The organism is Micromonospora sp. DT231, assembly GCF_049847025.1.
Classification (GTDB): domain Bacteria; phylum Actinomycetota; class Actinomycetes; order Mycobacteriales; family Micromonosporaceae; genus Micromonospora.
On record NZ_JBNCNO010000004.1, the window covers coordinates 546098 to 599887 of the forward strand.

At 71.9% G+C, this 53790-nt stretch carries 60 protein-coding genes (1 of these 60 running past the window's edge); 27 read left to right on the forward strand and 33 right to left on the reverse strand.

The features are described from left to right. Window positions 1-139, forward strand: the 3' end of a protein-coding gene (locus ACPXBU_RS13910) for a hypothetical protein (protein WP_393366139.1). It extends 194 nt beyond the left edge of the window; 139 of the gene's 333 nt are visible here — the last part of the coding sequence; its start codon lies off the left edge, out of view; its stop codon occupies window positions 137-139. A gap of 7 nt (window positions 140-146) precedes the next feature. Here the strand turns inward: ACPXBU_RS13910 and ACPXBU_RS13915 are convergent, their stop codons facing one another. Further along, a complete protein-coding gene (locus tag ACPXBU_RS13915) occupies window positions 147-629 on the reverse strand; it encodes a DUF2231 domain-containing protein (RefSeq protein ID WP_425758375.1) in 483 nt (160 codons plus the stop codon). A gap of 203 nt (window positions 630-832) precedes the next feature. Here ACPXBU_RS13915 and ACPXBU_RS13920 point away from each other — a divergent pair, with 203 nt between their 5' ends. Further along, a complete protein-coding gene (locus ACPXBU_RS13920) occupies window positions 833-1261 on the forward strand; it encodes a Fur family transcriptional regulator (RefSeq protein ID WP_393366137.1) in 429 nt (142 codons plus the stop codon). A gap of 60 nt (window positions 1262-1321) precedes the next feature. Then, window positions 1322-2185, forward strand: a complete 864-nt coding sequence (locus tag ACPXBU_RS13925; protein ID WP_393366135.1) for an oxygenase MpaB family protein — start codon at window positions 1322-1324, stop codon at window positions 2183-2185. Between the two features lie 20 nt (window positions 2186-2205). Here ACPXBU_RS13925 and ACPXBU_RS13930 read toward each other — a convergent pair whose 3' ends face one another. From ACPXBU_RS13930 to ACPXBU_RS13980, 11 genes are all read right to left on the reverse strand, one after another. Beyond that, window positions 2206-3126: a RecB family exonuclease gene (locus ACPXBU_RS13930; RefSeq protein ID WP_393366133.1), complete on the reverse strand. Its 921-nt coding sequence runs from the start codon at window positions 3124-3126 to the stop codon at window positions 2206-2208. Window positions 3127-3170: 44 nt separating this feature from the next. Further along, window positions 3171-3785 (reverse strand): MarC family protein, encoded by a 615-nt coding sequence (locus tag ACPXBU_RS13935; protein ID WP_357411638.1) that lies wholly within the window; start codon window positions 3783-3785, stop codon window positions 3171-3173. Window positions 3786-3826: 41 nt separating this feature from the next. Further along, window positions 3827-4699, reverse strand: coding sequence for a PHP domain-containing protein (locus ACPXBU_RS13940; protein WP_425758304.1), 873 nt, complete (start codon window positions 4697-4699; stop codon window positions 3827-3829). A 61-nt stretch (window positions 4700-4760) separates the two neighbouring features. Further along, complete coding sequence (locus tag ACPXBU_RS13945) at window positions 4761-6020, reverse strand: hypothetical protein (protein WP_425758305.1); 1260 nt, start codon at window positions 6018-6020, stop codon at window positions 4761-4763. Then, a complete protein-coding gene (locus ACPXBU_RS13950) occupies window positions 6017-6856 on the reverse strand; it encodes a SigE family RNA polymerase sigma factor (RefSeq protein WP_425758306.1) in 840 nt (279 codons plus the stop codon). The genes ACPXBU_RS13945 and ACPXBU_RS13950 overlap by 4 nt, the downstream gene beginning before the upstream one ends. Before the next feature lie 103 nt (window positions 6857-6959). Beyond that, window positions 6960-7835 (reverse strand): PH domain-containing protein, encoded by an 876-nt coding sequence (locus ACPXBU_RS13955; RefSeq protein ID WP_393366126.1) that lies wholly within the window; start codon window positions 7833-7835, stop codon window positions 6960-6962. 6 nt (window positions 7836-7841) lie between these two features. After that, window positions 7842-8000, reverse strand: coding sequence for a hypothetical protein (locus tag ACPXBU_RS13960; RefSeq protein ID WP_007455302.1), 159 nt, complete (start codon window positions 7998-8000; stop codon window positions 7842-7844). Window positions 8001-8116: 116 nt separating this feature from the next. Further along, window positions 8117-8863 carry a DUF6758 family protein gene (locus tag ACPXBU_RS13965; RefSeq protein ID WP_425758307.1) on the reverse strand — a complete coding sequence of 249 codons (747 nt, stop codon included), beginning with the start codon at window positions 8861-8863 and terminating at the stop codon, window positions 8117-8119. 11 nt (window positions 8864-8874) lie between these two features. Beyond that, entirely contained in the window at window positions 8875-9498 is a 624-nt protein-coding gene (locus ACPXBU_RS13970; protein WP_425758376.1) for a TrmH family RNA methyltransferase, read from the reverse strand. A gap of 40 nt (window positions 9499-9538) precedes the next feature. After that, window positions 9539-10054, reverse strand: coding sequence for a hypothetical protein (locus tag ACPXBU_RS13975; RefSeq protein WP_425758308.1), 516 nt, complete (start codon window positions 10052-10054; stop codon window positions 9539-9541). 117 nt (window positions 10055-10171) lie between these two features. After that, window positions 10172-10687 carry a MaoC family dehydratase gene (locus ACPXBU_RS13980; RefSeq protein WP_393366118.1) on the reverse strand — a complete coding sequence of 172 codons (516 nt, stop codon included), beginning with the start codon at window positions 10685-10687 and terminating at the stop codon, window positions 10172-10174. Between the two features lie 547 nt (window positions 10688-11234). Between ACPXBU_RS13980 and trxA the strand changes: the two genes are divergently transcribed. Both trxA and ACPXBU_RS13990 read left to right on the forward strand, forming a co-directional pair. Then, window positions 11235-11597: a thioredoxin gene (gene trxA / locus ACPXBU_RS13985; protein ID WP_425758309.1), complete on the forward strand. Its 363-nt coding sequence runs from the start codon at window positions 11235-11237 to the stop codon at window positions 11595-11597. A 169-nt stretch (window positions 11598-11766) separates the two neighbouring features. After that, window positions 11767-12180 (forward strand): hypothetical protein, encoded by a 414-nt coding sequence (locus ACPXBU_RS13990; protein WP_425758310.1) that lies wholly within the window; start codon window positions 11767-11769, stop codon window positions 12178-12180. A gap of 906 nt (window positions 12181-13086) precedes the next feature. Here the strand turns inward: ACPXBU_RS13990 and ACPXBU_RS13995 are convergent. Beyond that, a complete protein-coding gene (locus ACPXBU_RS13995; protein WP_425758311.1) occupies window positions 13087-13506 on the reverse strand; it encodes a thiol-disulfide oxidoreductase DCC family protein in 420 nt (139 codons plus the stop codon). Between the two features lie 93 nt (window positions 13507-13599). Between ACPXBU_RS13995 and ACPXBU_RS14000 the strand changes: the two genes are divergently transcribed. The 3 genes from ACPXBU_RS14000 to ACPXBU_RS14010 all read left to right on the forward strand — a co-directional run bounded on the left by ACPXBU_RS14000 (window position 13600) and on the right by ACPXBU_RS14010 (window position 16004). Beyond that, window positions 13600-14646 carry an Rv2578c family radical SAM protein gene (locus ACPXBU_RS14000; protein ID WP_425758312.1) on the forward strand — a complete coding sequence of 349 codons (1047 nt, stop codon included), beginning with the start codon at window positions 13600-13602 and terminating at the stop codon, window positions 14644-14646. Window positions 14647-14665: 19 nt separating this feature from the next. After that, the gene (locus ACPXBU_RS14005) at window positions 14666-15073 is read left to right on the forward strand and encodes a CoA-binding protein (RefSeq protein WP_393366109.1); all 408 of its coding nucleotides are present in this window, start codon (window positions 14666-14668) and stop codon (window positions 15071-15073) included. A 211-nt stretch (window positions 15074-15284) separates the two neighbouring features. Beyond that, a complete protein-coding gene (locus ACPXBU_RS14010) occupies window positions 15285-16004 on the forward strand; it encodes a hypothetical protein (RefSeq protein WP_425758313.1) in 720 nt (239 codons plus the stop codon). Here the strand turns inward: ACPXBU_RS14010 and ACPXBU_RS14015 are convergent. Next, window positions 15981-17177: an acyl-CoA dehydrogenase family protein gene (locus tag ACPXBU_RS14015; RefSeq protein ID WP_425758314.1), complete on the reverse strand. Its 1197-nt coding sequence runs from the start codon at window positions 17175-17177 to the stop codon at window positions 15981-15983. The two genes, ACPXBU_RS14010 and ACPXBU_RS14015, sit on opposite strands and share 24 nt — an antisense overlap. 178 nt (window positions 17178-17355) lie before the next feature. Between ACPXBU_RS14015 and ACPXBU_RS14020 the strand changes: the two genes are divergently transcribed. After that, entirely contained in the window at window positions 17356-17898 is a 543-nt protein-coding gene (locus tag ACPXBU_RS14020) for a DUF4190 domain-containing protein (RefSeq protein WP_425758315.1), read from the forward strand. A gap of 13 nt (window positions 17899-17911) precedes the next feature. On the opposite strand, the gene ACPXBU_RS14025 is transcribed toward ACPXBU_RS14020, so the two are convergent. Then, window positions 17912-18817 (reverse strand): SDR family NAD(P)-dependent oxidoreductase, encoded by a 906-nt coding sequence (locus tag ACPXBU_RS14025; RefSeq protein WP_357241149.1) that lies wholly within the window; start codon window positions 18815-18817, stop codon window positions 17912-17914. A gap of 119 nt (window positions 18818-18936) precedes the next feature. On the opposite strand from ACPXBU_RS14025, the gene ACPXBU_RS14030 reads away from it, so the two are divergent. After that, window positions 18937-19473: a DUF4190 domain-containing protein gene (locus tag ACPXBU_RS14030; protein ID WP_393366103.1), complete on the forward strand. Its 537-nt coding sequence runs from the start codon at window positions 18937-18939 to the stop codon at window positions 19471-19473. Window positions 19474-19549: 76 nt separating this feature from the next. Here ACPXBU_RS14030 and ACPXBU_RS14035 read toward each other — a convergent pair whose 3' ends face one another. Beyond that, the gene (locus ACPXBU_RS14035; protein ID WP_425758316.1) at window positions 19550-20506 is read right to left on the reverse strand and encodes an HpcH/HpaI aldolase/citrate lyase family protein; all 957 of its coding nucleotides are present in this window, start codon (window positions 20504-20506) and stop codon (window positions 19550-19552) included. A 119-nt stretch (window positions 20507-20625) separates the two neighbouring features. Between ACPXBU_RS14035 and ACPXBU_RS14040 the strand changes: the two genes are divergently transcribed. Both ACPXBU_RS14040 and ACPXBU_RS14045 read left to right on the forward strand, forming a co-directional pair. Continuing rightward, window positions 20626-21447 carry an SDR family NAD(P)-dependent oxidoreductase gene (locus ACPXBU_RS14040; RefSeq protein WP_425758377.1) on the forward strand — a complete coding sequence of 274 codons (822 nt, stop codon included), beginning with the start codon at window positions 20626-20628 and terminating at the stop codon, window positions 21445-21447. A gap of 83 nt (window positions 21448-21530) precedes the next feature. Next, on the forward strand, window positions 21531-21806 hold the full coding sequence (locus ACPXBU_RS14045) for a hypothetical protein (protein WP_393366099.1): 276 nt from the start codon (window positions 21531-21533) through the stop codon (window positions 21804-21806). A 162-nt stretch (window positions 21807-21968) separates the two neighbouring features. Here ACPXBU_RS14045 and ACPXBU_RS14050 read toward each other — a convergent pair whose 3' ends face one another. After that, complete coding sequence (locus ACPXBU_RS14050; protein WP_425758317.1) at window positions 21969-22925, reverse strand: DMT family transporter; 957 nt, start codon at window positions 22923-22925, stop codon at window positions 21969-21971. A gap of 103 nt (window positions 22926-23028) precedes the next feature. Between ACPXBU_RS14050 and ACPXBU_RS14055 the strand changes: the two genes are divergently transcribed. Next, the gene (locus tag ACPXBU_RS14055; RefSeq protein WP_393366094.1) at window positions 23029-23736 is read left to right on the forward strand and encodes an HAD family hydrolase; all 708 of its coding nucleotides are present in this window, start codon (window positions 23029-23031) and stop codon (window positions 23734-23736) included. A 104-nt stretch (window positions 23737-23840) separates the two neighbouring features. Here ACPXBU_RS14055 and ACPXBU_RS14060 read toward each other — a convergent pair whose 3' ends face one another. Together ACPXBU_RS14060 and ACPXBU_RS14065 are read right to left on the reverse strand one after the other, a co-directional pair. Further along, window positions 23841-24374: a hypothetical protein gene (locus ACPXBU_RS14060; RefSeq protein ID WP_425758318.1), complete on the reverse strand. Its 534-nt coding sequence runs from the start codon at window positions 24372-24374 to the stop codon at window positions 23841-23843. Window positions 24375-24386: 12 nt separating this feature from the next. After that, window positions 24387-25256, reverse strand: a complete 870-nt coding sequence (locus ACPXBU_RS14065; RefSeq protein ID WP_425758319.1) for a PhzF family phenazine biosynthesis protein — start codon at window positions 25254-25256, stop codon at window positions 24387-24389. A gap of 33 nt (window positions 25257-25289) precedes the next feature. Here ACPXBU_RS14065 and ACPXBU_RS14070 point away from each other — a divergent pair, with 33 nt between their 5' ends. From ACPXBU_RS14070 to ACPXBU_RS14080, 3 genes are all read left to right on the forward strand, one after another. Further along, the gene (locus ACPXBU_RS14070; protein ID WP_393366089.1) at window positions 25290-26576 is read left to right on the forward strand and encodes a magnesium transporter MgtE N-terminal domain-containing protein; all 1287 of its coding nucleotides are present in this window, start codon (window positions 25290-25292) and stop codon (window positions 26574-26576) included. Beyond that, complete coding sequence (locus ACPXBU_RS14075; RefSeq protein WP_425758320.1) at window positions 26569-27219, forward strand: DUF1003 domain-containing protein; 651 nt, start codon at window positions 26569-26571, stop codon at window positions 27217-27219. The genes ACPXBU_RS14070 and ACPXBU_RS14075 overlap by 8 nt, the downstream gene beginning before the upstream one ends. 76 nt (window positions 27220-27295) lie before the next feature. Next, a complete protein-coding gene (locus ACPXBU_RS14080; protein ID WP_393366086.1) occupies window positions 27296-28444 on the forward strand; it encodes an Mrp/NBP35 family ATP-binding protein in 1149 nt (382 codons plus the stop codon). A gap of 355 nt (window positions 28445-28799) precedes the next feature. Here the strand turns inward: ACPXBU_RS14080 and ACPXBU_RS14085 are convergent, their stop codons facing one another. Together ACPXBU_RS14085 and ACPXBU_RS14090 are read right to left on the reverse strand one after the other, a co-directional pair. Continuing rightward, window positions 28800-29252 (reverse strand): preprotein translocase subunit TatB, encoded by a 453-nt coding sequence (locus ACPXBU_RS14085; RefSeq protein ID WP_425758321.1) that lies wholly within the window; start codon window positions 29250-29252, stop codon window positions 28800-28802. A gap of 75 nt (window positions 29253-29327) precedes the next feature. Beyond that, window positions 29328-30710, reverse strand: a complete 1383-nt coding sequence (locus tag ACPXBU_RS14090) for a S1C family serine protease (protein WP_425758378.1) — start codon at window positions 30708-30710, stop codon at window positions 29328-29330. Window positions 30711-31117: 407 nt separating this feature from the next. On the opposite strand from ACPXBU_RS14090, the gene ACPXBU_RS14095 reads away from it, so the two are divergent. Then, window positions 31118-31687 carry an O-methyltransferase gene (locus ACPXBU_RS14095; protein ID WP_393312754.1) on the forward strand — a complete coding sequence of 190 codons (570 nt, stop codon included), beginning with the start codon at window positions 31118-31120 and terminating at the stop codon, window positions 31685-31687. A 6-nt stretch (window positions 31688-31693) separates the two neighbouring features. On the opposite strand, the gene ACPXBU_RS14100 is transcribed toward ACPXBU_RS14095, so the two are convergent. After that, the gene (locus tag ACPXBU_RS14100; RefSeq protein WP_425758322.1) at window positions 31694-33169 is read right to left on the reverse strand and encodes a leucyl aminopeptidase family protein; all 1476 of its coding nucleotides are present in this window, start codon (window positions 33167-33169) and stop codon (window positions 31694-31696) included. A 146-nt stretch (window positions 33170-33315) separates the two neighbouring features. Beyond that, entirely contained in the window at window positions 33316-33483 is a 168-nt protein-coding gene (locus tag ACPXBU_RS14105) for a DUF3117 domain-containing protein (RefSeq protein ID WP_007455245.1), read from the reverse strand. Window positions 33484-33673: 190 nt separating this feature from the next. Between ACPXBU_RS14105 and ACPXBU_RS14110 the strand changes: the two genes are divergently transcribed. Genes ACPXBU_RS14110 through ACPXBU_RS14125 form a run of 4 tightly spaced genes read left to right on the forward strand, consistent with a single transcriptional unit; the run spans window position 33674 to window position 37902 of the window. Further along, on the forward strand, window positions 33674-34492 hold the full coding sequence (locus ACPXBU_RS14110) for a PaaX family transcriptional regulator (protein ID WP_393366081.1): 819 nt from the start codon (window positions 33674-33676) through the stop codon (window positions 34490-34492). 4 nt (window positions 34493-34496) lie between these two features. After that, window positions 34497-35288: an enoyl-CoA hydratase-related protein gene (locus ACPXBU_RS14115; protein WP_425758323.1), complete on the forward strand. Its 792-nt coding sequence runs from the start codon at window positions 34497-34499 to the stop codon at window positions 35286-35288. Window positions 35289-35347: 59 nt separating this feature from the next. Beyond that, window positions 35348-36646, forward strand: a complete 1299-nt coding sequence (locus tag ACPXBU_RS14120; RefSeq protein ID WP_425758324.1) for a DUF1800 domain-containing protein — start codon at window positions 35348-35350, stop codon at window positions 36644-36646. A gap of 14 nt (window positions 36647-36660) precedes the next feature. Further along, window positions 36661-37902, forward strand: coding sequence for a DUF1501 domain-containing protein (locus tag ACPXBU_RS14125; protein ID WP_425758325.1), 1242 nt, complete (start codon window positions 36661-36663; stop codon window positions 37900-37902). Between the two features lie 106 nt (window positions 37903-38008). Here ACPXBU_RS14125 and ACPXBU_RS14130 read toward each other — a convergent pair whose 3' ends face one another. From ACPXBU_RS14130 to ACPXBU_RS14160, 7 genes are all read right to left on the reverse strand, one after another. Then, window positions 38009-39286 (reverse strand): cellulose binding domain-containing protein, encoded by a 1278-nt coding sequence (locus ACPXBU_RS14130; RefSeq protein ID WP_425758326.1) that lies wholly within the window; start codon window positions 39284-39286, stop codon window positions 38009-38011. A 34-nt stretch (window positions 39287-39320) separates the two neighbouring features. Beyond that, the gene (locus tag ACPXBU_RS14135; protein ID WP_425758327.1) at window positions 39321-40853 is read right to left on the reverse strand and encodes a cellulose binding domain-containing protein; all 1533 of its coding nucleotides are present in this window, start codon (window positions 40851-40853) and stop codon (window positions 39321-39323) included. Beyond that, a complete protein-coding gene (locus ACPXBU_RS14140; RefSeq protein WP_425758328.1) occupies window positions 40850-41908 on the reverse strand; it encodes a pectinesterase family protein in 1059 nt (352 codons plus the stop codon). The genes ACPXBU_RS14135 and ACPXBU_RS14140 overlap by 4 nt, the downstream gene beginning before the upstream one ends. Before the next feature lie 131 nt (window positions 41909-42039). Next, on the reverse strand, window positions 42040-42663 hold the full coding sequence (locus ACPXBU_RS14145) for a hypothetical protein (protein WP_425758329.1): 624 nt from the start codon (window positions 42661-42663) through the stop codon (window positions 42040-42042). Window positions 42664-42676: 13 nt separating this feature from the next. Next, on the reverse strand, window positions 42677-43258 hold the full coding sequence (locus ACPXBU_RS14150; protein ID WP_425758330.1) for a DNA-3-methyladenine glycosylase I: 582 nt from the start codon (window positions 43256-43258) through the stop codon (window positions 42677-42679). 40 nt (window positions 43259-43298) lie between these two features. Further along, window positions 43299-43796: an SRPBCC family protein gene (locus tag ACPXBU_RS14155; RefSeq protein ID WP_393366066.1), complete on the reverse strand. Its 498-nt coding sequence runs from the start codon at window positions 43794-43796 to the stop codon at window positions 43299-43301. Continuing rightward, window positions 43793-44434 (reverse strand): DivIVA domain-containing protein, encoded by a 642-nt coding sequence (locus tag ACPXBU_RS14160; protein WP_425758331.1) that lies wholly within the window; start codon window positions 44432-44434, stop codon window positions 43793-43795. Before ACPXBU_RS14160 ends, ACPXBU_RS14155 begins: the two co-directional genes overlap by 4 nt. A gap of 153 nt (window positions 44435-44587) precedes the next feature. Between ACPXBU_RS14160 and folP the strand changes: the two genes are divergently transcribed. Continuing rightward, window positions 44588-45457 (forward strand): dihydropteroate synthase, encoded by an 870-nt coding sequence (gene folP, locus ACPXBU_RS14165; RefSeq protein WP_393366062.1) that lies wholly within the window; start codon window positions 44588-44590, stop codon window positions 45455-45457. A gap of 67 nt (window positions 45458-45524) precedes the next feature. Here the strand turns inward: folP and ndhC are convergent, their stop codons facing one another. After that, a complete protein-coding gene (gene ndhC, locus ACPXBU_RS14170; protein ID WP_088986508.1) occupies window positions 45525-45902 on the reverse strand; it encodes an NADH-quinone oxidoreductase subunit A in 378 nt (125 codons plus the stop codon). Between the two features lie 128 nt (window positions 45903-46030). On the opposite strand from ndhC, the gene ACPXBU_RS14175 reads away from it, so the two are divergent. The 3 genes from ACPXBU_RS14175 to ACPXBU_RS14185 all read left to right on the forward strand — a co-directional run bounded on the left by ACPXBU_RS14175 (window position 46031) and on the right by ACPXBU_RS14185 (window position 50670). Continuing rightward, complete coding sequence (locus tag ACPXBU_RS14175) at window positions 46031-47497, forward strand: hypothetical protein (RefSeq protein ID WP_425758332.1); 1467 nt, start codon at window positions 46031-46033, stop codon at window positions 47495-47497. Between the two features lie 298 nt (window positions 47498-47795). Then, window positions 47796-49643: a 2-oxoacid:acceptor oxidoreductase subunit alpha gene (locus ACPXBU_RS14180; protein ID WP_393366059.1), complete on the forward strand. Its 1848-nt coding sequence runs from the start codon at window positions 47796-47798 to the stop codon at window positions 49641-49643. Continuing rightward, complete coding sequence (locus ACPXBU_RS14185) at window positions 49636-50670, forward strand: 2-oxoacid:ferredoxin oxidoreductase subunit beta (RefSeq protein ID WP_425758333.1); 1035 nt, start codon at window positions 49636-49638, stop codon at window positions 50668-50670. The genes ACPXBU_RS14180 and ACPXBU_RS14185 overlap by 8 nt, the downstream gene beginning before the upstream one ends. 69 nt (window positions 50671-50739) lie before the next feature. On the opposite strand, the gene ACPXBU_RS14190 is transcribed toward ACPXBU_RS14185, so the two are convergent. Further along, window positions 50740-51384: an FMN-dependent NADH-azoreductase gene (locus ACPXBU_RS14190; RefSeq protein ID WP_425758334.1), complete on the reverse strand. Its 645-nt coding sequence runs from the start codon at window positions 51382-51384 to the stop codon at window positions 50740-50742. Window positions 51385-51466: 82 nt separating this feature from the next. Between ACPXBU_RS14190 and ACPXBU_RS14195 the strand changes: the two genes are divergently transcribed. Then, window positions 51467-51946: a MarR family winged helix-turn-helix transcriptional regulator gene (locus ACPXBU_RS14195; protein ID WP_393366053.1), complete on the forward strand. Its 480-nt coding sequence runs from the start codon at window positions 51467-51469 to the stop codon at window positions 51944-51946. Between the two features lie 34 nt (window positions 51947-51980). Here ACPXBU_RS14195 and ACPXBU_RS14200 read toward each other — a convergent pair whose 3' ends face one another. Beyond that, window positions 51981-52994 carry a potassium channel family protein gene (locus ACPXBU_RS14200; RefSeq protein WP_393366052.1) on the reverse strand — a complete coding sequence of 338 codons (1014 nt, stop codon included), beginning with the start codon at window positions 52992-52994 and terminating at the stop codon, window positions 51981-51983. A 210-nt stretch (window positions 52995-53204) separates the two neighbouring features. Here ACPXBU_RS14200 and ACPXBU_RS14205 point away from each other — a divergent pair, with 210 nt between their 5' ends. After that, window positions 53205-53690: a helix-turn-helix domain-containing protein gene (locus tag ACPXBU_RS14205; RefSeq protein ID WP_393366050.1), complete on the forward strand. Its 486-nt coding sequence runs from the start codon at window positions 53205-53207 to the stop codon at window positions 53688-53690. Window positions 53691-53790: the final 100 nt, after the last annotated feature.

A 53790-nucleotide genomic window follows, 5' to 3' on the forward strand; every position in this document is an offset into this window, starting at 1 on the left:
ACGGCTGCCGCCGCAGGACATGGCCGAGCTGGACATGGCTGAGCAGCGCTCGCAGCGGGTCACCTACGGCTTCGGTGTGGCGGCCGGCGTGGTGCTCGTGGTCGTGGTCTGCCTGCTCTGCTCGCGAATCATCTTCTGACGAGCGGTCAGAGGGTGGTGCCCCAGACGGCCTCGGCGCCGCTGTGGCCGGTCAGGTAGACGTAGACCAGGGCGGCGATGGACAGCGCCACGACCGCCACCGCCAGCACGTGGGTGACAAGCGCCGGCAGCCGCGGCACCCGGGGATGCCCACTTGTCGCCACCAGCAGCAGGATGGCCGCGATCCCGAGCGGCACCACGATCCGGAACAGGATGTCGCCGTAGCGGGAGTGGTCGAAGATCTTGTCGAGGATCGGTCCCTGGAAACCCCGGGCGACAAGCGCGTCGGTGAACACCTCACCCGACTTGACGGCCACGAACGCGGTCACCGGCGCCGCCACGGCGAGGAGGCCCAGGGCCCAGTCCAGCCGGTGCCGCCACCGTGGCAGCCCCACGTACGCCATGGCCAGCACCGCCAGCAGCGGCACGAACACGACGACCGCGTGGACCACCAGGACGTGTCCCGGTAGACCGAGGATCTCCTCGAACATCGAACCCTCCAGGTGGATCATGGTCAGGAGAGGGCCAGCGTACGGTCCGCCGGCCGTCCCGAGGCTCTCGACCGGTCACACGCGCGCCGCGTCGATCGGGTTCACCGTCGCGGACCGTGGAACCGATCTTGCCGGGCTGTGTCGGTGACCACCCGGACCGGGCGACGGTTGTCGATGCTGGTCGCGCGTGCTGTCATTGGCTCATGTCCGCTGCCGAGGAGCTGCTGCGATCGAAGGGCCTGCGTGTCACGCGGCCCCGCCTCGCGGTGCTCGACGTGCTGGCCGGCGGCGGCCACCTGGAGGTCGACGAGATCAGCCGGCGCGTCCGGGAACGCCTCGACTCGGTCTCCACCCAGGCGGTGTACGACGTGCTGGGCGCGCTGTCCCGGGCCGGATTGTCCCGCCGGATCGAGCCGGCCGGCGGTCCCGCCCGCTACGAGGCACGTGTCGGCGACAACCACCATCACGTGGTCTGCCGGGGCTGCGGCGAGATCGCCGACATCGACTGCGCGGTGGGCAGCGCACCGTGTCTGGAGCCCAACGTGTCGCACGGGTTCGAGGTGGACGAGGCGGAGGTGACCTTCTGGGGTCTCTGCCCGGGCTGCCGGGCGCGCCGCTCCGCCGACGTGTGACCCGGCGGCATCGACGGGACGTGTCCGACGCGGTCGGCCCACGCGTGGCACTCTTGGGCGGTGGACTCCGATGACCTCGGCCTCTTCGGTCCAGGTTCGGTCACGTGGAAGGTGCACGAGGAGCCGATCCTGATCGTCGCCGGCCTGCGCTCGCTCTACCTCCAGGCGTTGCACCCCCGGGCGATGGCCGGGGTCGCGCAGAACAGCAACTACCGCACCGACGCCTGGGGCCGCCTGCTCCGCACGGCCACCTACGTCGCGACCACCGTCTACGGGACCACGGCCGAGGCGGAGGCGGCCGGAGCCCGGCTCCGCCGGCTGCACGACCGGCTGCGGGCCACCGACCCGCACACCGGCGAGGAGTTCCGGATCGACGAGCCGGAGCTGCTGCGCTGGGTGCATGTCACCGAGGTCGAGTCGTTCCTCAGCACGGCTCGACGGGCCGGTCTGCCGCTCACCGACGACGAGGTGGACGGCTACTACACCGAGCAGCGTCGCTCGGCCGCCCTGGTCGGTCTGGATCCGGCCACCGTGCCGGGCACCGCGGCCGAGGTCGCCGACTACTACCGCGCCGTACGGCCGCAGTTGCGGATGACCAGGGAGGCCGCCGAGACGGCGCTCTTCCTCACCGCCCCGCCGCTGCCGTGGAAGCTCAGCCTGCCGGCCCGGTTGGGGCTCACCCTCGGCCCGCCACGGTGGGCGTACCTGGGGATCGCCGGCACCGCCTTCGCGCTGCTGCCGGCCTGGGCGCACCGCATGTACGGCGGGCTCGGTCTGCCCACCACCGCGGTGTCGGCGGACCTGACCGTGCGCGCGCTGCGGCTCGCGTTCGCCGCCGTGCCCCGTCGCTATCTGGAGGGCCCGTTGATCCAGGCCGCCAAGGAGCGAGCCGCGCGGCACGCCGCCACCCCGCTGGCCGGCTGACCCGCCGCCGCCACCGGAGGTCAGCCGTCGGCGTGCCGGTCCATGGCCGCCCACGGCTCCTTGCCCGGCACCTGCGCCCCGGTCGGGCAGTGCCGCCGGAAGTCGCACCACCCACAGCGCGGGCCGGGTGCCACCGGGAACGTCTCGTCCGCGTCGGCGCCGTCCGCGACCGCCCGTTCGGCGGCCATGATGTCGCGGGCCGTCTCCTCCGCGCGGGTCAACTGCCGGGCCAGCGATTCGACTGTGTGGTCGTGGCCGGCGACCGTGCCGGTCGGCAGGTGGTGCAGCTCCACCCGGCGGCACGGCCGGCGGAACACCCGCTCGGCCGCGTACGCGTAGAGGGCCAACGCCTGTGAACCCCGCGCGTCGTCGGCGTCCAGCCCGGTGCGACCGGTCTTGTAGTCGACGATGACCAGCTCGGGCCCGTCCGGCCCGGGACGCGAGTCGATCCGGTCGGCGCGACCGTTGAAGGCCAGCACGGCGGTCTTGACCGCCACCACCCGCTCCACGCCGAGCGGGTCGGAGTCGGCCTCAAGCGTTTCGACGTACGCCTCCAACCAGCCCAACGCCCGCCGGTAGGCGGCCCGCTCCTGCTCGTCGTCGCGGTAACCCTCGCGGACCCAGGTGCCCTTGAGCAGGGTGGCCAGGGCTTCGGGGCGACGCCGGTCGGCGGGCAGCGCATACCAGTTTTTCAGGGCGGTGTGCACGCTGGCGCCGAGCGAGTTGTGCGCCCACGGCGGACCCTTGGGCGGGGCCGGCCGGTCGACGTAGGAGTAGCGGTAGCGGCGCGGGCAGTCCGCGTACGCGCCGAGTCTGCTCGGTGTGCAGACGAACAGGCGCTCCGGCATGCCTTCGAAGCCAAGCTGCTCGGCATCGCCGGCGCGCTGTCGGGGAGCCCGGCCACCGGCCGCCGGCCGTCCCGCTGAGGAGGATCGTCGCACGCCTGCGATCCTGCCACCCACCACCGACACCTGGCGTACGCCGGTCAGGTCATGTTGACGTACTGCGTGACGAAGGCGAACACCGCGTCGGCGATGAGCTGGACGGCGATCGCGGCCAGCAGCAGGCCGGCGATCCTGGTCAGCACCTCGATGCCACCCGGCCGGAGGATCTTCACGATGCCGCCGGAGAAGCGGAGGACGATCCAGACCGCAAGCATCACGGCGAGGATCGCCACGGCGATGGCCGTGAAGTCGCCCCACCCGTCGGCCTGTTGGACGAAGAGCATTGTCGCCACGATGGCGCCCGGACCGGCCAGCAGCGGGGTGCCGAGCGGCACCAGGGCGATGTTCGAGGTGGCGTCCGAGCTCGGGCCGTCGGTCTTCCCGGTGAGCAGCTCCAGGGCGACGAGCACGAGCAGCAGCCCACCGGCCGCCTGCAACGCCGGCAGGTCGACGTGCAGATAGTCCAGCAGGGTCTGCCCCGCCACCGCGAAGACCACGATCACGCCCAGTGCCAGCGTGACGGCCTGCCAGGCGGCCCGGTTGCGGTCACGGGCGGGCAGCGGGCCGGTCAACGCCAGGAAGATCGGCATCATGCCCGGCGGGTCGGTGATCACCAGCAGGGTCACGAAGACCTCGCCGAACAGCTTCAGATCCACGTGATCAACCTAGCCGCGGCGCAGTGGGCGAAATACCCGGATCACCCCGAAGCGACCTCGGTCACCCCGGCGGTAACGATCCGCTCGTACGCGTCGACGCTCGTGCTGAAGGCGCCGAGCGTGACGGTCTTGTGGGTGCCGTGGAAATCCGAGGAGCCGGTGACGAACAGGCCCAACTCGGCGGCAAGCGTCCGCACGTGCTCCCGTTCGGCCGGGCTGTGGTCCTCGTGGTCGGCCTCGAGCCCGGCCAGCCCCGCGACGGCCAACTCGGCGATCAACTCGTCGGGCACCACCCGCCCGCGCCGAGTGGCCCGGGGGTGGGCGAAGACCGGCACGCCGCCGGCCGACCGGACCAGGCGGATCGCCCGGAACACGTCGATGTCGTCCTTCGGCAGCCGGTAGCGTTCGCCCAGCCAGTCCGGGCCGAACGCCTCGCGGGTGCTGCCGACGAGGCCGGCCCGGATCAGCGCCTGCGCGATGTGCGGGCGGCCCACGGTGCCCCCGTCTGCACCGGCCAGGATGTCCGGCCAGCTCACGTCGATGCCGTCGGCGCGCAGCAGCTCGACGATCCGTTCGCCGCGCTCCTCCCGGGCGGCCCGCACCCGGCCCAGCTCGGCGGCCAGTTCCGGGTGGTCCGGGTCGAACAGGTACGCGAGCAGGTGCAGCGGCACCGCCGGCCGGGTCCCGGACCATCGACAGGACAGCTCCGCCCCGCGGATCAGGCGTAGTCCCGGCGGCAGCGCGTCCACGGCCGGCGCCCAGCCGGCGGTGGTGTCGTGGTCGGTGATCGCCAGCACGTCGAGTCCCGCCTCGGCGGCGGCCCGTACCAGCTCGGCCGGGGGCAGCGTGCCGTCGCTCGCCGTCGAGTGGGTGTGCAGGTCGATGCGCGGGGCGGAGCCGGTACGCGAGGTCACCGCCCGACGCTACCGAGGAACAACCGAGCCCGACTCACGGAGGTCACCCCGACCGCGTGGCTCAGAGGCCGGCCACCAGGACCGGCCGGTCCCCGGCCGGCACGCCGGGAACCGCGGCCGGGCTCGCGGGTTGGCCGGCCCGCACCCGGTGGACGTCGACCTGGACCAGCTCGCCGGCGGCGTCGAGGTAGGAGGCGTGGGACGCGTCGGTCCAGACGACCGTGCCGGTCATCGGTGGCCCGGCCGAAACGGCGGTCGGGCTCGACCTGAGCCGCCGCAGGTCGATCAGCAGCGCCTGACCGGCCTTGCCGATCCGCCCGTTCACCAGCAGCCACCGCCCGTCGGCGGAGATGCCGCCGACGCCGTCCTGGCTGAGGTCCGGTCCGCAACCGGTCTCGACCGGGCGCAGGCCGCGGGTCGGGTCGAGCAGCGCCAGGCAGGTCCCGCCCGCGGCGGTGGAGATCTGCCCGACGAGCCGCCCGTCGGGCAGCCCTCCGTAGAAGTTGAGGGTCTCCTGGTCGACGGCCTCGGTCAACGGCCCCGCGCCGGGCCGCCAGAGGGCGTGGCCGGCGTCCGCCGGGTCAGGTCGGACCAGCACGCTGTCGCCGACGAACCGGACGGGCACCGCGCCGGCGGGCGCCGGGGTACGCGCCGCACCGATGAGCTGACCGCCGACCACACCCGCCACCAGCAGATCGTTGCCGTCCCGCCAGGCGACCTGACGGCTGTCCGGGGCCAGGACGATCGAACCCGCCCCGGCCAGCAGCACCTGCGCCAGGCCGTCGTTCTGCACCACGCGCAGGGAGCGGCCCGAGTTGGTCTGCGTACTGATCACCAACCAACCGCCGCCGCCGGGCAGGAGCTGGGCGTGTTCGGCCGCCCCGACGTCGGGCAGCACCAGCCGTCGTCCGTCGACGCCGACCAGGGTCTCGGTCCCGAGCAGAGCCGCCGACGGTCCGGGCGAGGGATCGGCGCCGGGAACGCTCGCCGTCGGGATCGGCCGACCGGACGGGTCCGGGTCGCCGATCACCACGATGGGCGCCCCGTCGCGTCCGGTCTCGGCACCGAGCTGTGCCATGCCGGCGCTGAGCACGACTGTGGCGACCGCCCCGACGGCGAGACCGGCGGCGGTGCGCCGACGCCGGATCCGGTTCGCGCGGCGGATGGCCTGGCCCGCCGGGTCGACGCCCAGCGGGCGGGCAACGGCGACCTGGTGCGAGAGGGTCTCCCGCACCGCACCTTCGAGTTCGTCAGGCCGCACCTGATAAGAACGCCGCGGGCCGTCCGTCAGGTTGTCGGGCCGGCCTGGCAATGCGCTCACTGCTGCTCCCCGGGGCCGGTGCCGACGGGCACGGGCGCCGGGGCGGAGGGGAGCACAACCTGCGGGCCGATCGGCTGCGGCGCGGCCGGACGGGGGGTGGCCGGGCGGGGCACGGGTCGGCCGGACGCCTGCCGGGCCCCGAGCGTGGCGGCGGCATCGGCGGCCGGGACCGCCCCGGTCGGGACGCCCGAGCCGCCGGACCGGGCGGCACCGGTAGTGACCGACCGACCGGCGGCACCGGCAGTGGCCGGGCGGCCAGCGGCACCGGCTGTCGCCGGCCGACCGGCATTGCCGGCAGTGGCCGGCCGACCGGCATTGCCGGCTGCGGCGGTGAGGTCCGGTGCGGCGGGGCCCATTCGACGGCGCAGCGTGGCCAGCGCCCGGGACGCCTGACTCTTCACCGTGCCCGGTGAGATGTTCAGCATCGCGGCGGTCTGCGCCTCCGACATGTCCTCGTAGTAGCGCAGCACCAGCACCGCCCGCTGCCGGGTGGGCAACTCCCGCAGGTGCCGCCAGAGCAGGTCCCGGTCGAGTTGCTGCGCGATCTCGTCGACACCGGCCCGTTCCGGCAGCACCTCGGTGGGGCGTTCACCGTGCCAGCGTCGCCGCCACCAACTGGTCGACGTGTTGACCATCACACGCCGGGCGTACGACTCGACGGCCTCGATCCCCCCGAGCCGCTTCCACGCGAGGTAGGTCTTGGTCAGCGCGGTCTGGAGCAGATCCTCGGCCGTGGCCCAGTCTCCGGTGAGCAGATATGCGGTGCGCAGGAGCGCGGCGGAGCGGGCCGCGACGAACTCGCGGAACTGCTCCTCCAACGGGTCCCTGCTGCCCACCGCCCACCTCCACGCCCCAGCCGTCCTGGCAGAGTGCCACGTCAGAGGCGTTCCGGTCCACGGCGAAAGGTGCGCACTTGCTCCGATGTTCGGTCGGAAACCTTCACGCCCCGTCGTCGGCCTTGGCCTCGTCGGCCTCCTTGCCGAGCCGTGCCTCGACTGCCTGCGGCTCGTACATCTCCTCGACCACACGCAGGTAGAGCTCGTTCGGGTTGGGCAGGTTCTTGACCTCGCGGAGCGCCTGCTCCTGGCCGGCGGACTCCAGCACGAAGGTGCCGTAGTTGAGGGCACGCCCCGTCGGCGTCTGCTCGTACTTCATGTCGGTGACCCGGACCAGTGGCATCATCGCCACCTTGCGGGTGACGATGCCGTTGACCACCATGACCCGCTTGTTGGTCAGGATGAAGCGGTCATACCACCAGTCGGCGACCTTCCACGCCACCCACCCCATGACGGCGAACCAGAGCAGCACGGCGATGGTGGTCAACGCGCCCACGTCGTTACCGGCGAGGAAGCCGGAGAGGTAGCCGAGCACGAAGGTCGCCGCGACGCCGATGAGAAGCGGGTTGGTGAGGTGGATCCAGTGCCGCTTCCACTCACCCCGGTAGCGCTCGGTGGGGAAGAGGTAGCGGGCGACGAGTGAGCTGGGCTCGTCCTCCAGGGGCAGCACCCGCCGAGGAGTCGCGCCTGTCGCGTCGGCGCGCAACCCGGCCAGCTCGTCCTCGGAGATCTGCGGCTGCTGGTAGCCGGCCTCCGGGTCGCGCATCCACGTTCGACCCGAACGACCCTGGCCGGCATAGCCGGGCCCGTCGCCATAGCCGACGTCGTCCGAAAGGGACGGACCGTCGGACAGGCCGGGACCGGCCCCGTAGTCCGGGCCGTCATCAGGCCCGATCCGTGGGATCGGCTCGGTGTCTCGCTCGCGACGTTCCCGGTCGGGGTCGTCCGGGTCGAAGGGTGGACCGGAAGGGCTGCCCATCGGCGGTTAAGCGACGAGGCTGGTGAAGAAGTCGCCGAACCCCTGGGCGATATCCATGATCCCGCCGCCGAGCGACTTGAACACGTCCGCCGCAGAGTTTGGCCGGTAGGCGACGAAGAAGATCAAGAATGCGATTCCGGCCCAGGTGAGGACCTTCTTGACCATGGCGGGCCATCCTCTCGCGCGGCGCCGGGTCCCATTACCGCAGCGGCACCCAGAGTATCAGTGTGGTGTCGTACAGTGAAGATCTGCGTCCGTTCTCCGTCAATCCGAAAGGCTTGTCAAGCCCTGCCGGGTAGGTACGGAGACGGTGCGCCGTACACGAGCTCGGGCGGAGTCCACTCGGTCAGGTCGTGCAACACGACCTCTTCCGCGAGGAGATGACCCGCACTCGCCGGCCAGGCTATCGCATGGAGCCACATTCCCCGAGCTTCGCCGGCGTACGCGCTTCGATCCGTCGGAGAATTAACCAACCACAGTGGAGTTGGATGCCCGCCGACGCGGATTTTGGCCTGGCCCACATGGTCGGGGTGGCCCGGCCCCGGGTCGGTGAGCGCGCCGGCCAGCTGCGGTCCCGGATCCGGGCCGGCGAGTCCGGCGAGGCGGGTGCCCAGGCCGACGCCCGGCTCCTCGGCCACGAAGACCAGATCCGCCGGGCCACCGCCGAGCGGCGCCGGGCCGGCGCAGGCCACCGCGGTCGCCCGCACGCCCGTCCGCTCGTCCCCGGCGTACGCCACGCCGGTGAGCGTCCAGCCGGCCGGCAGCGGCCACGGGCACCACAACGGCGTCACCGGCGGGTCAGTGGTCGCGGTGATCCGCTCCACCACGCTCGCCACGATCTCCGCTCCGATGTGCTCGGGCACGTGCAGTGGAGGCACCGGGCCGCACCGCAGACACCTGGAGTCGGTGTGCATCAGATCCGGCGCCCGTACCGGGCTCCCGCATCTCGGACAACTCACCGCGACACTCACATCTCCACCGTCGTCCCCCACCGGCGGCACGTCAAGCCGGAACGTCCGATTCGGCACCCCGGCGCGACTCAGTCCGGTGGCGCGCCGGCGTGGGCACGAATCCAGGCGTGCATCGCGATACCGCTGGCCACGCCCGCGTTGATCGACCTCGTCGAGCCGTACTGGGCGATGGAGTAGAGCTTGTCGCACGCTTCGCGGGCCGGCGCGGAGAGGCCCGGTCCCTCCTGGCCGAACAGCAGCACACAGTTCCGGGGCAGGGTGCCGGTCTCCAGTGGGAGCGAGCCGGGCAGGTTGTCGATGCCGTACACCGGCAGCCGCCGATCGGCCGCCCAGGCGACGAACTCCTCGATGGTCTCGTGGTGCCGCACGTGCTGGTACCGATCGGTCACCATGGCGCCGCGCCGGTTCCACCGGCGCCGCCCGACGATGTGCACCTCGGCGGCGTTGAACGCGTTGGCGTTGCGGACCACGGTGCCGATGTTGAAGTCGTGCTGCCAGTTTTCGATCGCCACGTGGAAGCCGTGCCGGTGCCGGTCCAGGTCGGCCACGATCGCCTCGTGCCGCCAGTAGCGGTAGCGGTCGACGACGTTGCGCCGGTCCCCCTCCGCCAGCAACTGCGGGTCGTAACGACTGTCGTCCGGTGGGTCCCCCGGCCAGGGGCCCACGCCCACCTCAGGCTGGTCGTCGGTCACGGTCATCAGAGGGTACGGACCGACCCCGCCAGCCGCACAGTCAGCCCAGCCCGAGCGCGGCACCGAGTCGGTCCAGGAAGCGCCGGTCCGCCGGGGTGGCGGGTTGGTCCGCCCGGCGTTCGCCGGGGCCGGGCACCGCACGGCAGACCCGGGCCGCGACCGACTGCACCCACTGGCGGTACGCGGCCGAGTCCGCGGGGTCGGCGCGCCGCCCGAGGACCCGGCCCGCCGTCCGACAGGCGGCAAGCACGTCCACCAGATCGGTGCGGCGTTCGGCGGGCGGCGAGGCGCCGTCGTGGCGGGCGTAGATGGCGGCGACCACCGCACGCACCAGGTCGCTGTCCGAGGCTCGGCCCGCGGCGACGGCATCCAGGCCGGCCAGACCCGCCCTGACCCCCCGATCCGGGCGACCGGGGTCGGGGGCCGCGGTGGCCACGAGGACCCGACCGGGCAGGCTGACGAGCAGATCCCACTCGGCGGCGGAGTAGACAGCTGTGGTCAGGGGCGCGGCTCGACGGCCGGCAGAGGGCGGCTCTCCGGCGACGGAGTGGCTCATCGGAACCTCCGGCGTCAGCATATGTCCCAGGCGACCCGGACGACGCCCCTTCACCGCAGAACCCGCTGCCGGGGTGGGGCGGTCCGGCGCGCGACAACCCTCGGCCCGGCGCGCCGCTCAGCGTGGCTCGGGGAAGCTGGGCCGCTCCGGGTCCACGCCCTCGGGGACGGTGCTGGCCGCGTACTCCCGCTTGGGGACCATGACCTTGCGCCGGAAGACGCAGACCATCGTGCCGTCCTGGTTGTAGCCGCGGGTCTCCACCGACACCACGCCCCGGTCGGGCTTGGAACCGGACTCACGCTTGTCCAGCACCGTGGTCTCGCCGTAGATGGTGTCGCCGTGGAAGGTCGGCGCGACGTGCCGCAGCGACTCGACCTCCAGGTTGGCGATCGCCTTCCCGCTCACGTCCGGCACCGACATGCCGAGCAGCAGGGAGTAGATGTAGTTGCCGACCACGACGTTGCGCGCGAACTGGCTGGATGTCGCGGCGTAGTGCGCGTCCAGGTGCAGCGGGTGGTGGTTCATGGTGAGCAGGCAGAAGAGGTGGTCGTCGTACTCGGTCACGGTCTTGCCCGGCCAGTGCCGGTAGACCGCGCCGACCTCGAACTCCTCGTAGTAGCGGCCGAACTGCATCCTGGTCCCCTTCGACGGGTGGCGATGGAGTTCGGCACAGCATGCCTTACCGATGGTTAAGGAAACCGACCGGGAGCGACAGTGGCGGAAATGTCACGCCTGTCACTCAACCGGGGGGAGACGCAATGAGCGGCGGGGCCCTCCCCGGCACCCGCCGCCCACGCTCTGATGGGGAGAATTCTGCCCCACGGAAGCGTGGATCGGACAGAGATCGAGGTCACATTTATCTTTTTGTAACACTACTCTCCGTGACGGAGCGAGGGTTGATCGGCGATCTTCCCAGGCCGGATACCTCCTCGTCAGGCACCAAGTTACCGATTCGTAGTGCGTACTGGGGTGGATCTCCCTGGAACCGCTCCCATCACCGCAGGTCACGCAAGTGCGTCATGCATTTGCGTTCCGCAGATCGAGATGAACAGACGTAGGTCGATGACCCTCGCCACCCCCCGGCAGGCCGCGCACGTTTCGGGTCCGACCGCCCGGGAATTCGATACGGTCAGCCCTGGTTCTACGGGACGTAGACAAACCGCGGTGATCGGAGAGTGCAATGGCAACCGTTGAGCTGACCTCGACGAACTTCGACGAGGTGACCGGCAACGACGGCATCGTCCTGGTCGACTTCTGGGCCGACTGGTGTGGTCCGTGCAAGCGGTTCGCCCCGGTCTACGAGCGCTCCTCGGAGAAGCACCAGAACATCGTCTTCGGCAAGGTCGACACCGAGGCTCAGCAGGAGCTGGGCGCGAAGTTCGACATCCGGTCGATCCCGACGATCATGGCGATCCGCGACGGTGTGATCGTCTTCTCCCAGCCGGGCGCCCTTCCGGAGTCCGCCCTGGAAAACCTGATCGAGCAGGTCGAGGCGCTGGACATGGACGACGTCCGTAAGCAGCTCGCCGAGCACAACCACTGAGTCGTCTCCACGACGGCATCCCAAGGCCGGGCCCGACGCGGGCCCGGCCTTCGTCGTACCCCCTCCGTGATCATCTGCCTGGGCAGGCCCAACTGACCGTCGGAGGGACCCGGGGCGGCCGGTACATCCCGTATCGTCACGACCTGAGACCCTGACCACCCACGGGCGCGTGACCCGGCTGGGCGCGACCGCACTCGTTCTCGTCCTGCTGCTCGTCGGCACCTTCTGGGGCAGCGACGACGACTTCCCGTTCGGCCCGTTCCGGATGTACTCCACCTCCAACCCGCCGAACGCGCCAGCGCCGGACACCCGGGTCGAGGGCGTGACCGGCACGGGCGCCGTGGTCGACCTCGACCAGGACGCGACAGGCATCCGCCGGGCCGAGATCAAGGGACAGCAGGACCGGTACGCCGCCGACCCAACTCTGCTCGCCGAGGTCGCCGACGCGTACGCCGAACGCCACCCGGATGCCGCCGCGCTCGTCGAGATCCGCATCGTCATCCGCTGGCACGGCATCCGCGCGGGCCGACCGACCGGCAGGCACACCGACGAGACAGTGGTCCGCTGGCAGGCCCCCCGATGAGCCGCTGGCTGACCGAGGCCGTTCCGCGCGGTCGCATCGCCGCGTTCCGGACCGTGATCTACCTCTTCGTCGCCGCCGACCTGGTGCTCTTCACCCCCTGGGTGCGCACCCGGGTCAGCGTGCCCGGCGACCTGTACCAGCCGCTACTGGTCGGCCGGCTACTCCCCCTGCCGACGCCGACCCCGGCGCTGGTGGCGGTCATCTTCTGGTCGCTGCTGCTGCTCGCCCTCCTCGCCGCGACCGGGCGTGCGCCCCGACTGCTCGGCTGGGCGGTCTGCGCGCTGTACCTGGAGTGGATGATCATCGCGATGAGCTACGGAAAGGTCGACCACGACCGATTCGGGTTGCTCGTCGCGCTTGCCGTCCTGCCCACCGCCGGTCGAGCCCGACACGGTGACACCACCCGCACCGAGGCCGGCGGGTGGGCCCTGCGCGTCACCCAACTCGCGGTGATCTGCACGTACTTCCTGGCCGCCTGGGCCAAGCTGCGCTTCGGCGGCCTGGACTGGCTCACCGGCTCGGTGCTGGCCCGCGCGATCATCCGGCGGGGCACCGACCTGGCCGACCTCATCGCCCAGGTGCCGTACCTGCTGATCGTCGCCCAGTTCGGCATCGTCGCCTTCGAACTGTTCAGCCCGCTGGTGTTCCTGCTGCCGGCCCGCTGGCGGCTGGCCATGGTCGGCTTCTTCTACTCGTTCCACGTGGTCACCATCGCGACCATCACCATCTCGTTCGCGCCGCACCTGGCGGCGATGACCAGCTTCCTGCCGCTGGAGCGGGTCCGCCCGCTGGTGTGGGCGCGCCGGACCATCGGCCGTGGCACCCCCAAACCGACCTCGGCGGACGTCGACACACCGCCTGCTCGGGACCCGGTCGGCGCGGGCGCGGACCCGGCCCACCCAGCGATCAGGCCTCGGTCGTCGGACGTCCCGCCGGGCCGTAGAGCCGTTCGCGGGCCTCCTGCGGCAGCGAGCACGCCGCCGTGCCGCCCGGCATGCGGTGCCGGTTGCGCGCCACCCAGCGGTACACCGGCCACGCCGCCGCACGCACCGGTGGAAACCGCAGGCCCGCCCCGGCAATCCGCCAGACCGGGCCGCTGTCGGCGAGCAGCTTCGCGATGGCATCCGGGCCGGCGGCACGTACGCCGTCCGCTCCGACCCACTGCACGGCCTCATCGCACTGGGCCACGGTGAGGCCGAGCGCGTCCAGGTCGGAGAACTGCCAGGGCACCACCCGCGCGCCCGTGGGAATCCGGCGAGCGATGAACTCGGCGCACTGCGTACAGAACGCGCAGTCCCCGTCGTAGACGAATGTCGACGTCTCCATGCCGTCCATCCTCCCCTCTCCGACCACCCGAACGACCACGGGTGTACGGCGGGTCACTTGCACTCCACTCGTACGCGTGTTCGAATAGTGGACATGCGCTGGGACAACCTCACCGCTCCCCCGGTCGAGGGAGACCCCGAGCGGGCAGCGCCAGCGACGCCACCCCTGCCGCTGGCGCTGCCCGGCGCCATCGCCCGCACCTTCGACACTCCCGAGTTCGCCGGGATGACCTTCTACGAGGTGCAGGCCAAGTCGATCCTCAACCGGGTGCCCGGGCAGTCCCGCGTCCCGTTCGAGTGGACAATCAACCCATACAGGGGCTGCTCTCATGCCTGCCGCTATTGTTTCGCGAGAAATACTCATACTTATCTCGATCTTGACGCCGGTGCGGACTTCGACCGGAAGGTGATCGTCAAGGTCAACGCCGGCGAGCTGGTCCGGCGCGAGTTGGCCGCGCCGCGCTGGCGGGGCGCGCACGTGGCGATGGGCACCAACGTGGACTGCTACCAGCGCGCCGAGGGGCGCTACCGGCTGATGCCGCAGATCATCGCGGCCCTACGGGACTTCGCGAACCCGTTCTCGATCCTCACCAAGGGCACGCTGATCCTGCGGGACCTGCCCCTGCTGCGGCAGGCCGCCGAGGTCACCACCGTGGGCATCTCCTTCTCGGTGGGGTTCGTCGACGAGCAGCTCTGGCGCACCGTCGAGCCGGGCACACCGCATCCACGCCGCCGGCTGGACGCGGTCCGGGCACTCGCCGACGCCGGCTTCTCCGTCGGAGTGCTGATGGCCCCGATCCTGCCCGGCCTCAGCGACAGCGACGAGTCGATCGACGCCACCGTGTCCGCCATCGCCGCCGCCGGCGCGACGAGCGTGACCGCCCTGCCCCTGCACCTGCGCTCCGGTGCCCGGGAGTGGTACGCGCACTGGCTCGCCCGGGAGCACCCGCACCTCGTGCCCCGCTATCGCGAGCTCTACCGGGCTGGCGCGTACGCCCCGCAGGCGTACCAGCGGGAGCTGACCGCCCGGGTGCGGATCGCGTCCCGCAGGCACGGGCTGCACCGGGGCGAACGAGGCGACAATCGCAGCCTGCCCGAGCCGCCCGCACCGCCGGCCTCCGAACAGCTCACCCTGCTGTAGGCGGAGCTACAGTCGGCGGGTGCGTACCGCCTCGCAGATCCTCGCCGACTCCGCCGTGATCGCCGTCGTGGGCGCGTCCCGCGACCCGTCGAAGGCCGCGCACGGCGTGCCGTTGCAGATGCAGCGGTACGGCTGGCGCATCATCCCGGTCAACCCGACGGCCGACGAACTGTTCGGGGAACGGGCGTACCGGTCGCTTGCCGACATCCCGCATCCCGTCGACCTGGTGGACGTGTTCCGGCCGGCGGCCGACGCCGTGCAGGTGGTCCGGGACGCGGCGGCGATCGGCGCACCGGCGGTCTGGCTGCAACTGGGCATCGTCTCGGCCGAGGCGCGGCGGATCGCCGAAGAGGCCGGCATGGACTACGTCGAAGACCGCTGCCTCATCGTCGAACGCGCCGCCGCCAACCTAACCCGCCTCACCTGACCCACCCACCCCGCCCCGCCCCGCTCCCACCCCGTCCCGCGAGGGCGTTGATCATGAGGTTATTGCCACGACACGCCGATCGGAGTGGCAATAACCTCATGATCAACGGGGCGAGGCGGGCGGGGCGGGGCGGGGCGGGTCAGGGGCAGGGCGGGCGGGGCAGGGCGGGGGTGGGTTTGGCGGGGTGGGGTCGTACCGTGCGGGTGTGTTTATGTCGCTGCGTCGCGTGCCTTCGCGGCACGACGGGCTCTGGCCTCGTCGGTTTCTGGCACTGATCGTCGCGGCGCTGGTGGTGGGGGCGGTGGCCGGCGCGTTGGTCCGGGTGCCGCGGGAGGACTCCGCCTCGATCAGCATGGTTGTCTGGCTGAGCCTCGGCGTTCGTTGGCTGACCGGACGGTGGTGGCCGCCGCGAGACGGGCACCTTCGCTGGCGGGAGCGGGTCGCCGGCCTGGACGGGGTCGAACCCGGCCTGGTGGCACGCCGTTCACTCGCCGGCTGGGTCGATCTGGCGGCAGAGTGGTTCGTGCTGCTCGTGGTCGCGGTAGGCCTGCTGCTCAGTCTGCCCGAGCAGGGCCGGTGGGTCGACGTCGTCCGGCCGCTGCTCGCCGTCGGTGTCGCGGCCTGGCTGGGTTGGACGGTGTACGCGCAGGTGCGGTTCACGGGTCAGCTCGCGTTGACGCCCAGCGCCATCCGGCACGGCCGGCAGGTTCTCGAGTGGACGAACATCGACCGGGTCAGCCCGCATCGGCGCGACGGTCGGCTCAACGGTGTCCGGTTGCGGCCCGCGGTCTGGCGGTCGCTGCGACCCGCCCCGGTGGTCGGCGGCCGGGACACGGCGGTGCCGGAGGACCGGCTGATCGCCGCGATCGAAGAGTACCGGCACCGGCCGCAGGACCTGGCCGGCGGATCAGAGCTTGTACTCCTTGAGTAGGCCCCGAGAGATGATCGTCTTCTGGATCTCCGAGGTGCCCTCGCCGATGAGCAGGAACGGGGCCTCCCGCATCAGCCGCTCGATCTCGTACTCCTTGGAGTAGCCGTAGCCGCCGTGGATGCGGAACGCCTCCTGGACGACCTCGGCGCAGTATTCGGAGGCGAGCAGCTTGGCCATCCCGGCCTCGACGTCGTTGCGCTGGCCGGCGTCCTTGAGGCGGGCCGCGTTGACCATGAGAGCGTGGGCGGCCTCGATCTTCGTGCCCATCTCGGCGAGCTTGAAGGCGATCGCCTGGTGCTTGGCGAGCGGCTGGCCGAACGTCTTGCGCTGCTGCGCGTAGCTGACCGCCAGCTCGAAGGCGCGGATGGAGATGCCGCAGGCGCGGGCGGCCACGTTGACCCGGCCCACCTCGATGCCGTCCATCATCTGATAGAAGCCGCGGCCCACCTGGTCGGCGCCGCCGAGGATCGTGGAGTCGGGCACGGTCACCCCGTCGAGGATCATCTCGGTGGTCTCGACGCCCTTGTAGCCCATCTTTTCGATCTTGCCGGGGATGGTGAGGCCGGGGGCGGTCTCGCCGAAGCCCGGTTCCTTCTCCAGCAGGAAGGTGCTCATGTTGCCGTACACCGAGTCGGCGCCGGTGTCGGTCTTGACCAGGGTGGCCACCACCGAGGAGTACGCCCCGTTGGTGAGCCACATCTTCTGCCCGTTGAGCACGTAGTTGTCGCCGTCGCGCACCGCGCGGGACGTGATCGCGGAGACGTCGGAGCCGGTCTCCGGCTCGGACATGGAGAACGCGCCGCGCACCTCGCCGGTGGCCATCTTCGGCAACAGCCGGGCCTTCTGCTCGGTGGAGCCGTGCTGGGAGATCAGGTACGCCACGATGAAGTGGGTGTTGACGATGCCGGAGATCGACATCCAGCCCCGGGACAGCTGCTCCACCACGAGCGCGTAGGTGAGCAGCGACTCGCCCAGCCCACCGTGTTCCTCGTCGATGGTGAGGCCGAAGAGCCCCATCTCGCGCATGCCGTCGAGGATGTCGGTGGGGTACTCGTCGGCGTGCTCCAGCCGCTGCGCGTGCGGGATGATCTCCTTGTCGGCGAAGTCCCGAACGGTCTCCAGGATCGACGTCTGCACATCGGTCAGGCCGGGCGTCTGGGCGAGTCGGGCCATCTCAGCCTCCGGGGATCCGCGCACTACTCGTGGGTAACTGAACGCTGGGTAAGTATCGGCCTCCCGGACCGACGAGGCCAAGGTGACCAGTCCACACAACCGCTGTGAAAAGGTTCACCGCTGCGGGTAGCGTCCGGCAAGAGGGACTTTTCCGGCACCGGCAGGAGGAGGACAGCGCGTGAGCCACCCGCCGCCGTCGGGACCACCAGCAGACGAGCAACCGCCGTCGCCCTACGAGCCACCCCGGGACCAGTCGCCCTACGCGCCACCGCCGGCCGGCCAGCCGCCGTACGCGCCCCAGCCCGACCAGCCGGCGTTCGAGCTGCCGTCGGAACGTTCACCGTACGGACCGCCTTCGGACGAGCCATCGCCGTACGGGCAGCAGCAGGGGCCGCACCAGTCGGGGCACTGGACGCAGCAGCCGGCGTATCCCCCGCAGGGCCCCTACGCCCAGTACGGCCCGCCGCCGTCCGGACCGGGTCGGGGCACGAACGTGCTGGCGATCCTGTCGCTGGTCTTCGCCTTCGTGTTTCCACCGGCCGGCGCGGTGCTCGGCCACCTGGCGAAGCGGCAGATCCGCACCAGCGGCGAGGAGGGCGACCAACTCGCCACCTGGGGGCTGATCCTCGGGTACGTGTTCACCGGAGTCACCGTGCTGGCCTGCTGCGGCTGGCTGGCCCTGGTGGCCTTCGCCAACACCGGCGACAACGGGAGCTACTGACCCGCCGCGCCGGTCAGCGGAACCGGGCCTCGCGGACGCTGTTGCCGCCGTCCACCACGAGCATCTGACCGGTGATGTACGAGGCGGCCGGCGAGCAGAGGAAGCTGATCGCGGCGGCGACCTCGTCCGGGGTGCCCGGTCGACCGACCGGGGTGCCCAGCCCCTGCTTGATCTCGGCCATCGTGGACGCCGCGGTGTAGATGGTGCCGGGCGCCACCGCGTTGACCGTCACCCCATCCGCGATCATCTCCATGGCCAGCGCCCGGGTCAGCCCGACGACCCCGGCCTTCGCCGCGGCGTACGCGGCCTCGGTGGGCAGGGCGTTGACCGGGCCGGCGGTGGCCGACAGGTTGACGATCCGGCCCCAGCCCCGCTCGGCCATCCCCCCGATGAACGCCCGACTGCACAAAAACGCGGTGGACAGGTTGCGGTCGATCTCACCGCGCCACTCGTCGTAGGTCAGCTGCGCGACCGGCCGCAGCACCCCCTGGCTGGCTCGACTGGCCAGGCCGGCGTTGTTGACAAGCACCTCGACGTCGCCCAACTGCTCGGCGACCGCGTCGGCCAGCGCGCCGACCTCGGACTCGTCGGTGAGATCCGCGACGAAGCCGGTCACCCCCAGCTCGGTCGCCCGTTCGTGGATGCGCCGGGTGGTGGAGACGATGGCCACGCGCGCGCCCAGGTCGGCGAGCCGCCGGGCGGTGGCGTACCCGATGCCGTCCGGGCTGCCTGCCCCGGTCACCAGGGCGACCCGCCCGTCGAGGCGCATGGTCACCGGGTCGGCGAGCGCGACCGGCTCGTCCGGGCCGGGGCTGCCCGCCGGGGTGGCCGCGCGGGCACGCCGGGCCCCACCCGGGCGGCTGACGTCCCGTCTGGGTCGGCTGCCGGAACGGTCCGCGGCGCGCGCGTCGAATGCCATGCCAGGATCCTGCCCGTTAGGACCGGTCCGAGCAACGCGGCACCCGGTAGTGGGGGCGTCGGGTTTGGGTTGTGCTGGCTACCCTGACAGCGCATCCCGACCTGACGGAGAGAGCTCGCATGACCAACCCCCCGCCGCCCGGCAACTGGTCCGACCCCACCTGGTCGGCCCAGCCGTCGAGCCCCGCACCGGATCCGACCCTCGTGGCCGGTCAGCCGGTGCCCGCCCAACCCGGCCCGGTCGACCCGTACGCGCCGGTCGACCCCTACGCGCCGGTGGACCCGTACGCCGGGGGGCAACCGCTGAAGGGCCAGCCGATGCCCGGTTACGGCACGCCCGGCTACCCGCCGCCCGGCTATCCGCCGCAGTACCCCGGCTACGGCTACCCGCAGAAGACCAACGGCATGGCGATCGCGGCGCTTGTGCTCGCGCTCGTCGGCATCGCGTCCTGCGTCACCGCGCCGGTCGGCGCGATCCTCGGCCACGTGGCGCAGAAACAGATCCGCCTCAGCGGCGAGGGCGGCGCGGGGATGGCGAAGGCCGCCATCATCGTCGGCTGGATCCTCACCGGGCTGCTCGGACTGCTGATCCTCTTCTACGTCGGCGCGATCATCTTCGCGGTCGCCATGGGCGCGAGCAGCGACAACAGCTACTGACCCACGGGCGGGGTCGGCGTACCGCCGACTGTCGGGCCGGAACGACAGCCGGCGGCGGTCGTCCCGGCCCGAGGTGTCACTCGGCCGGTGGGGTGAACGACGAGGTACGGCTCATCCCGGCGGCCCGGCCCTTGGCGGCGATCACGAGCGCCATCTTGCGGGAGGCCTCGTCGATCATCTCGTCACCGAGCATCACCGCGCCCAGCTTGCCGCCGGCCTCCGAGGTGTAGTGCTCGTACGCGTCGAGGATCAGCTCGGCGTGGTCGTAGTCGGACTGCGCCGGCTGGTAGACCTCGTTCGCGGCGTCGATCTGACCCGGGTGCAGCACCCACTTGCCGTCGAAGCCCAGCGCCGCCGAGCGCTTGGCCACCGCGCGGAACCCGTCGACGTCCCGGATCTGCAGGAAAGGGCCGTCGATGGCCTGCAGGTCGTGCATCCGGGCGGCCATCAGGATCCGCATCAGGATGTAGTGGTACGGGTCGCCCGGATAGTCCGGGATCAGGCCGCCGACCACCATCGACCGCATGTTTATCGACGCCATGAAGTCGGCCGGGCCGAAGATGATGGTCTCCACGCGCGGCGAGGCGGCGGCGATCGCGTCCACGTTGACCAGACCGGCGGCGTTCTCGATCTGCGCCTCGATGCCGATCCGGCCGACCTCCAGGCCGAGCGTCTTCTCGATCTGGGTGAGCAGCAGGTCCAGCCAGTGCACCTGCTCGGCGGTCTGCACCTTCGGCAGCATGACGCAGTCCAGGTTCGCGCCGGCGCCCTCGACGACCTCGATGACGTCCCGGTAGGTCCACGGGGTGGTCAGGTCGTTGACCCGGACGACCCGGGTCTTGCCGGCCCAGTCACCCTCGTTGAGCGCGGCCACGATGTTCTTGCGCGCGTCCGGCTTGGCCAGCGGCGCGACGGCGTCCTCCAGGTCCAGGAAGACCTGGTCGGCAGGCAGCCCCTGCGCCTTGCCGAGCATCTTGACACTCGAACCCGGCACGGCGAGGCACGACCTACGGGGACGACCGACTGCGGCCATGGATGCGCTCCTTCCAGCGTCCGGCGGGCCTGCCGACGCCACCCGCGGAAAACTTAACGATCCCAAAGGGCGTTGTGACGCCACGGTAACCTCGCGCCATGACCGGGGTGAATGGACCTGTGGAAGATCTCACTGGGCGTCGACTGGTGGTGGTGACCGGGGCCAGTTCCGGCATCGGCCTGGCCGCCGCCGTGCACCTGGCCTGCCGCGGTGACCAGGTGGTGCTGGTCGGGCGGGACCCGGCCCGCCTACAGGCCGCAGCCGTTCGGGTACGGGAGACCTCGGGCGCGCGTCCGGAGCTGTTCCGGGCCGACTTCGCCAGCCTCGACGACGTGCGCCGACTGGCCGAGCAACTCCGGGCCGCGTACGACCGGATCGACGTGCTCGCCAACAACGCCGGCGCGATCGCGTTGCAACCACTGAGCACCGTCGACGGCTTCGAGATGTCGATCCAGGCCAACCACCTGGCCCCGTTCCTGCTCACCAACCTGCTCGCCGACCGGCTGGGCCGGATCGTGGTGACCGCCTCCGGCGCACACCGCTTCGGCAGCCTCGACCCGGGCGACCTGAACGCCCCGCTGCGCGGCTACCGCCCGCTGGGCGCGTACGGCACCAGCAAGCAGGCGAACATCCTGTTCACCGCCGAGGCGGCGCGGCGCTGGCCGGCCATTCCCGCGTACAGCTTCCACCCGGGGGTGGTCCGCACCCGGTTCGCGAACGACAGCAGGATCGTGGCGTTCGGCATGCGGGTCATGCCGTTCCGCACCCCGGAGAAGGCCGCCGAAACCCTTGTGTGGTTGTCCAACCAGGACCGTTCCCGGCTGGTGGACGGCGCCTACTACATCGACCGCCGGGTGCGTCGCCCGTACCGGAAGGCAGTTGATCCACAACTCGCCGCCCGGCTGTGGGAGGCGAGCGCCAAGGCCGTCGGTCTCGACTAGGGCGTCTGTCAAAGTCCTCGGTCGAGCCTGGGCTCCGCCGCAGGCCGGCCAGGGGCTTTGACAGATGCCCTAACGTGGCCGGCATGCTGACACTCGTCGCGCTCGTCGAGTTTCCCGTCGGCGGCGAGGACGCCGGGCGGCGGTACGAGAACGCCGTGTTGGCCCTGCTCGGGCGGCACGGCGGCCGCCTGGAACGCCGGTTGCGCAGCACCGACGGGCAGACCGAGGTGCACGTGATCACCTTCGAGGATCGGGCCGGCTACGAGTCCCTCCTCGCCGACCCGGACCGGGCCGCGCTGCGCGCCGCCCTCGGCGACACCGCCCCGGCCACCCGGGTCATCGAGGTGCACGAGGTCTGACCTTCCGCGGCGGCGGTCGCCCCGGCGTTCGGCGCCGGAGCTTCGACCGAGAAAGAGCCACCGATTCTCCGGCAATCTTGGACAGTTTCCGTTAGCTAACGGGAAGTGTCCAAGATTGCCTCAGCAACACGCGCCCGCGAAGGTGCGGACCTGTAGAGGCCGTCAGTCGTGCAGCGGGGTCGGGTCGGCCGGCAGCGCGGTCGGCGCGACCCGGCGAGCGGCCCGACCACCGCCGAGCACCACCACCGCCACCCCGACCAGCAGCAGCGCCATCCCGACAAGCGCGTACGGGCGGGGTAGCTGACCCAGCCACGCCCAGCCGAGCAGGGCCGCGCCGGGAGCTTCCAGCAGGATCAGCACGCTCACCGTGGTCGCCGAGATCTTCCGCAGGGCGTAGTTGAACATCGAGTGCCCGAGCAACTGGGCACCGGCAACCAGGGCCAGGATGGCCAGCCAGGTTCGCCCGTCGAACCCGGTGAGCCGTACGCCGCCGACCAGGCACACGAGCAGCAGGATCAGCGCGCAGATCCCGTAGCAGATGGTGGTGTAGGTAGTGGTGCTGATGCTGGCGCGGGCCCGCTCGCCGAAGGCGGTGTAGCCGGCCGCGAAGACGCCGCCGGTCAGCGCCAGCACGTCACCGAGGACTGCCGTGCCGGAGACACCCACGTCCGTCCCGGTGGTGATCGCCGCGCCGCCGACCGCCACCGCGATGCCGATCCACACCACCCGGGGCAACCGACGCCCCTGGACGCGGGCGATCAGCCCCTGCCAGACCGGTTGCGTGGCGACCAGCGCCGTGGACGTGGCGACCGAGGTGAGCTGGGCGCTCGGCACCCAGGTGGCGAAGTGCCCGGCGAGGGCGACCCCGGCCAGGACGCAGAACAGGCCCTCGCGCCGCCCCGCCCCCACGGTCAGCCTGCGGAACTCGGCGCGGCGCCGGGCCAGCGAGAAGGGGCTCAGCACGGCCACCGCGAGCAGGTTGCGCCAGAACGCGATGGCGAGCGCGGGAGCGGCCGCGTACGCGATCAGCGGCGCGGACGACGACACGGCGACCACGGCCAGGCCGACCGCGCCGGTGGTCAGCAGGTCCGGGGACGGGCGGTGCGGAGGTGGGGACACGGGACGTAATCCTCACACGTATGACGGACGACACGGACCGTCATCGCTCCGTTACGATCACGCGGGTCCCGCCGGCGACCCCCGACCGCCCGGAGGCGTCCCCATGCCCAGCTACCAGGCGGTGTTGTTCGACTTCTTCGGCACCCTCACCCGTCCGGTGCAGCGTGGTGTCGCGCACGTCGGCACCGCCGAGTTGCTCGGCTGCCCCACCGACACCCTCACCGAGGTGCTGAACCGCACCTACTACGAGCGGGCCACCGGCCGACTCGGCAACGCGGAGGCGACCCTGCGTTGGGTGTGCGCCCAGGCCGGCGTACACCCCAGCGACCACGCCGTGCGGGCGGCCGTGGCGTCCCGGCACCGGGCGGTACGCGCCGACACCTGGCTACGGGCCGAGGCCGTGCCCGTCCTGGCGGCCCTGCGCCAACGCGGCCTGCGGACCGGCGTGATCAGCGACTGTACGCACGAGTTGCCTGCCTTCCTGCCACAACTCGCCGTCGCCCCGCTGCTCGACGTGCGGGTCTTCTCGGTGCAGGTGGGGCACTGCAAGCCGGATCCCGTGCTCTACCTGACCGCCTGCCAGCGGCTCGGGCTCGTACCCGCCGACTGCCTGTATGTCGGTGACGGCGGCAGCCAGGAGCTGACCGGCGCCGAGCGGGCCGGGATGACCGCCGTCCGACTCGCCGCGCCGGACCTGGCCACACACCTGGTGTTCAACGCCGACCTGGACTGGCGAGGCCCCACGCTCACCGCACTGGGTGAGGTGCTCACCCTTGTCGACGGCTACGTCGACGTGGTCCCGGCCGGCTGACCCCAGCAGCGGCGGCGGCCTGGGTGGCGGACGGGCTCAAGCAGAGCGGCGGCAGCCGGTGCGCGGGGCGCAAGCGGCGGCGGCCCACTCGCGGGCGGTCGCCGTCAGCGGCGGCGGACCCGGTGCAGGCGGAACGGTTTGCGGGTGGCCCGGACCGCCGGGGTGGCCCGGGGTGACTCGGCCTGCGCGTCGGCGGGCAGGTCCGTGCCGGCCAGCGGCGTACCGGCCGGGGCGAGTCGGTTCACCGCGCACCCCTCGCTCGCCCAGCGGGCCACCAGGTCGGCGGTCGGACCCGGCGCGTTGAGGCGCTTCGCGGCGACCAGCGGCGCGGCGGTGTCCCACGCCTCGGTGCCCGGCCGCACCCGGCTCACCCGGGCCGGCCAGGTGACGATCCGACCACCGTGATCGCCGCGCAGGGTGACCTGCGCCTCGGTCGCGTCGGCCAGACCCGGCGCGGCCTGCTCACCCGGCCCGGACACCACGAGCAGCGCGCCCTCCAACGGGGCGCACCAGAGCGCGAGCGCCGGCCCGCCGGACACGCTGACCCAGCACACGGCGGCCTTCTTCATCGCCTCGTCGACAAGCGGTGTGCTGCCCCCGGGGGCGTCCTCGTCCGTCACACCCGCATCCTCCCCCATCGGCACCTCCGCTCAACCCACGAAGGGCGGGACGGCGATCTCGCCCCGGGCCACCGGCATCACCTGACCGGCGACCGTCGCCCCGACCGCCACCCCGTTCGCCGCGGTGACCGTGCAGGCCAGCGCGGACGGGCGGTGCATCTCCACACCCTGACGCACCGCGTACTCCGACCGCCCCACGCCGGGCAGCAGCCCGGACGCCACCAGCCAGACACCGAGGCCGAGCGCCGCCGAGCCGGTCGCCGGGTCCTCCGGGACACCCATCCCCGGCACGAACACCCGGGCGTGCGCGGTTTGCGCGGCGGCGTCCCAGGAGAAGACGCTCACGTGCGACACCCCGTACCGCTGCGCCGCCGTCGCGTCCACCCGGGCGCGGGCCACCGACTCCGGACGCACCGGCAGGTACGGGAACTCCAGCCCGCAGCCCGCGACGCGCGGGGCAGGCCCGACGTGGTCGTCCGCGGTCAACCCGGCGATCTCCAGCAACGGCTCCGGATCCAACTCCGGGCCGAGGGTCGGGCTGCCGCCGGTAAGCGTCGCCCCGGTCGCGGTCACCTCGATCGGCAGCACCCCGGCGTGGCACTCCTGGGTGACCTGCCCCACACCGAACATGCCCCGCCGGCTCGCGGTGACCGCCGCGCCGACGCTCGGGTGCCCGGCGAACGGCAACTCCTCGACCGGCGTGAAGATCCTGGCCCGGTAGGTGGCGCCGACCTGGGTGGGAGGCAGCACGAACACCGTCTCGGAGAGGTTGAACTCCAACGCGAGCGCCTGCATCTGCTCGGTGGCCAGCGCTTCCGCGCCGAACACCACGGCCAGCGGGTTGCCGGCGAAGGGGCGGTCGGTGAAGACGTCCACGATCTCGTAGGCCAAGGTCGACATGTTGATAAACACTAGGCGCTTAGGCTGGTGCCCGTGAGCACGCCGACCCGGGTCTACATCGCCCGTCTCGCCGGAGTCGCCGTCTTCGACCCGAACGGCGATCAGGTGGGGCGGGTTCGCGACGCCGTGGCCCGGCTCCGGGCGACCAAGCGTCCTCCGGAGGTGGTGGGTCTCGTCGCCGAGATGCCGATGCGTCGCCGGATCTTCCTGTCCATCAACCGGATCACCTCCATCGACGCGGACGCGGTCGTGCTCGGCTCCGGCACCCTCAACCTGCGCCGGTTCGAGAAGCGCCCGAACGAGCTGCTGGTCCTCCAGGAACTGCTCGACCGTCGGGTGCAACTCGACCCGGGCGGCCAACCCGGCGCGGTCGTGGACGTCGCGATGGAGTGCACCAGGGGTGGTGAGTGGTCGCTGACCCGTGTCGCCGTACGCGAGCAGACCGGTCGGCTCAGCCGCCGCGGCCACCTGCACCAGGTCGAGTGGGACCGGGTGCGCGGGCTCAGTGGCATCGCCGACAACCGGGGTACGGCGAACCTGCTCGCCGTCCTGGAGGACATGCGCCCCGCCGACCTCGCCAACGCGCTTCAGGACCTGCCCGACGCACGGCGCAACGAGGTCGCTGCCGCGCTTGACGACGAGCGGCTGGCCGACGTGCTCAGCGAGCTGCCGGAGCACGACCAGGTGGAGATCCTCGCCGCACTGGACCGGGAACGGGCCGCGGACGTGCTGGAGGAGATGGACCCGGACGACGCGGCGGACCTGCTCAACGAGCTGCCCCCACCGGAGCAGGACGTGCTGCTGGACCTGATGGAGCCGGACGAGGCCGACCCGGTGCGTCAGCTCCTGAAGTACACGCCCGGAACGGCGGGCAGTGTGATGACCTCGGAGCCGGTCATCCTCCCGCCGGACGCCACAGTCGCCGAGGCGCTGGCCCGGATCCGGGAGCCGCAGCTCTCCCCCGCCGTCGCCGCGCAGGTCTTCGTGACCCGGGCGCCACAGAACACCCCGACCGGCCGCTACCTGGGCATGGTGCACTTCCAGGCGCTGCTCCGCGAACCGCCTGCCGACCTGCTGGGCAAGGTGGTGGTCAACGACATCGACCCGCTGCGCCCGACCACCCCGCTGCCGGAGATCACCCGTCGGATGGCCACCTACGACCTGGTCGCCATGCCGGTGATCGACCGGAGCAACCGGCTGGTCGGCGCCGTGACGGTGGACGACGTGCTGGACCACTCGCTGCCCCGGGACTGGCGGGACCGCGACGCCCTGGTCGCCCCGGGCACCACCGACGCCACGCTGGACGGCGCGGATGGCTGAGCGGCGGCGCAACGAACGGCTCGACCAACCGCGCGAGCCCCGGGGCATCAAGCTGCCCCGGTTCGACGCGGAGGCGTTCGGCAGGTGGTCGGAGGGCATCGCCCGGGGCATGGGCACCGCGAACTTCATCGTCGTCATGACGGTGGTGATCACGATCTGGTTCGTCTGGAACACGTTGGCTCCGGCGGATCTGCGCTTCGACCCGTACACCTTCACGTTCTTGACCCTGGTGTTGTCGTTGCAGGCCAGCTATGCGGCGCCGCTGATCCTGCTGGCCCAGAACCGGCAGGCCGACCGCGACCGGGTGGCCCTGGAGGAGGACCGGCGGCGCGCCACCGCGCAGAAGGCGGACACCGAGTACCTGGCCCGGGAGATCGCGGCACTGCGGATCGCGTTGGGTGAGGTGGCGACCCGCGACTTCCTCCGCTCCGAGCTGACCCGGCTGGCCGAGGAGCTGGACGAGGCGGGGCAGCGCCGGCAACGGCTGGAACGCCGCCAGCAGGACCGGGACAGCCGGCAGGAGAAGCGGAGCCACCGGCCGACCGACGGTGTCGGACTGGACGAACCCCGTGACGACCTGGACGGCGACTTCACCCGGGACGCCCGGCCGGACGGCACCGGCCCGCGCCGGTCAGAGGGCTGACCAACGGGTCATCGATTGGCTCACACCGCACCGGGCAGCGGGGGCAGCGGATGCCCCGCGACGTAGCATTGCGGGCATGTCAGCACCCGTGAGCACCGTCGAGGACGCGATCCAGGCCGCCCTGGCCACCGTCAACGACCCGGAGATCCGCCGGCCCATCACCGAGTTGGGCATGGTCCGCTCCGCCACGATCGCTGCCAGCGGCGTCGTCCGTGTCGAGCTGCTGCTCACCGTCGCCGGCTGCCCGCTCAAGGACAAGCTGCGTACGGACATCACCACCGCGGTCGCAGCGGTGCCCGGCGTGACCGGTGTGGAGATCGATTTCGGGGTGATGACCCCCGAGCAGCGGCAGTCGTTGCAGTCGCAGCTGCGCGGCGGGGGTGCCACCGAGGAGCCGGTCATCCCGTTCGCGCAGCCCGGCTCGCGCACCCGGGTCTACGCGGTGGCCAGCGGCAAGGGTGGCGTCGGCAAGTCCAGCGTCACGGTCAACCTGGCGGCGGCGCTCGCCGCGCGCGGGCTCTCCGTCGGCGTGGTCGACGCGGACATCTACGGCCACTCGGTGCCCCGGATGCTCGGCACGGAGGCCCGGCCCACCCGCGTCGAGGACATGATCATGCCGCCGCAGTCGCACGGCGTGAAGGTCATCTCCATCGGCATGTTCACCTCCGGCAACGCCGCCGTGGTGTGGCGCGGCCCGATGCTGCACCGGGCGTTGCAGCAGTTCCTGGCCGACGTCTACTGGGGCGACCTGGACGTGCTCCTGCTCGACCTCCCCCCGGGCACGGGCGACGTGGCCATCTCGCTGGCCCAACTGCTCCCCAACTCGGAGATCCTGATCGTCACCACCCCGCAGACCGCCGCCGCCGAGGTGGCCGAGCGGGCCGGTGCGATCGCCCTGCAGACCCACCAGCGGGTGGTGGGCGTCATCGAGAACATGTCCTGGCTGGAGCTCCCGGACGGCTCCCGGATGGAGATCTTCGGTGCCGGCGGTGGCACGGCCGTCGCCGAGTCGCTGAGCCGGACCATCGGCGCTCAGGTGCCGCTGCTCGGTCAGATCCCGCTGGACACCCGGGTCCGCGAGGCCGGCGACGCGGGCAACCCGATCGTGCTGGCCGAGCCGGAGTCCCCGGCCGCGCAGGCCCTCGGCGCGGTCGCCGACCGGCTCGCGCTGCGCCGCGAGTCGCTGCTCGGCAAGCCGCTCGGCCTCAAGCCCGCCGGCCGCTGACCACCCCGACCACCGTCAGCCCGTCGGCCGCTGCTGGCCGGCGGGCTGAGTCGTGTCGGTGGGTGGCCCCGCGGCCGGCGCAGCGCACGGGGCCGGCACAGCCCGTGGCCGGCACAGCCGCGCGGCCGGCACAGCTCCGTGGCCCGCACAGCCCCGTGGCGGCACAGCCGCGTGGTCAACTCGGGTTTCCGGAAGTCGGGGCATCCTGGGCTGGTTGAAAGGCCGACTCCCTGGAAACCGAGTCGATCAAGGTAGATGCCGGGGCGAGCGCGGACCAAGCCGGGCGAGCGCGGACCAAGCCGGGCGAGCGCGGACCAAGCCGGGCGAGCGCGGACCAAGCCGGGTGGCGGGTTGGTCAGGTGGCGTCGTCGTAGCTGGGGCGGGGCGCCGGGGCGGCGGTGCTGCTGGTGGCAGTGCTGCTGGGGGCCGCACTGCTGGGGGCCGTGCCGGACCGGGTCCCGTTCGAGCGCAGGTCCGCGGCGTTTGCCACGTCCTTCAGCTCCTCGTGCACGCCGCCGACGTCCGCACGCAGGTTGTCGTAGACGCCCTGCAGCGGCTTGCGGATCGCCGCCTCGTCCTCCTCGCTGAGGAGGTGCTTGCGGATGAAGGCCTTCGGGTGCAGGTCCTCCAGCTGGATGTCGGTGCCCAGCTCACGACTGAGGTCACCGGTGGCGTTACGGGCCATGTTGCGCAGGTTGCGCACCAGCCGCAGGCCGTCGTTGATGACTGTCGGCAGCTTGTCACCGAAGATCAACAGCGCCAGGAGCAGCAGCGCACCGATCTCCCACCAGTTCAGGTTGTCGAGCATCCCGCAGGCCTCCTCTCCGCGTCAGCAGCAAGACTACGCACGTCGGACGGCGTCCGGGCAAGGGGTGAGCGATGTTCACTTCGCGTCCGCGGCGAGAGTTACCGAGGTGTTCTGCCGGGTGGAGCCCCGTCGAAACTCGACAGATACCACCGAGCCGGGCGCGAACTTGCGAACCAGCGCGGTCAGGTCTGTCGGCTCGGTCATCGGCCGCCCATTGATCTTGAGGATGACGTCACCGACCTTCAACCCGGCGCTGTCCGCCGGGCCGGACGGCTCCACCTCCGCCAGCCGCAGGCCACCGCCGACGACACCCGCCGGGCCGTCCGCCCGGGCGCCGATCACCGTACGCCGGGCCTTGCCGGTGCCGATGATGTCCTGGGTCACCCGCTTGGCCTGGTTGATCGGGATGGCGAAGGCGAGCCCGATGTTGCCCGCCTCCTGCCCCTCGGCGACGAGTGACTTGATCGTCGAGTTCACGCCGACCACCCGTCCGTCGCCGTCGACCAACGGCCCGCCCGAGTTGCCGTGGTTGACGGCCGCGTCGGTCTGGATGGCCGCGTAGTAGCGGATCGGGCCACCCGGCTCACCTGCCTGCATCGTCCGGTCCAGGGCACTCACGATGCCGGCGGTGACCGTGTTGGCCAGCGACAGCGGCGAGCCGATGGCGAGCACCGGGTCACCGACGGCCAGGGCGTCGGAATCGCCGAACTCCACAGGTCGCAGCCCGCTACGACTCACCTTGATCACCGCGATGTCCGACTCCGAATCCTGACCGACGATTGTCGCCGGCGCGGTGCTGCCGTCGTTGAAGACCACCGAGGCCTTGCCGGCGCCACCGGCCACCACATGGTCGTTGGTGATCACATGGCCGTCGGCGGTGGCGACGAAGCCGGAGCCCTCGCTGGTCCCGCCGAGGCTGCTCACCCGGACGGTGACCACGCTGGGCAGGACACGTTCGGCGACACCGGCCAGCGACTCCGGTTTGCGCTGGGCCAGCGCCGGCGCCTCCGCCGGCGCACCGCCGAGCACCACCCCACCAGCTCCGCCGCGGACCGCGAACGCGTACCCCATCGCCCCACCGAGGGTGCCGGCCAGCAGCGCGCTGAGCACGGGAATGAGCAACAGCTGGCGAAGCGTCGGCCGACCCGGCGCGTCCGGGTCGGTGACCGGCTCGGGCTCGGAACCGGCCGCCACGACCCCCGGCACCACCACCGCGGTCGGCGCCGCCGGGTCCCGCCAGGGATCGGCGAGCGCATCCGACCACCAGGGCGACGCCCCGGCCGTGCCGGGCCCGCCCGCCACCGGTGCCGGTGCCGGCCAACTCGACGACGGCCGCACCGGCGGCACACCCGCCACGGGTGGCGCCGGCGGATACCCGGCGGCCGGTACGCCACCCGGCGGGCCCACAGGCGTACTGCCCGGCGGCACCACGGCAGGCGAGTTGCCGGCCCCCGGCATGGTTGGCGATCCCACCGGCGGGACCTCTGCCCCGGGCGGTCGCGCCGAAGCCGGAGTCTCACCGCCCCGGCGCCAGTCCCAACCGTCGGTCACGTCGGTGCCTCCCAGTCCGTCCCCGGATCCCGCGCCGCGTCGCCCGGCCACGGGCCGGTTCGGTCGCGGCTGACGGGATACCGCTTCCAGGATTGCACGGATGCGCGCGGTGGAGTCAGCGGTTGCCCCGGTGATCGCTTCCGGCGGAGGCCCGGCTGCGCCCCCTGGCGGTCGCCTCTACGCTCACAGTGCCAACCCGCCCCCGCACCACGCACCGCCCCCGGAGGTGCCCCATCGCCACGGTCGCCGGTACCGGCAGTTCGACGGCACAGGCTCAGCAGTTCGCCGAGTCGTACGTCACCGAGGATCTCGTCCTGCGCACCGCCCGCAGCCTGGCCCTGGAGGTGGGCCTCGACGCGGTCACCCCCGGCGCGGGAGCGGCGTTGCGGCTGCTGGCCGCCGCCGGCAACGCCCGTGCGGTGGTGGAGATCGGCACCGGCACCGGAGTGAGCGGGGTGTGGTTGCTGCGCGGCATGCGCGCCGACGGTGTGCTCACCACAATCGACGTGGAGGTGGAGCATCAGCGGATCGCCCGGCGGATCTTCGCCGAGGCGGGCTTCGCGGCCGGCCGTACGCGGATCATCACCGGGCGCGCGCTCGACGTGCTGCCCCGGCTCGCCGACGGCGCGTACGACCTGGTCTTCGTGGACGCGGAGGCGACCGGCTTCCATGCCTGCGTGGAAGCCGCACTGCGGCTGTTGCGCCCGGGCGGTGTGCTCGCGCTCAACGGCGTGTTGGCCGGCGGCCGGATCGGCGACCCGGCCGCCCGGGACGCGGAGACGGTGACGGTCCGCGAGACGATCAAAGCGGTCCGGGAGTCGGAGCACTGGATCCCCGCGCTGCTTCCGGTCGGGCACGGGGTGCTCGCCGCGGTGAAGTGCTGACCTGGGCTAGTCGACGCTGGCCAGCCAGCGCAGCAGCCAGCGCACGCCCCAGCCGGTGGCGCCGCGGCTGACCTCGTCCTGGTCGCCGTCCGCCCAGGACGGGGCCGACATGTCCAGGTGCAGCCAGCGGTCCCGTAGTTCGCCGGTGAACTCGCGCAGGTAGAGCGCGGCCAGCACCGAGCCGGCGCCCTGTGCCGGCGCGCTGTAGAGGTCGGCGATGTCGCTGCCCAGGTATTCCGCGTAGTCGTTGTGCAGTGGCATCCGCCAGGCCGACTCGCCGGCCGCAGCGGTCGCGGCCAGCACGTCGGCGGCCAGTTGGTCGTTCTCGCTGTACAGGGCGGCGGTGCGCTTGCCCAGCGCCACGGCGTTGGCGCCGGTGAGGGTGGCGAGGTCGAGCAGCAGGTCCGGTTTGAGCTGCTGCACCGCGTACGCCAGGGCGTCGGCGAGGACCAGTCGGCCCTCGGCGTCGGAGTTCGTCGTCTCGCTCGTCGTTCCGCCGTAGTGCCGGATGACGTCGCCGGGGCGGAACGCCGAGCCGCTGACCATGTTCTCGGCGAGCGGGGTGAGCGTGGTGATCCGGACCGGGAGCCGCAGGGCGGCGGCGCCGAGGGTGGCGGCGACGACCGCGGCCGCGCCGGCCATGTCCTTGCGCATCAGTTTCATCGCCGGCACCGGCTTGATCGAGATGCCGCCGGTGTCGAAGGTGATGCCCTTGCCGACCAGCACCACGTGGGTACGCGCGTCGGCGGGGTGCCAGTCCAGCTCGACCAGCCGGGGGCCACTGGCCGAGCCAGCGCCCACGGCGAGGATCCCGCCGAAGCCCTCGGCGGCCAACTCGGCCGGGCCACGGACCCGCAGTCGCAGGTCCGGCAGGTCGGCGGCGGCGGACGCCACCTGGTCGGCGAACCACTGCGGGGTCTTCACCGAGGACGGGGTGTTGGTCAGGTCACGGGCGAGATGGGTCATCGCCGCCGTGGTGCGGGCCGTGGCGACGGTGGCCTCGAACGTGGCCGGGTCGGCGAGCAGCAGGTCGACGCCGTCGAGCGTCGGCGTGTCGCCGGCCTCGGTCAGCCGGTACCGGTACGGGGCGAGCAGCAGCCCCTCGGTCAACCCGCGCACCGCGGCCGGAGTCAGCTCGGTCGGCAACGCGATGGTGATATGCGTCTCATTCGCTGCGGAGCGGGCCAGGGCCGCTCCGGCCGTCCGCCAGGCCGCCTCGCCGCCGTCGCCGATGCCGAGCAGCAGGAGCCGGCCGGGGGTACGTCCGGGGCGCAGCTGGGTGTGGATCTCGCCTGATCGGCCGTTCAGTCGGGCCGCCGACACCAGCGCGGCCGCCTCGTCGGCCGTGTCGTCCGGCGGGGTCGCAGCGGTCGACACGGGCTCGGCCGGGGCGTCATCTCCGGCTGCCGGACCGGCGGGACGGACAGGCAGGACGAGGACGTCGAGCCGGTCGGGCTCGGCGATCAGACGGATGGCGAGCACGCGGAACCGTACCTCCAGGAAAGTGTCGCGGAGCGGAACTCAGGCCGCCTGCCCGCGGTGATGAAGACCCTGAGCCACCGGTACCACCGGTGGCTCAGGGCCGCAGAACGCTCCGGGCGGCGGAAGCCGCCCGGACCACTCCTTACTCAGCCGGCCGCCGCCTTCAACGCGTCACCGAGCGCGTTGGCCTCGTCGGGAGTCATCTCGACGACGAGCCGGCCACCGCCCTCCAGCGGGACCCGCATGACGATGCCCCGCCCCTCCTTGGTGACTTCCAGCGGACCGTCGCCCGTCCGCGGCTTCATCGCCGCCATGTTGTCTCCCCTCAGACCTACACCAGGGTCGGTGGGTTGCCCCACAGCCACTTCGTCACGACCACCCGCAACGGTCGCGGGGGTGTCGACTGACGATTTTCCCTGATGAACACCGCCGGACCCAAACCGGAGCAGCATTGATGTAACAGCATCTAGCTTATCTTGAGAAGGCCTGTCACAATGTGCGGTCATGCAGGCACGGTCGGCACTCTTCGACCTGTACGGCGACCACCTCCGGCCGAGGGGTGGCCGCGCACCGGTTGCTGCCCTGGTCAAGCTACTGGCGCCGCTGGGAATCGCACCGCCAGCAGTTCGCACCGCCGTGTCCCGGATGGTGCGACAGGGCTGGCTCGAACCGCTCCGGTTGATCTCCGGGCCGGGATATTCGATCACACCGAAAGCCGCCCGGCGACTCGACGAGGCGGCGTCCCGGATCTACCGGACCGGCCGGGTCACCTGGGACGGCCGGTTCGATCTGCTGGTGTTGGAGGCCCCGGGCTCCCGACGGGACCGCCAGCGGCTCGCCTCGAACCTGAGCTTCCTCGGCTACGGCACGCTCGACGAGCAGACCTGGGTCGCCACCCGTCCCGCCGACGACGTCGACCTGATCCTCGCCGAGGCCGGCATCCGGTTCGAGCGGTTCACCGCCTCGCACTTCGCCGGCACCCCCGGCGCGATGGGCGTGGTCCGGCGAGCCTGGAACCTGACCGAGATCGGCCGTGCCTACGAGCAGTTCGTCGCGGACCAGCGCCCACTGCTCTCCGCCGTCACCGTGCGCAGCAGCGACGAGGAGGCGTACGCGACCCGGTTCCGGCTGGTGCACGCGTGGCGTACGTTCCTCTTCCGGGACCCGCAGCTACCCCCGGCGCTGCTGCCCGAACGCTGGCCCGGCACCGCCGCGGCCAGCTTCTTCGACCGGCACGCGGCCCGCCTGCGTCCGGCTGCGGACCGGTACGTCGAACAGTGCCTCGACGCCGGCAACCGCCTCGTCCGACAGAAGGGTCGTTAGACACGTGACCGAGCCGCTGCTGGTCGACCGGACCGACGCCGTCGTCACCCTCACGCTGAACCGGGCGAACGCGATGAACGCGCTCGACGTGGCGCTGAAGGAGGCCCTGCGGGACGCCCTGGCGGAGTTGGAGACCGACAGGTCCTGCCGGGCTGTCGTGCTGGCCGGGGCGGGCGGATCGTTCAGCGCCGGTCAGGACCTGCGCGAGCACGTGTCGACGCTGGAGAACTCCGTGAGTGATCCCCTGGGCACCGTGCGGACCCACTACAACCCGATCGCCGCCCGGCTCGCCAACCTGCCCAAGCCGGTGGTCGCCGCGGTCCGTGGCATGGCCGCCGGCGCGGGCGCGTCGCTCGCCTTCCTCGCCGACATCCGCATCGGTGGCCCGACCACCAGCTTCCTGATGGCCTTCGCCAAGGTCGGCCTCGCCGCCGACACCGGCGCCTCCTGGACCCTGCCCCGGCTGGTCGGCCACGCCAAGGCGGTGGAGCTGCTGATGCTGGCCGAGCCCGTACGCGCCGAGGAGGCCTGCCGGATCGGCCTGCTCAACCGCCTGGTGGAGGACGACGAGCTGGTGTTGCCGACCGCCCAGGAGCTGGCCGCTCGCCTCGCCGCCGGCCCGACGGTCGCCTACGGGGCGATCAAGCGGCAGCTCTCCATCGCCGACGCCGGCACCCTCGCCGACGCCCTCGCGGCCGAGGCGCAGGCCCAGTCGATCTGCGGCGCCACCGCCGACCACCGGGCGGCCACGTTCGCCTTCGTCGGCAAGCAGAAACCGGTCTTCGAGGGACGCTGAACGCGATTCGCACGCCACCCTTACCGTCCTCGAACACCAGACGCCTAGCGTCGGCGTCCATGAGCGATCGTGAAGCGGTGGCGCACCTGCTGCGCCGGGCCACCTTCGGGCCGACCGCAGACGAGGTGGACGCCGCCGAGCGCGCCGGGCCGGCGGCCACCCTGGACAACCTGCTCACCCCCACCCGGGCCGACCGTGGCGCGGCGGCCACCCCGCCGCCGGCGCTGGCCCCGGATCCGTACGCCCAGCTGACCAAGGACTCCACCCGCGAGCAGCGGCAGCAGGCCAACGCCGAGCGGCGCAAGCAGCTCCAGCAGGTCACCGGCTGGTGGCTGGACCGGATGGTGGCCGCCGAGGACGGGCTGACCGAGAAGCTGCTCTTCTTCTGGCACGGGCACTGGGCGACGAGCGCGCAGAAGGTCAAGTCGGCACGTGTGATGCAGGGCCAACTGGACACGCTGCGCCGGCACGCACGCGGGCCACTCGCCCCACTCGTCGCCGCGATGGTGCGCGACCCCGCCCTGATCATCTGGCTGGACGGGCAGAAGAACACCCGCAAGGCGCCGAACGAGAACCTGGCCCGCGAGCTGATGGAGTTGTTCACCCTCGGCATCGGCGCCTACTCGGAGGCGGACGTGAAGGCCGGCGCGCGCGCCCTGACCGGCTGGGTGGTCGACAGACGTACCGGGGTGGCCCACTTCGAGGCCAAACGACACGACCCCGGCGAGAAGACGATTCTCGGGCAGAGCGGCCGGTTCGACGCCGAGGCGTACGCCGGGCTGCTGGCCGCCCAACCCGCGGCGGCGACGTTCGTGGCCGGGCGGCTCTGGTTCCGTTACGCCGGCACCGACGTCCCGGCGCCGGCGGGCCTGTCCGGAGCGGACACCGTCGCGACCCTGCGGGCGATCTTCTCGGCGCCGGCCTTCGCCCAGACCCGGGGCACGCTCGTCAAACAGCCGGTGGAGTGGCTGGTCGGCGCGCTGCGGCAGCTGGGTATCCGACCCTCCGCCCTGCCCGAGCAGCAACACAAACAACTGCTGGCCGGCCTGAACGCGCTGGACCAGGTGCCGCTGCGACCGCCAAGCGTCGGCGGCTGGCCGGCCGGAGCCGCCTGGCTGACCACCTCGTCGTTGCAGGCGCGGCTGCGGACGGCCGGGACCCTCGCCGCCGCGGTGAACCCGGCGGTGCTGGCCCGGCTGACCGCCGCGCCCACCGCCGGCCGACCGGACGCGCTGGCGAGACTGCTGGTGGTGGACGGCTGGAGCGCGCGTACCCGCGCCGCCCTCACCCCGCTGGCCGGCGAGCCCCGCAAGCTGCTGGCCGCCGGCCTGGTCAGCCCCGAATACACAGTCAGCTGAGCGGAGGAGTCGACATGGACACCCAGACCCGACGCAGGTTCCTGCTGACCAGCGGGGTGGTCGGCGCGGGCGCGCTGGCCGCCGGCGCCGGCGCGTACCGCCTGCGGGACCTGCTGGACACCAGCGGCGACCGTGATCCACAGGCTCGCACGCTGGTGCTGGTGACCCTCTACGGCGGCAACGACGGGCTCAACACGGTCATCCCGTACGCCGATCCGGCCTACCGGGCGGCCCGCCCCGAGCTGGCCTACCCGGACTCCGAGGTGCTGCGGTTGGACGACGGCTTCGGCCTCAACCCGGCACTGGCCGGCCTGCACCGGCGCTGGTCCGACGGCGGGCTGGCGATCGTGCGCGGGGTCGGCTACCCGAAGCCGGACCGCAGCCACTTCCGGTCGATGGACATCTGGCACACCGCACAGCCGGACCGGCCGGGCAACACCGGTTGGCTGGGCCGTTGGCTGGACTCCGCAGGTGGCGACCCCCGGCTGGCGGTCTCCTTCGAACCGGCGCTGCCGCCGCTGCTGGCCGGGGCGCGGAGCGCGGGCGCGGCCGTGCCGGTGACCGACCGGAAGGCCGCCAAGGGCCTGCCGGCGGAGACACTCACCGCGCTCGCCGCCGCCGAGGCGGGTGAGTCGGCGGCCCGCGGCCGGGCCGCCGCCTGCTTCGCCGACCTGCGGTCGGTGGACGAGATGATCCGCCAGGTACGCGACTCCGCCGACCCCGACGCGGCGGACCCGGACGGGGAACAGGCGCCCGCGACGGCGACCGGTGGGGCACGCACGCCGCTGGACGCGCAGTTGGACCTGGTCGCGCAGTGCGTCGAGGCGGGAGTGTCCACCCGGGCCTTCTCGGTGTCGCTCGGCGGCTTCGACACGCACGCCGACGAGAAGCAGTTGCAGGCCGTCCTGCTGGGTCAGCTGGACCGGGCGCTGACCGGGTTCGCCGACCGGATGAGCCGCACCGAGGCGGGCCGGAAGGTGGTGGTGGCGGTCTACTCCGAGTTCGGCCGCCGCGTCCGGGCCAACGCCTCGGACGGCACCGACCACGGCACCGCCTCGGACGTCCTGCTGCTGGGCGCCGGCGTACGCGGCGGCTGGCACGGCGCGCCGCCGAGCCTCACCGATCTCGACGACGGCGACCTGAAATTCACCACCGACTTCCGGGACGTCTACGCCACGCTGCTGGAACGGGTGCTGGACACCGACCCGGGCCCGGTGCTCGCCGACTGGCGGGGACGCCTCGACAAGCTGTTCTAGATGGTCGACGACGACGTGTTCTCGCCGGGACCGGCCGCCCAGGCGGGCACGTTGCCCGCCTGGGCGGCCCAGGATCCGGTCGTATCCGCCGCCGGCGGGATGGCTGTCACCTCAGGTGGGCGGAAAGCGGGATGTTCTGCGCCCGGAGGGCGGTGGCGATCAGGCCGGCGATCTGTCTGGCGCCGGCGGCCTCGAAGTGGGTGTGGTCGTTGCAGAAGAACGCACCGACCGCCCCCGTCGAGTAGTTGCCGTTGTTCGGGCACAGCCTGAGCGTGTTGTAGAGCGCCACGCTCTTCGCGTGCAGGTCGATGACCGGTACGCCGTTCGCGGCGGCCGCAGCCGTCGTCTCGGCGACGAAACCGCGATTGCCGACGGCGGTGCTGCCGCTGCAGGTGATTGCCGCGACCGGCGTGACGAAGATCGGCTTCACACCTCTGGCCTTGGCAGCCGTCGCCATGACGCCGAGCAGTTCCTTGAAGCGGTTGGTGCCGACGTGTCGCGGGCAGGCCGAGTCACCGTCGTTGATGCCGAACTGGATGATCAGATAGTCACCGGACTTGAAGCCGCTGTCGGTGTTCAGCATCGCCGACCACCGGGCGCTGTAGGCGGTCGAGCTGAGCGTGCACTCGCCGGCCGAGTTCTTGGTGGAGGTCACATTGCCCTCGTACAGCCACGTCTGGATGCTGCGACCGCCGACGGCGCTGTTCTGCACGGTGACGTCCGACGTGAGATAGGACGCGAACTGGCTGCCCCAGCCGATCGGACAGGAACTGGCATTCATCATCGTGGAGTCGCCGGCCATCCACACTTTGATCGGCGCGGGTGCCGGCGACGTGGAAGGGGTCGGCGACGGCGTGCTCGGGCTGGGGCACGGCGTTGCCGTCGGCGTTGGTGTCGACGTCGGTGTTTGCGTTGGCGTTGGCGTTGGAGTCGACGTTGGCGTCGGCGTCGGCGCGGTGGGGGTCGCTGCCGGTGGGCCGGCGCACGTGGTGCCGTTGAACGAGAACGACGACGGCACCGGGTTGCTGCCGCTCCACGAGCCGGTGAAGCCGAAGCTGACAGATGCGCCAGAGCCGACGGCGCCGTTGTAGCTCACGTTTGTGGCGGTCACCGCCGTGCCGGTGACCGTGACGGCGGCGTTCCACGCCTGCGTCACGCCCTGCCCGGGGGCGAGGCTCCACTGCACGGCCCAGTTGGTCACCGCGTCACCGAGGTTTGTGACGACGACGTCGGCTCCGAACCCGCCGGCCCACTGGCTGGTGACCCGGTAGGTGACACCGCATGCCGGGGTGGCGGCCTGGGCGGTGGCGATGCCGAGCCCGCTGGCCGCGACGGTCAGGACCGTTGCCGCCAAAACCACAAGACGCGATCGGCGAACCTTCATCGGGTACTCCTGCCTTGATCGGAGACGCTCGGCATCACGTGGCGACGGCGCACGGGGAGCCGTTGAGGGCGAAACCTGTCGCTCCGCCCAGCGGGCTGTCGGTGACGAATCCGAAGCTCGTCGAACCGGCGGCCGGGATCACCGCGTTCCAGGAGGCGTTCACCGCCGTGGCCGCGGCGCCGGACTGGGTGACTGTGGCGTTCCAGGACTGTGTGATCCGCTGGCTGCCGGGCAGGGACCAGGTGAGTGTCCAACCGTCGACGGGGACGGTCGAGGTGTTGCCGAGTGTCACGTCGAACTGGGCGCCCGTACCCCAGTCACCGGTCTTGCGGTAGGTGACCGCGCAGGCCCCGGCCCCAGGAGTGGGCGGCGCGGTCGTGGGCGGCGCGGTCGTGGGCGGCGTAGTCGTGGGAGGCGTAGTCGTGGGAGGCGTAGTCGTGGGCGGCGCGGTCGTGGGGGCCGGGGTCGTGGTCAGTCGTGCGCTGAGGATCGGGGCCAGCCTGTCGGTGATGGCCTGGTGACCCGCGTCGTTCGGGTGCACCGAGTCGCTCAGACCGCCGGACGGCAGCCAGCCGGTGGTGTCCAGGTAGAACACGTCGGCGTCACCCGCCGCGTTGCGTGCCCGCACCGCGGCCTCCGTCTCCGCCGCATAGCGACCGATGAACGTCCGCATCGCGAAGAGCTTGGCGTTCGGAAACCTGGCCCGGATCCTCGTGAGGAAGGTCGTGTACGTCGCCTGGAAGGCCGCGGGGCTCACACCGTGGCTCTTGTCGTTGGTCCCCAGGTTGATCACCACGCCGTCGGCCGTGTAGCGGGAGAAGTCCCACTGGTCGGTGCCGACCTGGCCACCGGACGACATCCAGTAGCGGGTCGTCTGCGCCCAGCACCCATCGGTCGTCTCGGCCAGACACATGCCACCGATCGCGATCTGGGTGTGGTCGTAGCCGAGCCTCTCACCGACCTTGAAGCCGTAGTCCGTCACGGCAAGCTGACTGCTCGTGGCGCCCGCGGTGATCGAGTCACCGACGAACTCGACGAGCTTGGGGCGGGGCGGCGGCTTGAACGTGCCCGCGCCCGAATCCAGGACCAGTCCCTGGAAGACCGCGTCTCCGGTGTAGGAGCCGGCCACCTGCCGGTAACTGACGATCAGCGTGTGGTTGCCGGCCGCCAACGCGGTCGGCGTCAGGTTGATCGTGCCGGAACCGGTGAAGGACGTGAACGCCCTACCGTCGATGCTGGCCCACAGCTGGATGGTGTTGCGCTGCCGGAGCTTCACCGTCTTGCCGGTGAACCCGACCCGCAGGTACGCGCCGGCCCAGTAGGGCACGTAGGCCGAGGCGTTCGCCTTGTTCCACCGGCCGACGAAGCTGATGTTCGAGTCGGTCGGGGTGCCGTCGCCGACCGCTGCCTGGGCGCTGAGGGCCGGCAGACCTGCGGCGAGCACCCCGGCGGCGACCGCGATGAGGGCCGCGGTACGCGTCCTCGCCAGTGCGTGCCGGATTGTCCCGAGTCGGGTGCGCGGGCGGACGAGAGGCTGACTGTGTTCGAAGGACCGGATCTTCGTCATCGGATCGGGTTCCAGCCGTCGTTACCCGCCAGGTAGGCGGTGGGGGTGTACTGGGTGGCGGTGGCGGCGCTCAGCTGGGGCCGGTTGGCGTTGATGCCCGCGCCGGCGCCGGTGCTGCCGTACTCCGCGAAGCGGGCGTTCCTCCACGAGAAGCCGGACATGTCGGTCCAGGGATCGGTGCGGATGTGCGCGCCCATCGCGACGCCCCGGTAGAGGACCTGGCCACGGGCGTTGACGTCGCCGCTGGGGTGCCAGGGGCGGCCCAGATAGACGGTCCTGGCGGGAGCGTTGCTGGTCAGCGTGGTACCCCAGAACAGGAAGCCGAACCTGTTTTTGATGTCGGTGGCCGCAGCGGTGACGTAGCCGTTGTTCGACGACGAGCCCCGGGTGAGCGAGTGCACGGTGCCGTTCTGGAAGACCATGGTGCCCCGCCCGAAGACGAAGTCGACGTCGCCCTCTACGTAGGAGTTGCGAACGTAGAGACGCCGGACCGAGCTGACACTGGGTGCGTTGACCAGCAGGGTGTCCTGGTTGCCGAGGATGCGGACGTTGTCGAACTGCACCCGGTCGCCGGAGGTGTTGACGGCGACGGCCTGCTCGGCGTCGAGGGTGTTGGCGGCTTCGTTGAAGTCGTTCGCCATGGTCAGATTCTTGATCGTGGTGTCGTTGGCGTTGACGAAGACCGAGGCACTGCCGGACGTGCCGTACGTGCCGCCACCGGGCTTGGTCTGGCCGGACGCGTGCCCCTCGACGATCACCACCTGGGTCGCGGAGCCGCCGGCGCCGGCCAACGTGAGATAGGGCTTGTTGGCGGGGATGGTGACCACGCCCCGGTAGGTGCCGGGTTTGATGCTGATGGTGACCGGAACGCCGTTGTTCGCCGCGACACTGTCGACCGCCGCCTGCACCGTCGTGTAGGTGCCGCTGCCGTCGGCGGCCACGGTGATGGTCGCGGAGGCGGACGCGGCGGAAACCATCGAGACCGTGGCGGCGAGAGCGCACACCGTCACCACCGCCACCGAGCGCGCGCGACGAATCCAGCCGGATGTGGTCATAAGCGTCCTCCGATTCCACGGGGGCCCTCCGCCGAAGGTCATGCCGACTGGCAGACGACGACGTAAGTTAACGCTAACATCGATGGTTGGAAATATAAACGGAATGAACGGCCCAACCGAACGGAACGGTGCTACTCGTCCTCTTCCGGGTCCTGGTTGGCCTCCGCGCCCAGCACGAACGCCTGCATGGCCAGCTCGTCGTCGGACGGCGAGACGAAGGCGGGCAGCTCACGCGGGCCCAACTCCTGCACGTACGACCAGAACAGCCGGACCGCCTCGGCTCGCGTGCCGGCCTCGATCGGCAGGTCGAGGCTGACCAGCCAGGTGCGCCGCGCCGGGGGCGGGCCGAGCTGGTCGGCCAGCGCCCGGAAGGCCGCCGGCTCCAGCGCGGTGATCGGCCCGTCGAGCGTCAGCAGGTCGGCCGGCACCGGCTCGTCGAAGGCCCGCCGGGTGTACGCCACGACGACAGTTCCCGGCTCGACCGGGGACTGCGGGTCGTCCGGGTCTTCGCGGTGACGCTGACCCGGGGCGCGGACCCGACCGAGCGCGACCAGCCGCGGCGGCGCGTCGACAAGCACCGCCACCTGGTCTCCCGGACCCGGGCGGGTGCTGTCGGCCAGGCCGGTCAGCTCCAGCGTGTCGTGGTGCACGAGCCGCTCGGCCTCGTACCGCTCGGCGGGCAGCAGCACGGCCCAGGTGCCCACGCCGTCGGCACGGCCGGATCCCCCGGCCCGGTACGCGGTCTCGGTCGTCATGCCTGCCATCCCATCACGTCGCCGGTGCGAGGGTGACGTGACAGCCGACGATGTGATCGTCGACCATGCCGGTGGCCTGCATCAGCGCGTACGCGGTGGTCGGGCCGACGAACCGGAAGCCGCGCTTCTTGAGCGCCTTGGCCATCGCCGTCGACTCCGCGGTGATCGGTGCCAGCTCGGCGAACGAGGCGGGGCGGGCCGCTCGGGGCTCCGGGGCGAAGGACCAGAGCAGCGCGGACAGCCCTTCCGGCACCTCCAGAGCGGCGCGGGCATTGGCGATCGCCGCCTCGATCTTGGCCCGGTTGCGGACGATGCCGGCGTCGGCGAGCAGCCGGGTCACGTCGGCGTCGGAGTATCCGGCGACGGTGGGGATGTGGAACTCGTCGAAGGCCAGCCGGAACGCCGGGCGTTTGCGCAGGATGGTCAGCCAGGACAACCCGGACTGGAACGCCTCCAGCGTCATCCGCTCGTAGAGCGCGTCGTCGCCGCGCAGCGGGCGACCCCACTCGGTGTCGTGGTAGATGGCGTAGTCGGGGGTGCTCGACCCCCAGGCGCAGCGAGGCAGCCCGTCGGCACCGATCACCAGGTCAGTCACGTCGTACACGCTAGGGCATCGCTCCGACACCCCACCGCGGTCAGGGCAGCCGGCCCTGCTCGACCAGTCGGGCGAACCTCTTCAGCGCCTGGGTGAGGCCGAGCTTGGAGCCCGGCCAGAGCACCGGCCACGCCAGTCGACCGGCCCGGCCGCCCGGCAGGTGGAACCACTCGTGCCAGACGACCTGGGTGCGGTCCCGGTCCAGTTGGGTGCAGCGCAGCACGCCGGGGCCGCGCAGCAGTTGGCCGTAGTGCACCACGCCGATCTCGTACGGTTCGTCGACCCGGACCACCCGCATCTCGTCGCGCAGCACGGCCCGACCGAGCGCGGTCACCGCCTCGATGCGGCTGCCCTCGCGCCCGTCGCCCTCGACCACGCGCACCCGGGTGAACGGGATCCAGTCGGACTGACGTTCCCAGGCGAGCAGGGCGGCGAAGACCCGCTCGGCGGGAGCGTCGACGATCACGGTGGCGGTGACCTCACCGGCACCGGGTTGGGCGGCCTCACGAAGATCGTCAGCGCCGCCCGTGCCGGTCACACCGACTCCGACCGAACCGTCTTGCCGTGCTGGCCGGTGCCGTCGGCGGGCGCGCCGTCGGTCTGCTCAGGGTCGGCCGCCGTAGCACCGGACGGCACGACGGCCGACGCCACACCGTCGGAATCGGCGGGTGACGAGGTGGCGGCGGGCTCCGGACCCGCGCTTGTCGAGCCGACCGGTGCGGCCCCGGCCTCGGCCGCGTCGGACTCGGCCGCGTCGGACTTCACCGCGTCGGACTCGGTCGCGTCGGACTGCGCCGCGTCGGCGGTCGTCGCCCTGCTGGCGGACTGTTCGCGGGCGTCGCGCAGCACGTCCGCGTCGTCGGTGCGGCCCTCACGCAACGCGGTGACCTCCGCCTCCAGCACGCCGATCAGCTCGGACTTGTAGCCGATGTCGTAGGCGGCACGGCGCATCGCCTGATCGACCTGAGCCATCCGGTACCCGCGCAACGCGGTGTCGAAACGGACCGCGCCCACGTCGGACTCGCGCAGTGGCCGGGTGCCGGGCAGTGCCACGGCCTGCGAATCCGGCTCGGCGGGCACCAGACCGGGATCACGGCCGCTGACCAGCACCGTCACGCCGAATATCACCGCCGCGACCGTCAACGCCACGACCAGGAGGAGCAGAAGCTGACCCATGTACTGATCGTGGCACGGCAGCCGGCCGGGAGCGACCCCGCCACCCGTCCCGATCACGATCCGTACCGAAGCCGCCCGGAGTCGCGGCCGGACCAGCGACTAGCGTCGGGGTCGGCCGACGCGGCAGCGACGGCAGACTCTCAGGAGGCGGGCATGGCCGGGGCGCTTCGGCTGGGCGGGCGCACGTTCGCCCCCGACGAGCTGGTGGTGATGGCGATCGTCAACCGCACCCCGGACTCGTTCTTCGACCGAGGGGCCACCTACGCCGCCGACAGTGCTCTGCGCGCGGTGGAGCGGGCCGTCGCCGACGGTGCGGCGATCATCGACATCGGCGGGGTCAAGGCCGGCCCCGGCGCGGAGGTGGACGTCGTCGAGGAGATCCGCCGCACGGTGGACACCATCGCCGCCGTCCGGGCCGCGTTCCCCACGGTGGTGATCTCGATCGACACCTGGCGCGCCGAGGTGGCGACGGAGGCCGTGGCAGCCGGCGCCGACCTGCTCAACGACACCTGGTCGGGCGCCGACCCGACCCTGGCCCGGGTGGCCGCACGGACCGGCGCGGGCCTGGTCTGCTCGCACGCCGGCGGCCTGGTCCCACGGACCCGGCCGCACCGGGCCGCCTTCACCGACGTGGTCACCGACGTGGTCGCGACGGTGACCGGGCTCGCCGAGCGAGCGGTGGCGGCCGGGGTACGCCCCGACGGCATCCTCATCGACCCGGCACACGACTTCGGCAAGAACACCAGGCACTCCCTGGAGATCACCCGCCGACTGGGCGAGCTGGCCGACACCGGCTGGCCGGTGCTGGTGGCGCTCTCCAACAAGGACTTCATCGGTGAGTCGCTGGACCTGCCGGTGCCCGAACGGCTGGAGGGCACGCTCGCCGCGACGGCGGTCTCGGCCTGGCTGGGCGCCCGGGTGTTCCGGGCCCACCAGGTCGGCCCGACCCGGCGGGTGCTGGACATGGTGGCCTCGATCCGGGGCGACCGCCCACCGTCGGCGACCCGCCGCGGCCTCGCCTGACCGGTCGTCGCCGGGAGCGACCGACAACGGTCGGGCGGACCGGGCCGATCGCCGGAGGTGGCGACGTTCAGGTCCAGCGGAGGATGTTCCTGCGCCAGGCGTAGAGGATGCCGAGCGCGAGCACCGCCACGAACACCGCCATCTCCACCACCGTCACCAGGCCGAAGCCCGGCCGGTCGAAGACCACCGCCCAGGGGAAGAGGAACACCGCCTCGACCGCGAACAGCACGTAGAGGTACGCGTAGACGTAGTAGCGGATCTGCATCTGTGCCCAGTCGGCGCCGACCGGGTCGAGCCCGCACTCGTAGCTGGCCCGCTTGCCCGGCGGGTCGGCCGGACGTGCGGGGCGTAACACCCGGTTGGCCGAGAACGCCGTAACAAAGAACAGAACGCTGGCGAGCAGCAAGAGCCCGAGCGTCGCGTACGAGCCCAGGTATCCGGTCACAGTCGGGAGCCTACCGTCCGCCCGTGCGGGCCATCCCAAACACGTTACGGATTTGTTTCCCGATGGGACTAGTGCGCCGGGGCAACTGTTACCGACCATTGGACACCCACCCATGCACCGGAGGACAGATGGCCCGCCTGAAGGCATCGCCCGGTACGCGGGCGGAGGGGCGGCACCCCAGGTCCCTGCTGGCGACCTCGCTCGTACTCGGTCTGTTCGCGGCGCTCGCCGTGGGGCCGGCCTGGGCCAGCGCGGCGACGCCGGAGGCCGGCCCGGTCGTGACGATGACCGACCCGGTCAGCGAACCCGGGGGTGACCCCGGGTCCAGCCCGACGGACGAGCCGCCCCCGACCGAGGAGCCGGGTGCTTCGCCGGAGCCGAGCAACCCGGCGCCGGAGACCACCGCGCCGCCGCCGCAGACGCAGCCGCCGGCGCCGGAGACCACCGCGCCGGACGTGCCGCCGGCACCGAGCAACAACGCGCCCGCGCCGGGCGGAGCACCCACCGCGGCACCCCCGGCCCCTCCGGCGCCCCCGGTGCTGCCGGCGCCCCCGGTCCCGCCGGTCCGCCCGCCTGCCCCGGGTCCGGAGGCGCCGCCGGCGAATCCGCTCGGTGTGCAGGTCACGACCCAGGACGTCACGCTCTCCAAGGCGTACTGGAACGCGGCCAGCACCGCCACCACCCTGCAGGTCACGGTCCACAACACCGGCACGACGACGCAACGGATCCGCCTCTCGTACACGCTGCCGCTCGGACTGACCGACGCGGGGACGAAGGGCTGCGCCGCCGCCGGCGGCGGTACGTACCACTGTGGGGCCTGGACGGCCGGAGCCGGCGTCCGGTTCAGCGCTGTGCTCCGCCTGCGGGTCGACGGCACCGCGTGGCAGAAGATGCCCCTCGCCGGCTCCGTCCAGGTCGTGGCGGACGCGCCGGGGATGCCCGGGGAGGCGGTCGACGACCAGGGCTTCGCGGTGCTCTTCCCGCCCGGCCCCCCGGTGCCCGGGATCACGCTCGCCGCCGACGAGGTCGCCTTCGACATCAGCGGCTCCGCCAGCACCCTCACGCTCCGGCTGGGCAACACCGGCGCGGTGGACGCCGCCGGCCGGGTCGAGGTCGTCCTGCCGAGCGGGGTGACAGTCTCGACCCCACCGGCCGGCTGCGTGTCGGTCGACCCGACCCGGACCCGCTGCGACGCGGGCACGGTCGCGGCGGGCCGGACCGCCGAGTTGCGGCTGCCGGTGGAGGCGACGCCGCAGGCGCAGCGGGAGGCGCCGCTGTCCGGTGCCGTGATCGGCCAACTCGACCCGCGCAGCGGCACGACCCGGCAGATGCAGATGAGTTTCCGGATCACCGCGGCGGCCGCGCTGGCCACGCCCGTGGTCTCACCGCCCGCGCCGACCGGCTCCCAGGGCGTGCTGCCCGGGGGTGCCGCCGCCGACGACGACGAGGGGATGACCTCGGTGCGGCGTACGGCGATCATCCTGATCGTGGTCTCCGCGCTGCTTGTGGTGTTGGCTCTCACGCTTGCCACCATCTCGCTGCGGCGTCGGTTCTCCGGCCCGGCGCCCGAACCGGCGTCCCACCCCGCCGACTGACCGACGAGCGACCCCCGGACCGCGTGTGTCCGGGGGTCGGCGGAGCGGATCTGTGGTGATCTGAATTACGGCGGCCGGGGCATAAGCGCGCAAAAACGGGCAATTCCGTGCCCAGTTCGGTCCCAGTCGGCGGACCTCCGGCGCTGGTTAGGGCTCCCTTAGACGTAGGCTCTCAGATGAGGTACGACAGCGGCCGGACCAGCCTGGGGCGGTGCGGTGAAACGTTGCGTCGAGGAGGTTCCGTGGCCGGGCAAGGCGAGGTTTTGCGAGCCCCGCAGTCGCGAACGAAGGTGGCAGAGTGACCAAGCAGATCCGTCAACTCGACCGGGTGGTCATCCGGTTCGCCGGTGACTCCGGCGACGGCATGCAGCTGACCGGCGACCGGTTCACCTCGGAGACGGCGCAGCTCGGCAACGACATCTCGACGCTGCCAAACTTCCCCGCCGAGATCCGCGCTCCCGCCGGCACCCTGCCCGGCGTGTCGAGCTTCCAGGTGCACTTCGCCGACTACGACATCCTCACCCCGGGCGACGCGCCGAACGTGCTGGTGGCGATGAACCCGGCGGCGCTCAAGGCCAACCTGGCCGACCTGCCGCGCGGCGCGGACATCATCGTCAACACCGACGAGTTCACCAAGCGCAACCTCGCCAAGGTCGGCTACCAGGCCAGCCCGTTGGACGACGACTCGCTGGCCGGCTACGTCGTGCACCCGGTGGCGCTGACCTCGATGACCGTCGGCGCGCTTACCGACTACCAGGTGTCCAAGAAGGACGCCGAGCGGTCGAAGAACATGTTCGCCCTCGGCCTGCTCTCCTGGATGTACTCGCGGCCCTACGAGTCGACGCTGCGCTTCCTGGAGCGCAAGTTCGCGTCCCGTCCGGAGCTGGTCGCCGCGAACGTCGCCGCCTTCCGGGCCGGCTGGAACTTCGGCGAGACGACCGAGGACTTCGCGGTCCGCTACGAGGTCAAGCCGGCGAAGATGAAGCCGGGCACCTACCGCAACATCACCGGCAACGCGGCGCTCTCGTTGGGTCTGGTCGCCGCCGGGGTCCGCTCCGGGCTGCCGGTGTTCCTCGGCGCGTACCCGATCACGCCCGCGTCGGACATCCTGCACGAGCTGAGCAAGCACAAGCGCTTCGGCGTCACCACGGTGCAGGCCGAGGACGAGATCGCCGCGGTCGGCGCGGCGCTCGGCGCGTCGTACGGCGGGGCGCTCGGTGTGACCACCACAAGCGGCCCCGGCGTGGCGCTCAAGAGCGAGACGATCTCCCTCGCGGTGGCGCTGGAGCTGCCCCTGGTGATCGTGGACGTGCAGCGCGCCGGCCCGTCGACGGGCATGCCGACCAAGACCGAGCAGGCCGACCTCAACATGGCGCTCTACGGCCGGCACGGCGAGGCGCCCGTCGCGGTGATCGCGCCCCGGTCACCGTCGGACTGCTTCTTCGCGGCGCTGGAGGCGGCCCGGATCGCGCTCACCTACCGCACCCCGGTGATCCTGCTGTCCGACAACTACGTCGCCAACGGCTCCGAGCCGTGGCTGCTGCCCGACGTCGAGTCGCTGCCCGACCTGCGGGTCGAGTTCGCCACCGAGCCCAACGGCGAGGACGGCACCACCTTCCTGCCCTACCTGCGTGATCCGGAGACCCTGGCCCGGCCGTGGGCGATCCCCGGCACGGCCGGACTGGAGCACCGGATCGGCGGGCTGGAGAAGGCCGACAAGACCGGAGACATCTCCTACGACCCGGCCAACCACGATTTCATGGTGCGCACCCGCGCCGCCCGGATCGAGGCGATACCGGTGCCGGACATCGAGGTGGAGGACCCGGACGGCGACGCCCGGGTGCTGGTCCTCGGCTGGGGCTCGACGTACGGGCCGATCGGCGCGGCGTGCCGGGGGGTGCGCCAGCGCGGGCTGTCCATCGCCCAGGCGCACCTGCGGCACCTGGCGCCGATGCCGGCCAATCTCGGTGCGGTGCTGCGCGCGTACGACAAGGTGGTCATCCCGGAGATGAATCTGGGCCAGCTCGCCCACGTCATCCGGGCCCGCTACCTGGTCGACGCGATCAGCTACAACCAGGTCCGCGGCCTGCCGTTCACGGCCGCCGAGCTGGAGACGACGCTGGAAGAGGTCCTGAAGAATGTCTGAGCCCGTCGCCCTCAAGCTCACCGCGAAGGACTTCAAGTCCGACCAGGAGGTGCGCTGGTGCCCCGGCTGCGGTGACTACGCGATCCTCGCCGCCATCCAGCAGTTCATGCCGGAGCTGAACATCCCCCGCGAGCGGACCGTCTTCGTCTCCGGGATCGGCTGCTCGTCGCGCTTCCCGTACTACATGAACACCTACGGGATGCACTCGATCCACGGGCGCGCCCCGGCGATCGCGACCGGCCTGTCGGTGTCCCGGCCGGACCTGTCGGTCTGGGTGGTCACCGGCGACGGCGACGCGCTCTCCATCGGTGGCAACCACCTGATCCACGCGTTGCGGCGCAACGTCAACCTCAAGATCCTGCTGTTCAACAACCGGATCTACGGTCTGACCAAGGGCCAGTACTCGCCGACGTCCGAGGTCGGCAAGGTCACGAAGTCGACCCCGGCCGGCTCGGCGGATGCCCCGTTCAACCCGCTCTCGCTCGCGCTCGGAGCGGAGGCCAGCTTCGTCGGCCGGACCATCGACTCCGACCGCAAGCACCTCCAGTCGGTGCTGCGGGCCGCCGCCGAGCACGAGGGTTCGGCGTTCGTGGAGATCTACCAGAACTGCAACATCTTCAACGACGGGGCGTTCGAGCAGCTCAAGGACCCGTCCACCCGGGACGACTACCTGATCCGCCTGGAGCACGGCCAGCCGATCACCTTCGGTGCCGACGGGCAGTTCTGCGTGGTGCACCCGCCGGGCGCCTTCGGTCTGGAGGTGCGGGAGACCAGCTCGGTCCGCCCGGAGGAGATCGTCGTGCACGACGCCACGGTGGCCGATCCGGCGTACGCCTTCGCGCTGTCCCGGCTGCCCGGGCTGGACCTGCGCAACACTCCGATCGGGGTGTTCCGCTCGGTGGACCGACCGTCCTACGACAGTGTGGTGCAGGGTCAACTCGCGGCCGCCCAGGCGACGGTCACCGAGACTCCCGAGCAGCAGCTCGCCGGCCTCCTGGCCAGCGGCGACACCTGGACGATCCTCTGATCCGACAGTGTTGACGAGAGCGGCCGTCCCCGATCCGGGGGCGGCCGCTCTCGTCGTACCGGCGGTGCCTCAGCGCTGGGCGGAGGCCGGCGTCCAGAGGTTGTCGATCTCCTTCTCGGTCGCCGTCAGGCTCGCCTCGTGCAGCGGGATCAGCTCGGCCATCGCCGGCACCGAGGGTGCCAGGGTCAACTCGGTGCTGATGAAGCGCGGCTCCAGGCCGGTCATCGACAGGCCGTGCGGGAGCCACTGCTCCGCGTGGTCCCAGCCATGGCGCGGGGTGCCCTCCCCGTAGCCGCCGCCCCGGGTGGCCAGCACCACGAACTCCCGGCCGCCGAGCAGGCCCTCCTGCGTCGTCGGGTCGTAGGTGAGGCCGGCGACGATCAGGTGGTCGACCCAGGACTTGACGCTGCTGGGCGCGCCGTAGTTGTAGAGCGGCAGGCCGAGCAGCACCACGTCGGCCTGCTTCACCTCGTCGACGAGCCGCTCGCTGAGCTCCCAGGATTCGCGCTGGGCCGGGGTGTGCTGGTCCGGCGGTGTCATCCGGGCCAGGCCGCCCGCCGCGTCGAGGTGCGGCAGCGGTTCCGCGCCGAGGTCCCGGTAGGTCACCGTGCCGTCCGGGTGGGCCGCACGCCACGTGGCGACCGCGCGGGCGGTGAGCCGACGGCTGATCGACCAGTCGCCCCGAATGCTTGAGTCGATATGCAGCAGATGCATTATTCCTCCTCCAAGGATCGTCTGTGCAGCACCAACTATTTATAGCAGGCCGATGTTCCGTCCGGTCGGTAGACTGGGTCACATGTCCGCCCTGCCGCCCGCCCCCTCGGAGCACCGCTCGGGTGCCCTCCTGGACCATCTGGCGCGGCGGATGCGGCTGCGGTCGGAGTCGGTGCTGGCGCCGCTGGGCCTGCGGCCGCGGCATCTGGTCGCGCTCACCGTGCTGCGAGCCGGCGGTGGCACCAGCCAGCAGGCGCTCGCCGCCATCCTGGAAATGGACAGCACGAACATCGTCGGGCTGCTGAACGACCTGGAAGCGGAGCAACTCGTCGAGCGCCGCCGCTCCCCCGAGGACCGCCGCCGGCACGTCGTCGACCTCACCGAAGACGGTGCGAAACGCCTCAGCGAGGCCGAATGCGCCCTCGCCGGAGCCGAGGACGAGGTGCTGGGAGCGCTGGCGCCCAGCGAGCGGGAGACGCTCTACGAGCTGCTCCGGCGGGCCTCCGCCACGACGCCGGTCAGCTGCACCGAGGCGATCTGCACCGGCGACGAGACCTTCTGAGCCACGCCTCTACCGCCCGCTCACGACGGGACGGTCAGGCGGTCGTCGCCGACTGCGGACGGTCGTCCCGGACGTGCACGAGCATGTCGCCGGTCTCGATCACCGCACCGGCCCGGTCGGCCAGGGTGACCACCTTGCCCCGCCGCACCAGGGCGATCACCAAGGACTCCAGCTCGCGCGGCGAGCGACCCACCTCGTCCCGCTCCGCCGAGCGCATCGCCAGCGCCATGCCCTGACCCGGAGTGAGCAGATCCTCCACCACGTCGATGAGCGGCGGGGCCGAGGTGGACAGGCCGAGCAGCCGACCCGCGGTGGCCGACGAGACGATCACATGGTGCGCGCCACTCTGCTTGAGCAGCGGGGCGTTCTCCGCCTCCCGCGCCGCGGCGATGATGCGGACCTGTCCGGCGGTGAGCTGCCGTACGGTCAGCGCGACAAGGACCGACGCGTCGTCACTGTCGGTCGCGATGATCACGGCCTTGGCGTTCTTGACGTGTGCCTCGTTCAGCACCGACGAGCGGGTCGCCGAGCCCTCGATCGCCACCAGACCGGCGGAGGTCGCCTGCCGCAGGGCGGCGGCGCTGCGCTCCACCACCACGATCCGCGACCGATCCAGACCGTTCTCCAGCAGGGCGGAGACCGCGCTGCGCCCCTTGGTGCCGTAGCCGCAGATGATGACGTGGTCCTTCACGGCTCTCCTCCACCGCGACAGGCGACGGCCGGTCCGGTACTGCTCGGTCAGAACTTCCAGGGTGGTGCCGACCAGGATGATAAGGAAGATCACTCGGGCCGGGGTGATGAAGAGGACGTTTACCAGTCGGGCCGACGGCGCGGCCGGGGTGATGTCCCCGTAACCGGTGGTCGAGAGCGACACGACCGCGTAGTAGAAGCAGTCGAGCAGGGTGAGGCCGTCCTCGTTGACGTCGCGGTAGCCCTCGCGGCCCAGATAGACGGCGGCGACCACGGCGAAGACCAGGCCCAGCGCGGCGGCGAGCCGAAGGCTCAGCGCGCTCAGTGGGCCCCGGCGCTGCGCGGGAAAATGGATCACCGTCGAACCTGCCCCGCCACCGTCGCCTGCACGAGCACAACATAGCGGGTACGCCGGCCCCGGCACGTCCGGGTTGCGCAGCGGGCACAGGTCTCCCGCGGAGCCGTACCGCTCCTGGGCGCGCGACCGGGAGAGGATGGGTCGGCCCGGAAGGCCGGGGACGGGCATGATGAGGGTGTTCCCGACGACGACCGCGAAAGTGAGGCCGGCATGTCGTTGCTGCGACGAGTCATCGGCGGAGTGCTCCGCCGACTGCGCCAGAGCCAGGGCCGCACGCTGCGCGAGGTGGCCGCCACCGCCGGAGTCTCCGTGCCCTACCTGTCCGAGGTGGAGCGGGGCCGCAAGGAAGCCTCCTCCGAGGTGCTCGCGGCGATCTGCCGGGCGCTCGGCATCCGCCTGTCCGACCTGTTGGAGGAGGCCCGCGACGACCTGCGCCGGGTCGAGCCCCGCATCCCGGCCGCACCCCGGGCGCAACTCACCCGGACCGAACGGGCCGAGGTCGCCCGACACGACGCGGGTCAGCACACCCTCCGGACGAGCAGGCCGGTCCTGCACCGGGCGCCCGGGGCGAGCGGCCCGACCCTCTGCGTCGGGGCGATGGCCTCCGCTGGCGGCTCGCGCCCCGGTCCGCGTACCGCCGCTCTGCGGGGTTGCGCGTGGGTCCGGGCGGGCGCGCGGCGGCTGACCGCCGCGTAGGCCGCGCCGGTTCTGCCGTCGGCGAATCTGCCACCCGCAGAATCACTGGGCCAGCGACTGCCGTCGCCCGCACGCTGAAGGGGCCGGTCCACCGGGCGGT

Bases quoted from the DNA above. Each gene is read 5' to 3' on its own strand.
- ACPXBU_RS14015 (WP_425758314.1), bottom strand. From the start codon at position 17,177: ATGGCCCGACTCGCCCAGACGCCCGGCCTGACCGATGTGCAGACGTCG.
- ACPXBU_RS14125 (WP_425758325.1), top strand. From the start codon at position 36,661: ATGGACACCCAGACCCGACGCAGGTTCCTGCTGACCAGCGGGGTGGTC.
- folP (WP_393366062.1), top strand. From the start codon at position 44,588: ATGGCCGGGGCGCTTCGGCTGGGCGGGCGCACGTTCGCCCCCGACGAG.
- ACPXBU_RS14000 (WP_425758312.1), top strand. From the start codon at position 13,600: ATGCGCTGGGACAACCTCACCGCTCCCCCGGTCGAGGGAGACCCCGAG.
- ACPXBU_RS14035 (WP_425758316.1), bottom strand. From the start codon at position 20,506: ATGGCCGCAGTCGGTCGTCCCCGTAGGTCGTGCCTCGCCGTGCCGGGT.
- ACPXBU_RS14205 (WP_393366050.1), top strand. From the start codon at position 53,205: ATGTCGTTGCTGCGACGAGTCATCGGCGGAGTGCTCCGCCGACTGCGC.
- ACPXBU_RS14120 (WP_425758324.1), top strand. From the start codon at position 35,348: ATGAGCGATCGTGAAGCGGTGGCGCACCTGCTGCGCCGGGCCACCTTC.
- ACPXBU_RS14085 (WP_425758321.1), bottom strand. From the start codon at position 29,252: ATGCTCGACAACCTGAACTGGTGGGAGATCGGTGCGCTGCTGCTCCTG.
- ACPXBU_RS14025 (WP_357241149.1), bottom strand. From the start codon at position 18,817: ATGGCATTCGACGCGCGCGCCGCGGACCGTTCCGGCAGCCGACCCAGA.
- ACPXBU_RS14065 (WP_425758319.1), bottom strand. From the start codon at position 25,256: ATGTCGACCTTGGCCTACGAGATCGTGGACGTCTTCACCGACCGCCCC.
- trxA (WP_425758309.1), top strand. From the start codon at position 11,235: ATGGCAACCGTTGAGCTGACCTCGACGAACTTCGACGAGGTGACCGGC.
- ACPXBU_RS14160 (WP_425758331.1), bottom strand. From the start codon at position 44,434: ATGGGTCAGCTTCTGCTCCTCCTGGTCGTGGCGTTGACGGTCGCGGCG.
- ACPXBU_RS14055 (WP_393366094.1), top strand. From the start codon at position 23,029: ATGCCCAGCTACCAGGCGGTGTTGTTCGACTTCTTCGGCACCCTCACC.
- ACPXBU_RS14105 (WP_007455245.1), bottom strand. From the start codon at position 33,483: ATGGCGGCGATGAAGCCGCGGACGGGCGACGGTCCGCTGGAAGTCACC.
- ACPXBU_RS14080 (WP_393366086.1), top strand. From the start codon at position 27,296: ATGTCAGCACCCGTGAGCACCGTCGAGGACGCGATCCAGGCCGCCCTG.
- ACPXBU_RS13975 (WP_425758308.1), bottom strand. From the start codon at position 10,054: ATGAGCCACTCCGTCGCCGGAGAGCCGCCCTCTGCCGGCCGTCGAGCC.
- ACPXBU_RS13980 (WP_393366118.1), bottom strand. From the start codon at position 10,687: ATGCAGTTCGGCCGCTACTACGAGGAGTTCGAGGTCGGCGCGGTCTAC.
- ACPXBU_RS14175 (WP_425758332.1), top strand. From the start codon at position 46,031: ATGGCCCGCCTGAAGGCATCGCCCGGTACGCGGGCGGAGGGGCGGCAC.
- ACPXBU_RS13960 (WP_007455302.1), bottom strand. From the start codon at position 8,000: ATGGTCAAGAAGGTCCTCACCTGGGCCGGAATCGCATTCTTGATCTTC.
- ACPXBU_RS14195 (WP_393366053.1), top strand. From the start codon at position 51,467: ATGTCCGCCCTGCCGCCCGCCCCCTCGGAGCACCGCTCGGGTGCCCTC.
- ACPXBU_RS14110 (WP_393366081.1), top strand. From the start codon at position 33,674: ATGCAGGCACGGTCGGCACTCTTCGACCTGTACGGCGACCACCTCCGG.
- ACPXBU_RS14060 (WP_425758318.1), bottom strand. From the start codon at position 24,374: ATGGGGGAGGATGCGGGTGTGACGGACGAGGACGCCCCCGGGGGCAGC.
- ACPXBU_RS14090 (WP_425758378.1), bottom strand. From the start codon at position 30,710: ATGCCGGGGGCCGGCAACTCGCCTGCCGTGGTGCCGCCGGGCAGTACG.
- ACPXBU_RS14030 (WP_393366103.1), top strand. From the start codon at position 18,937: ATGACCAACCCCCCGCCGCCCGGCAACTGGTCCGACCCCACCTGGTCG.
- ACPXBU_RS14185 (WP_425758333.1), top strand. From the start codon at position 49,636: ATGTCTGAGCCCGTCGCCCTCAAGCTCACCGCGAAGGACTTCAAGTCC.
- ACPXBU_RS14010 (WP_425758313.1), top strand. From the start codon at position 15,285: ATGTCGCTGCGTCGCGTGCCTTCGCGGCACGACGGGCTCTGGCCTCGT.
- ACPXBU_RS14130 (WP_425758326.1), bottom strand. From the start codon at position 39,286: ATGAAGGTTCGCCGATCGCGTCTTGTGGTTTTGGCGGCAACGGTCCTG.
- ACPXBU_RS14145 (WP_425758329.1), bottom strand. From the start codon at position 42,663: ATGACGACCGAGACCGCGTACCGGGCCGGGGGATCCGGCCGTGCCGAC.
- ACPXBU_RS14190 (WP_425758334.1), bottom strand. From the start codon at position 51,384: ATGCATCTGCTGCATATCGACTCAAGCATTCGGGGCGACTGGTCGATC.
- ACPXBU_RS14135 (WP_425758327.1), bottom strand. From the start codon at position 40,853: ATGACGAAGATCCGGTCCTTCGAACACAGTCAGCCTCTCGTCCGCCCG.
- ACPXBU_RS14075 (WP_425758320.1), top strand. From the start codon at position 26,569: ATGGCTGAGCGGCGGCGCAACGAACGGCTCGACCAACCGCGCGAGCCC.
- ACPXBU_RS13920 (WP_393366137.1), top strand. From the start codon at position 833: ATGTCCGCTGCCGAGGAGCTGCTGCGATCGAAGGGCCTGCGTGTCACG.
- ACPXBU_RS14140 (WP_425758328.1), bottom strand. From the start codon at position 41,908: ATGACCACATCCGGCTGGATTCGTCGCGCGCGCTCGGTGGCGGTGGTG.
- ACPXBU_RS14045 (WP_393366099.1), top strand. From the start codon at position 21,531: ATGCTGACACTCGTCGCGCTCGTCGAGTTTCCCGTCGGCGGCGAGGAC.
- ACPXBU_RS13915 (WP_425758375.1), bottom strand. From the start codon at position 629: ATGTTCGAGGAGATCCTCGGTCTACCGGGACACGTCCTGGTGGTCCAC.
- ACPXBU_RS13995 (WP_425758311.1), bottom strand. From the start codon at position 13,506: ATGGAGACGTCGACATTCGTCTACGACGGGGACTGCGCGTTCTGTACG.
- ACPXBU_RS13955 (WP_393366126.1), bottom strand. From the start codon at position 7,835: ATGGGCAGCCCTTCCGGTCCACCCTTCGACCCGGACGACCCCGACCGG.